47 protein-coding genes and 2 tRNA genes (2 of these 49 cut by a window edge) are annotated in these 57,671 nt (G+C 41.2%); 21 read left to right on the top strand and 28 right to left on the bottom strand.

Going from position 1 to position 57,671, the window contains the following annotated elements; all coding sequences use genetic code 11:
- A protein-coding gene (locus DI077_RS07030) for a TIGR04388 family protein (RefSeq protein WP_109018889.1) crosses the window boundary here: on the bottom strand, nt 1-5,826 show its 5' portion. The gene continues 468 nt to the left of window position 1, outside the view; 5,826 of the gene's 6,294 nt are visible here — the first part of the coding sequence; its start codon is at nt 5,824-5,826; the stop codon falls past the left edge of the window.
- 848 nt (nt 5,827-6,674) lie between these two features.
- A tRNA-Leu gene (locus tag DI077_RS07025) sits at nt 6,675-6,756 on the bottom strand.
- Nucleotides 6,757-7,058: 302 nt separating this feature from the next.
- Between DI077_RS07025 and DI077_RS07020 the strand changes: the two genes are divergently transcribed.
- From DI077_RS07020 to DI077_RS07010, 3 genes are all read left to right on the top strand, one after another.
- Nucleotides 7,059-7,478, top strand: a complete 420-nt coding sequence (locus DI077_RS07020) for a cyclic nucleotide-binding domain-containing protein (RefSeq protein ID WP_109018887.1) — start codon at nt 7,059-7,061, stop codon at nt 7,476-7,478.
- Nucleotides 7,475-7,996: a Crp/Fnr family transcriptional regulator gene (locus DI077_RS07015; protein ID WP_109018886.1), complete on the top strand. Its 522-nt coding sequence runs from the start codon at nt 7,475-7,477 to the stop codon at nt 7,994-7,996. Before DI077_RS07020 ends, DI077_RS07015 begins: the two co-directional genes overlap by 4 nt.
- Before the next feature lie 111 nt (nt 7,997-8,107).
- Entirely contained in the window at nt 8,108-9,202 is a 1,095-nt protein-coding gene (locus DI077_RS07010; RefSeq protein ID WP_242935395.1) for a PilZ domain-containing protein, read from the top strand.
- Here the strand turns inward: DI077_RS07010 and DI077_RS07005 are convergent.
- Both DI077_RS07005 and DI077_RS07000 read right to left on the bottom strand, forming a co-directional pair.
- Nucleotides 9,199-9,891, bottom strand: a complete 693-nt coding sequence (locus tag DI077_RS07005) for an IspD/TarI family cytidylyltransferase (RefSeq protein ID WP_109018885.1) — start codon at nt 9,889-9,891, stop codon at nt 9,199-9,201. The genes DI077_RS07010 and DI077_RS07005 overlap by 4 nt on opposite strands.
- A gap of 5 nt (nt 9,892-9,896) precedes the next feature.
- Nucleotides 9,897-11,162: a diaminopimelate decarboxylase gene (locus DI077_RS07000; protein WP_109018884.1), complete on the bottom strand. Its 1,266-nt coding sequence runs from the start codon at nt 11,160-11,162 to the stop codon at nt 9,897-9,899.
- A gap of 57 nt (nt 11,163-11,219) precedes the next feature.
- Here DI077_RS07000 and DI077_RS06995 point away from each other — a divergent pair, with 57 nt between their 5' ends.
- The 5 genes from DI077_RS06995 to DI077_RS06975 are packed head-to-tail and all read left to right on the top strand — an operon-like array spanning nt 11,220 to nt 17,612.
- On the top strand, nt 11,220-12,290 hold the full coding sequence (locus tag DI077_RS06995) for a zinc dependent phospholipase C family protein (RefSeq protein WP_109018883.1): 1,071 nt from the start codon (nt 11,220-11,222) through the stop codon (nt 12,288-12,290).
- Nucleotides 12,291-12,320: 30 nt separating this feature from the next.
- Nucleotides 12,321-14,876 carry a penicillin-binding protein 1A gene (locus DI077_RS06990; protein WP_109018882.1) on the top strand — a complete coding sequence of 852 codons (2,556 nt, stop codon included), beginning with the start codon at nt 12,321-12,323 and terminating at the stop codon, nt 14,874-14,876.
- 60 nt (nt 14,877-14,936) lie between these two features.
- Entirely contained in the window at nt 14,937-15,341 is a 405-nt protein-coding gene (locus tag DI077_RS06985) for a bactofilin family protein (RefSeq protein WP_109018881.1), read from the top strand.
- Nucleotides 15,342-15,360: 19 nt separating this feature from the next.
- Nucleotides 15,361-16,485 (top strand): M23 family metallopeptidase, encoded by a 1,125-nt coding sequence (locus DI077_RS06980; RefSeq protein ID WP_109018880.1) that lies wholly within the window; start codon nt 15,361-15,363, stop codon nt 16,483-16,485.
- Nucleotides 16,482-17,612, top strand: a complete 1,131-nt coding sequence (locus tag DI077_RS06975; RefSeq protein WP_109018879.1) for an alpha/beta hydrolase — start codon at nt 16,482-16,484, stop codon at nt 17,610-17,612. Before DI077_RS06980 ends, DI077_RS06975 begins: the two co-directional genes overlap by 4 nt.
- A 26-nt stretch (nt 17,613-17,638) precedes the next feature.
- Here the strand turns inward: DI077_RS06975 and bla are convergent, their stop codons facing one another.
- Genes bla through DI077_RS06960 form a run of 3 tightly spaced genes read right to left on the bottom strand, consistent with a single transcriptional unit; the run spans nt 17,639 to nt 21,247 of the window.
- Nucleotides 17,639-18,451, bottom strand: a complete 813-nt coding sequence (gene bla / locus DI077_RS06970; RefSeq protein ID WP_109018878.1) for a subclass B1 metallo-beta-lactamase — start codon at nt 18,449-18,451, stop codon at nt 17,639-17,641.
- On the bottom strand, nt 18,435-20,204 hold the full coding sequence (locus DI077_RS06965; protein WP_109018877.1) for a transglutaminase-like domain-containing protein: 1,770 nt from the start codon (nt 20,202-20,204) through the stop codon (nt 18,435-18,437). Before DI077_RS06965 ends, bla begins: the two co-directional genes overlap by 17 nt.
- A gap of 20 nt (nt 20,205-20,224) precedes the next feature.
- Nucleotides 20,225-21,247 (bottom strand): MBL fold metallo-hydrolase, encoded by a 1,023-nt coding sequence (locus DI077_RS06960; RefSeq protein WP_109018876.1) that lies wholly within the window; start codon nt 21,245-21,247, stop codon nt 20,225-20,227.
- 129 nt (nt 21,248-21,376) lie between these two features.
- On the opposite strand from DI077_RS06960, the gene DI077_RS06955 reads away from it, so the two are divergent.
- Nucleotides 21,377-22,159, top strand: coding sequence for a helix-turn-helix transcriptional regulator (locus DI077_RS06955; protein ID WP_109018875.1), 783 nt, complete (start codon nt 21,377-21,379; stop codon nt 22,157-22,159).
- A 4-nt stretch (nt 22,160-22,163) separates the two neighbouring features.
- On the opposite strand, the gene DI077_RS06950 is transcribed toward DI077_RS06955, so the two are convergent.
- From DI077_RS06950 to DI077_RS06930, 5 genes are all read right to left on the bottom strand, one after another.
- Nucleotides 22,164-22,706 carry an Mpo1 family 2-hydroxy fatty acid dioxygenase gene (locus DI077_RS06950; protein WP_109018874.1) on the bottom strand — a complete coding sequence of 181 codons (543 nt, stop codon included), beginning with the start codon at nt 22,704-22,706 and terminating at the stop codon, nt 22,164-22,166.
- A 249-nt stretch (nt 22,707-22,955) separates the two neighbouring features.
- Nucleotides 22,956-24,653 carry a 4-alpha-glucanotransferase gene (locus DI077_RS06945; RefSeq protein ID WP_278321685.1) on the bottom strand — a complete coding sequence of 566 codons (1,698 nt, stop codon included), beginning with the start codon at nt 24,651-24,653 and terminating at the stop codon, nt 22,956-22,958.
- Between the two features lie 46 nt (nt 24,654-24,699).
- The gene (locus DI077_RS06940) at nt 24,700-25,764 is read right to left on the bottom strand and encodes a class I fructose-bisphosphate aldolase (protein WP_109018871.1); all 1,065 of its coding nucleotides are present in this window, start codon (nt 25,762-25,764) and stop codon (nt 24,700-24,702) included.
- A gap of 72 nt (nt 25,765-25,836) precedes the next feature.
- Nucleotides 25,837-26,754 carry a hypothetical protein gene (locus DI077_RS06935; RefSeq protein ID WP_109018870.1) on the bottom strand — a complete coding sequence of 306 codons (918 nt, stop codon included), beginning with the start codon at nt 26,752-26,754 and terminating at the stop codon, nt 25,837-25,839.
- Nucleotides 26,755-28,179, bottom strand: a complete 1,425-nt coding sequence (locus DI077_RS06930; RefSeq protein WP_109018869.1) for an MBOAT family O-acyltransferase — start codon at nt 28,177-28,179, stop codon at nt 26,755-26,757.
- 120 nt (nt 28,180-28,299) lie between these two features.
- Between DI077_RS06930 and DI077_RS06925 the strand changes: the two genes are divergently transcribed.
- From DI077_RS06925 to DI077_RS06910, 4 genes are all read left to right on the top strand, one after another.
- Entirely contained in the window at nt 28,300-29,169 is an 870-nt protein-coding gene (locus DI077_RS06925; protein WP_109018995.1) for a sensor histidine kinase, read from the top strand.
- Nucleotides 29,166-29,849 carry a response regulator transcription factor gene (locus DI077_RS06920; RefSeq protein ID WP_109018868.1) on the top strand — a complete coding sequence of 228 codons (684 nt, stop codon included), beginning with the start codon at nt 29,166-29,168 and terminating at the stop codon, nt 29,847-29,849. Before DI077_RS06925 ends, DI077_RS06920 begins: the two co-directional genes overlap by 4 nt.
- A 123-nt stretch (nt 29,850-29,972) precedes the next feature.
- A complete protein-coding gene (locus DI077_RS06915) occupies nt 29,973-30,674 on the top strand; it encodes a hypothetical protein (protein ID WP_109018994.1) in 702 nt (233 codons plus the stop codon).
- 209 nt (nt 30,675-30,883) lie between these two features.
- Nucleotides 30,884-31,102 (top strand): hypothetical protein, encoded by a 219-nt coding sequence (locus tag DI077_RS06910; RefSeq protein ID WP_109018867.1) that lies wholly within the window; start codon nt 30,884-30,886, stop codon nt 31,100-31,102.
- Between the two features lie 28 nt (nt 31,103-31,130).
- On the opposite strand, the gene DI077_RS06905 is transcribed toward DI077_RS06910, so the two are convergent.
- Nucleotides 31,131-32,780 (bottom strand): PP2C family protein-serine/threonine phosphatase, encoded by a 1,650-nt coding sequence (locus DI077_RS06905; protein ID WP_167837084.1) that lies wholly within the window; start codon nt 32,778-32,780, stop codon nt 31,131-31,133.
- A 572-nt stretch (nt 32,781-33,352) separates the two neighbouring features.
- Between DI077_RS06905 and glnA the strand changes: the two genes are divergently transcribed.
- From glnA to DI077_RS06890, 3 genes are all read left to right on the top strand, one after another.
- Nucleotides 33,353-34,813, top strand: coding sequence for a type I glutamate--ammonia ligase (gene glnA / locus DI077_RS06900; protein ID WP_109018865.1), 1,461 nt, complete (start codon nt 33,353-33,355; stop codon nt 34,811-34,813).
- A gap of 189 nt (nt 34,814-35,002) precedes the next feature.
- Nucleotides 35,003-35,079 (top strand) — tRNA-Met (locus DI077_RS06895).
- Between the two features lie 22 nt (nt 35,080-35,101).
- Nucleotides 35,102-35,389: a Cys-rich protein gene (locus DI077_RS06890; RefSeq protein WP_109018864.1), complete on the top strand. Its 288-nt coding sequence runs from the start codon at nt 35,102-35,104 to the stop codon at nt 35,387-35,389.
- 37 nt (nt 35,390-35,426) lie between these two features.
- Here DI077_RS06890 and DI077_RS06885 read toward each other — a convergent pair whose 3' ends face one another.
- Nucleotides 35,427-38,204: a chromosome segregation SMC family protein gene (locus DI077_RS06885; protein ID WP_109018863.1), complete on the bottom strand. Its 2,778-nt coding sequence runs from the start codon at nt 38,202-38,204 to the stop codon at nt 35,427-35,429.
- Nucleotides 38,205-38,278: 74 nt separating this feature from the next.
- Between DI077_RS06885 and DI077_RS06880 the strand changes: the two genes are divergently transcribed.
- Entirely contained in the window at nt 38,279-40,138 is a 1,860-nt protein-coding gene (locus DI077_RS06880) for a motility associated factor glycosyltransferase family protein (protein WP_109018862.1), read from the top strand.
- Here the strand turns inward: DI077_RS06880 and DI077_RS06875 are convergent.
- The 5 genes from DI077_RS06875 to DI077_RS06855 are packed head-to-tail and all read right to left on the bottom strand — an operon-like array spanning nt 40,102 to nt 46,214.
- Entirely contained in the window at nt 40,102-40,731 is a 630-nt protein-coding gene (locus tag DI077_RS06875; protein WP_109018861.1) for a hypothetical protein, read from the bottom strand. The genes DI077_RS06880 and DI077_RS06875 overlap by 37 nt on opposite strands.
- Nucleotides 40,721-41,344, bottom strand: coding sequence for a glycerol-3-phosphate 1-O-acyltransferase PlsY (plsY, locus tag DI077_RS06870; RefSeq protein ID WP_242935394.1), 624 nt, complete (start codon nt 41,342-41,344; stop codon nt 40,721-40,723). The genes DI077_RS06875 and plsY overlap by 11 nt, the downstream gene beginning before the upstream one ends.
- Nucleotides 41,341-42,705, bottom strand: coding sequence for a ribosome biogenesis GTPase Der (der, locus tag DI077_RS06865; RefSeq protein WP_109018860.1), 1,365 nt, complete (start codon nt 42,703-42,705; stop codon nt 41,341-41,343). The genes plsY and der overlap by 4 nt, the downstream gene beginning before the upstream one ends.
- Nucleotides 42,702-43,190, bottom strand: coding sequence for an SsrA-binding protein (smpB, locus tag DI077_RS06860; RefSeq protein WP_109018859.1), 489 nt, complete (start codon nt 43,188-43,190; stop codon nt 42,702-42,704). The genes der and smpB overlap by 4 nt, the downstream gene beginning before the upstream one ends.
- A gap of 6 nt (nt 43,191-43,196) precedes the next feature.
- Nucleotides 43,197-46,214, bottom strand: coding sequence for an AAA family ATPase (locus DI077_RS06855; RefSeq protein WP_109018858.1), 3,018 nt, complete (start codon nt 46,212-46,214; stop codon nt 43,197-43,199).
- 84 nt (nt 46,215-46,298) lie between these two features.
- Here DI077_RS06855 and DI077_RS06850 point away from each other — a divergent pair, with 84 nt between their 5' ends.
- Genes DI077_RS06850 through pdxH form a run of 3 tightly spaced genes read left to right on the top strand, consistent with a single transcriptional unit; the run spans nt 46,299 to nt 48,880 of the window.
- Nucleotides 46,299-47,405, top strand: a complete 1,107-nt coding sequence (locus tag DI077_RS06850) for a pyridoxal phosphate-dependent aminotransferase (RefSeq protein WP_423241768.1) — start codon at nt 46,299-46,301, stop codon at nt 47,403-47,405.
- A 10-nt stretch (nt 47,406-47,415) separates the two neighbouring features.
- Nucleotides 47,416-48,246 carry a prepilin peptidase gene (locus DI077_RS06845; RefSeq protein WP_109018856.1) on the top strand — a complete coding sequence of 277 codons (831 nt, stop codon included), beginning with the start codon at nt 47,416-47,418 and terminating at the stop codon, nt 48,244-48,246.
- Nucleotides 48,233-48,880 carry a pyridoxamine 5'-phosphate oxidase gene (gene pdxH, locus DI077_RS06840; RefSeq protein WP_423241767.1) on the top strand — a complete coding sequence of 216 codons (648 nt, stop codon included), beginning with the start codon at nt 48,233-48,235 and terminating at the stop codon, nt 48,878-48,880. The genes DI077_RS06845 and pdxH overlap by 14 nt, the downstream gene beginning before the upstream one ends.
- Before the next feature lie 3 nt (nt 48,881-48,883).
- Here the strand turns inward: pdxH and DI077_RS06835 are convergent, their stop codons facing one another.
- Nucleotides 48,884-50,092, bottom strand: a complete 1,209-nt coding sequence (locus DI077_RS06835; RefSeq protein ID WP_109018855.1) for a bifunctional 3,4-dihydroxy-2-butanone-4-phosphate synthase/GTP cyclohydrolase II — start codon at nt 50,090-50,092, stop codon at nt 48,884-48,886.
- A 119-nt stretch (nt 50,093-50,211) separates the two neighbouring features.
- Here DI077_RS06835 and DI077_RS06830 point away from each other — a divergent pair, with 119 nt between their 5' ends.
- Nucleotides 50,212-50,589: an STAS domain-containing protein gene (locus tag DI077_RS06830; RefSeq protein WP_109018854.1), complete on the top strand. Its 378-nt coding sequence runs from the start codon at nt 50,212-50,214 to the stop codon at nt 50,587-50,589.
- On the opposite strand, the gene DI077_RS06825 is transcribed toward DI077_RS06830, so the two are convergent.
- From DI077_RS06825 to pgsA, 8 genes are all read right to left on the bottom strand, one after another.
- Complete coding sequence (locus DI077_RS06825) at nt 50,572-51,183, bottom strand: riboflavin synthase (RefSeq protein ID WP_109018853.1); 612 nt, start codon at nt 51,181-51,183, stop codon at nt 50,572-50,574. The two genes, DI077_RS06830 and DI077_RS06825, sit on opposite strands and share 18 nt — an antisense overlap.
- 232 nt (nt 51,184-51,415) lie before the next feature.
- Entirely contained in the window at nt 51,416-52,723 is a 1,308-nt protein-coding gene (locus DI077_RS06820) for a bifunctional diaminohydroxyphosphoribosylaminopyrimidine deaminase/5-amino-6-(5-phosphoribosylamino)uracil reductase RibD (protein WP_109018852.1), read from the bottom strand.
- A gap of 6 nt (nt 52,724-52,729) precedes the next feature.
- Nucleotides 52,730-53,671 (bottom strand): protein translocase subunit SecF, encoded by a 942-nt coding sequence (gene secF, locus DI077_RS06815; protein WP_109018851.1) that lies wholly within the window; start codon nt 53,669-53,671, stop codon nt 52,730-52,732.
- The gene (gene secD / locus DI077_RS06810) at nt 53,664-55,598 is read right to left on the bottom strand and encodes a protein translocase subunit SecD (RefSeq protein ID WP_109018850.1); all 1,935 of its coding nucleotides are present in this window, start codon (nt 55,596-55,598) and stop codon (nt 53,664-53,666) included. The genes secF and secD overlap by 8 nt, the downstream gene beginning before the upstream one ends.
- A gap of 22 nt (nt 55,599-55,620) precedes the next feature.
- Entirely contained in the window at nt 55,621-56,268 is a 648-nt protein-coding gene (locus tag DI077_RS06805) for an SRP-less Sec system protein (protein WP_109018849.1), read from the bottom strand.
- Between the two features lie 3 nt (nt 56,269-56,271).
- The gene (gene yajC, locus DI077_RS06800) at nt 56,272-56,601 is read right to left on the bottom strand and encodes a preprotein translocase subunit YajC (protein ID WP_109018848.1); all 330 of its coding nucleotides are present in this window, start codon (nt 56,599-56,601) and stop codon (nt 56,272-56,274) included.
- Nucleotides 56,602-56,607: 6 nt separating this feature from the next.
- Nucleotides 56,608-57,654 carry an anthranilate phosphoribosyltransferase gene (gene trpD / locus DI077_RS06795; protein ID WP_109018847.1) on the bottom strand — a complete coding sequence of 349 codons (1,047 nt, stop codon included), beginning with the start codon at nt 57,652-57,654 and terminating at the stop codon, nt 56,608-56,610.
- On the bottom strand, nt 57,635-57,671 hold the 3' end of the coding sequence (gene pgsA / locus DI077_RS06790) for a CDP-diacylglycerol--glycerol-3-phosphate 3-phosphatidyltransferase (RefSeq protein WP_109018846.1). The gene runs 710 nt beyond the window's last position; the window shows 37 of its 747 coding nt (coding positions 711-747); the start codon falls outside the window, past its right edge; its stop codon occupies nt 57,635-57,637. The genes trpD and pgsA overlap by 20 nt, the downstream gene beginning before the upstream one ends.

The raw sequence follows: 57,671 nt of genomic DNA, 5'->3' as shown, positions 1-57,671 counted from the left end.
ATTTATTGCATCAGCCAAGGCAACAACTCCCATACCCAAGCTTGCTGCATCCCACACACTTTCTAAATAGTTGTGAACCAATACTCCTTTCTTTCCTACGTAGTATGTGTGATTCTCTTCTACTTCAAAGTTATAGACTGCTGTAGAATCTACACTATTATATGTAACATTCGTTATACTAGATTTGTTTCCGTTACTCAAAAGAACAGTATTTCCTATTTCCAGATCTTTTGTTTCCACCCATGCTTGTTTTTCCACTATCCAGAATGGATGATTCCAGGTTGTTTGAAGCTTTTCTTTTTTATCTATCTCTATTTCATAAATTAGTTCTACATCGTGTGTAAATAGTTCCGTTACACGCTTATAACTTATTTCTTGGGAAACCTCTTTCCAGGACAATACTTCGTCCCCTACTTTAATCTCTTCAATAGCTTTCAACCCGTCTTTCGTGTGAATGAGTGTTCCCGCTGTAAAACAAGTTCTAGGATGTACTGTTCCATCCGGACTTACATACACTGCATCAGATGATGCCGCATCTCCATTATAGAAATTAGCTACGTTTGCGATTCCATCCGTAAACCCACCTACAAACTGATCCAAACCGCTTAATCTCGATGTTCCCCAAGCTTCGTTACCTTGGGGTCCTGATACTACCGCTGCTGCTTTTATCAACGCATCTCTAGCATCTGGAGATAGTTTATCTATTTCCTCTGGACTTAATTTGTATTTTTCTGCTAAATACTTATCCTCTCCGACTTTTACCCTTCTCGCCAATTCTACATCATTATTATTACGTGCTTGATCTAGATTCTGTTCCACCCAATCTATCTCTGCCGCATGGAATCCATCAGGACCATTCGTTCCTTGGGCAATTCCTCCCACAGAGGCAGTGCTTGATGTTCCATGGCTATCCGCTGTTATGCTAACTCCATAACCATTTACGTTTAACCCAGCCGTCGCCGATGCTCCTGTCGCTGAGTTCCAAGCAGCTCCTACACTAAAACCATTTCCGGCATTGTATGTATATCCGGCTCCGTACGTTCCGTTCGCTGTGTTGTAGTTGATCGTCGCACCTTGCACACCTACATTGATTTGAGATCCTCCATGTTGGCTGAACGTGATACTTGCATTCGCTGATCCGTTTCCAATCCCAACAGCTCCTCCCCAACCTGCTTGACGATCATAACTAATTCCTAGTCCCACTCCTGTCTTTTGAAGGGCCGAGGCTGCTGTGCTTAAGAATGCTCCTGGTTCAAATGTCGTTCCCATCGGAACTCCAGGACTCACTCCCGCTGTTAGAACTCCAATCGCTCCATTGGCTACTCCTGCGAGCACTCCCTGGATTCCGTTTCTGGCTCCATCTATTGCTTGGATCGCTCCTTTAACAACTGCGGCTCCCACTTGTACCGCTGCGTTCGCACTGGCTCCCACGAAACTTCCTATCGAGCTGAGTGCACTATTCACGGCTGCTAACGGACCTGTTACAGCTGCAGCTGCTCCTAGTGTCACTGCGGTGGTAACAGCCGTTACTACGGTCGATCGGATCGCTGAGCTTTGTGCTTTCTTATCTGCTTTCTTCTGTTTAATAGCTCCGTATTGTTTACGGAACGCCGCATCGGCAACGTCCTTATCCATTCCCGTTGCCTTTACGATCTCATCCACTACTATGCGTTGGCCTAGCTCTTCTACCAGACCTTCTTTGTTTTTCAAAGTTGGGATGTTCGATGTATATTTCATCCCAGGTGCGGACATACCCATCGCCTGGTTCATGTAAGCTAAGGACTGTGCTTCCATGCCAGCGTCGGTTACACCGGCAAACATAATTCGATTTCCGTCGCTTAATGCACGTTGGATGTCCCGCTCCGGTACGCCTGTTGCTACGATCGCAGTCTTGATAATTCCCCCGACTGCACCTACTACTTGGCTTCCTATATTTCCAAGTGGATTCGAATTCACAGCCTTTCTGACTTTCTTAGCAGCTTGTGCACCTTGGTAATCAGTGAGCAACTGACCAACCAAATCTTTAGGGAGACCGGTTGCATTTGCAATCGCACCTGTAGCCGCTGTTTTGATGATTGCATTTTCGTTTGCTTTGATCGCTGCTAATTGGTCTTTAGGGCCGGAAATTTTATTAACTAATGCATCCGCCGCTTTGTCACCAGCCACCGCACGATAAGCTGCTGTTGTCACCCCAGCGGTTAGTCCTGCGATGGAACTTCCGAATGTTGCTCCCAGAACTGCAGTTGCACTTCCAAACATGCTGCCTACTCCCGCGGCAAATGAACCCATCGCTCCCATGGCACTTCCCAAGAGTAGAGATGCGCCACCCGTCATAATGGCAAGTCCTCCCATCGCAACATTGGTCAGGTTGTTCTTGGCCATATTGCTCTTGATCTTACGCTCTTGCATCTTGCCTCGCATAAAGCTAACAAGTTGGGTTGCCATTGCGATTTGATCATCGCTTCCTCCTGTTGCGCGGATAAATGCTGCCGCCAAACCGGAGTTTATTTGATCTTCTATTTTACCTTTGATTGATGCTTTTACACCGGCCATACCGCCGGAGATGTAAGCGATGAGCAGATCTTTTAGTAAGGAGTCCGCTGCTTCTTGGGCGGTTTTTGCTTCCTGGAATTTTTTCTCGTTGGTAGATTCCGTATTTCGGATTTGCGTTGTTGCCTGAGTCAACATCTTGGAATCATGACCGAGTCCGTTCGTGAAAAAATCATTCATCACTGCGGTTTTTTGGTCTTCAACATCGTTCCAATCTTCTTCTCCCCATTCATCAAACAGGTCTTTGCCTTTCGGGGCTGTTACTGGATTTACAGTTGATAAACTGATATACCTGGTTTCATTTTGAGTTCCAGAGTAATAACCTTTATCGCCTTTACCGGCAATTTTACCATCGCTGATGATTTTGGATAACGTCACTCCGCCTACGTTGTCATAAGTGATTGTGAACTCTTGTTTGATGAGACCCGCACACTGCGCCGGATCAATATAACATGAACCGGTTTGTTGCTTCTCCGCATCAGTCAGTTTCATATCTGCATCTGTCTGACCGGTTCGAATTTTTTCATCGCGGCTAAGGGATTTTACAATCATTCCACCTTGGAACTCATATCCTTGGCTTTTTAGTAATGCGATTTCACCTGCGAACTTTGCATTGAAATCTGCCGTTTGTGCATCGGATAGACGCTTCTCTCTTTCCTGACAAGAGGTATAATCGGCAGCTCCGAGTACACAATACCCCTCCATCTTTTCTCCCTTATAAGAATACTCGGATTGTTTTTTGAGGATTGCAAGAACCTGATCGTTACTGATATTTCCGATTCCACCTGCGTTCAAAGACAAGTTGCCATTGTCATCCAACTTGGCGCCTGCACGTGTAGACCAGTCGATGGTATAAGCCATTTGATTTACTAATTTCGCTTGTTCTTGTTTTGCGGTGAATGAATTGCTTTCATTGATGGAAAGGAGTTGTGAATACTGATACACTCCGTTCGTAGTCTTTCCGAATATTTCGGATACGTCTTTGCCGTTAATCGTTAGGCTAGTATCGACAGTCTTTTCCGAAGCGGCATTCATAATGGAAAACTTTTGCCCTCCGCTACTTCCTGTGCTGCCGGAACCGAGTAGCCCTCCTACCGCACCTGCGACATCAGAACTCAAGCTGGAGTAAACAAAGGCATCTTTTTGAATGCTGTTTACGCCCAAAGCACCTGACAGGCCAAATACCATATCCTGACTTACGATTTTATTTCCCAATGCACTGATACTCAATGCGGAAAGTGCATCTTTCGGATTGATGAGTCCGTTATTCAATACAGGGCTTTCTATCGGTGTTGGTTCTACAAAGGTGAATTCACGACTGCTCAAATCGTTGATCGATCCGTTGTAAGAATTCATTACCTCAGAAGCATTTGTAGAAATATTCAATCCGGATATGGATGCATTGTAAGTCGATGATAATTGCTTATTTACATTTTGCAATTCTGCAGTTGATTGTGCTTGTGCTGCTTTCTCACTTAAATTGTTCCATTCGAGAATGGAATCCCGTCTTTCGGCTTCCATCTTTTGAACCCAAGCCGACTTCTTCGCTTCCAAGTCCACCAGAGCGTTTTCATAATCTGTTTTTGCCTGAGCTTTCAAAGCGTCCGCACTTACTTTCCACTGTTCATGGAAGCTGTTATAACTTGCAACTTGGGATTCCCAGTTTCGTATAGCAGGTGTAATTTGGTTAAGGTATTGGTTTAGTTGCCCGTTCAATGAACCATAGTTTCCGTTCCAATAGGCTGCTTGCGTCGCAGCTTGCCCATCATGCATCTCGTAAACTACTTCATATCCGATACTTCCCATCTGGAACCAATCCGTCCAAGCCCAAGGGAACGGTACAAGTGTAGCCCTATCTGCACCCCAATGCCAAGGATCTCCATTATTGGCACGCAAATTCATTTGTGTGTTTTTCGTACCAGTCCATGCAAATCCATCGCTATTCTTTGCATTATTCCAATCTGTGTAAATGTTAGTTGCCAAGATATTTGTCAAAGACTGCCCGCTTTGCAAATTTGCGGTAATATATCCGGCAAGAGCACCGTTATTTCCGGAATGGATCGCGTTTAAAATCCCTTTGAATGTAGAATCTCCTACCCCCGAGAAAAGTCCGGCAGTATCCTTTTCCCATACAGCTCTTTGATTAGCTGGAACATTGTTAAAACTACGACTTCCATTATTAACTTGTATGATGTAATTCCAATCAGCTCCTATCCCGTAAGCAGTAGGAGGCCATGTATTTTGAAATGTATCGATTCTTGTTGTATAATCCGCATAAGTCAAGTAAGCCGAGTTCGTTTGGCTTGAAAGAAAGTTGTTGATTTGAGCGGAGATTGTAGTGAGAATATTCGTAGGATTTAAGGAAGTATCGTTCAATACAGTGTTTAGACTGGTGACGAGCGCAGTCATTGTCTGACCCGCAGCATTCAAACCTCCGTTATTCGCTTGTCTGTATAAGCAAGGAGAGGCCTGGTTGCAAGATTGATCCAACATCCCTTGAAATTGAGATACGATCCCTGAGATCGCGTTCTTCACAACAGTCTTATAAGAATCAATGGCAGTCAGATTGTTTTGGAAGGTAGCTTCCGATTCGTCCAGATTCGTAAGAAAACTATTGTACTGATCCTGGATATTTCCAAGTGTGTTTGCAAAATCATTCAATCCCGATTGGTAACTCTGATTGAAGTTTACGTTCCAATTGTTCGCGGCATTGGCGATGTTGTTTTGTAATTGGTTGACTCGTTGGTTTTCCGTCAGGACCTGCTGGTACTGTTGCTGACCTCCTACTCTTTCAATATAGGCCTGATCGAATTGATTCGTTGTGAGTCTGGCGACAAATTGGTTTTTGTTTGCAAGAAAATCCAAATTCGCTTTGTCATCCCAGCTGTTGAGCGCCACCATCTTTTGGGAATCCAGTTCCTTTTGGACATAGTCTTTGTAAGCGTCTACCGTGTTGTAGGTATCGCTTGTTGTTATGCTTGAGACATAGTTATAAATCGCGTTGTCCGCAGCCGATTCCCAGGAAGCCCGAAGCAAACCTTTGTAATACGTTACCTGATCCGTCCAACTGTTCAGGGAGTTTAAAAAATAAGACTGCCCGTAAACCTGGTTCATCAGGTTCGCGTTGTATTCATCCATTTGCAGTTGGGGGACTACTTCTTGGGAGAAAACAGCTCCTGCAAAAAACAAAGAGAAGACAAAGGAAAAGAGTCCTAATCCCGCTTGAGTCCTAGTGAATGTACTAAATTCTGATTCGGTTTTTTGTTCTGTCAGCATGAGCTCTTATACAACGTAGTCAGCTAAGTCTTTGTAAGGCGAGAGGTCAAAAAAAAATGATTGAACCGGAATTATTTTTTGTCTCGTTTTTGGTTTTTTGGAAAAAATTTCCGGGAAATTACATCGAGCTGATTGTGTAACAGCTTGGCTTTCCCGGCAAAAAGGCGAACTTTTTCGAAGAATTTTTTGGATAGGGCAAAGAAGGATTGCCGAATCGGATTGAATGTGTTAGTTGGGACTCATTGGGTGGCGGGTGGATCACCCCACCCAAATCAGGGCGGGGATACCAAAATCCAATCCTATAAGAAAACCCCTTATCTCGGGTAACACAAAGCACTTCTATGGACTAGAATAAGAGCCTCTTTCTCTCTTAAAAACAAGTGAGATGTTTCTCGCGGTGGCTGCAAAACACATCGCAGGATTAACGTGCATTTCTAAAAGTCAGTTGGTTAAAGATTTATGTGTCGGTTGATTAGACTTGCATGCAAGTCTGTGAATCTGGACTACCGCATTCGCTTACCGTCCAGTTCACATTCTCGCTCCTTATGGGTCGCTCCGAATGGCCAGGGATGGCCGAAGCTTTTTCGTCGGAACAGGATGTTCCGCGAAAAAGAGCGAGGAACATCGAACGTTTTGCGGGCGGAGGGACTTGCCCTCTCCGCTGCCTTCGCTTCCTGCTTCGGCAACGCTCCGAGGCACGGTCTCACTCTCCCTCGGACGTCCTGTCCTCGGGTCTGTCAGTTTCGTTCCCTATGGGTCACGAAAGCTAACAGATCGTTCGACTGTTCAAGCCCTCAAAGTCCTTCGGTGTCTGTTTGGATTTTATAGAAGAAGTAAAAAGAACGTTTTGCGGGCGGAGGGACTTGAACCCCCACGCCTCTCGGCGCCAGAACCTAAATCTGGTGCGTCTGCCAATTTCGCCACGCCCGCTAGTTATAGGCATCTTGTTACGGAGGGCTTTCGTGTCGAGAGAGATTTTCCAAAAGATCTTCCGTTTCGGAAAGAATTATATGAGATCTCTCCTTCCGGGAAAAGCCTTTCCCTAATTCTTATTTTTGCGAAAACAAGTAAGGAAGTTATTCCCGGTTTCGTCCAATTGCATTAGCAAACGGTAAGGTTTTGATTTTCAAAGAAACAACCTTTCGATAGTATAGAAAAAATATATAAGAAATTCATAATACTCTAAATTACAAAATGAAAAACCATCTCCAAATGTTCCGACAGGTCTCAAGATGAATATACTAGAATATATGCAAAATATTTCCACGCAGACTTATGCACGCGGGGAAATTATTTTTAGGGAAGGCGACCGCCATGACGGAAATATGTATTGCATCATGCAGGGAATGTTTGCCGTTACAAAAAAAAATCCTGACGGCCTGCAGGAAATCATCAAAGGACTCGGACCGGGCGAGTTTTTCGGAGAATTGGCACTCATCACTAGAAACCCGAGATCCATGAGTGTGAGTGTAGTTTCCGCCAATGCCAAACTCGGGATCTTAAGAGAAGACCAGTTTGAAAAATTAGCAAAGATCAATACTCATTTTCTTTTTCATCTGCTCCGTAGCTCGGTGGAAAAACTGCACCGTGCCGAGACTAGACTTGGTGAATTGGAAAAGATAATAGAAGAAATGAAATCGGAGGAAACATGAATACGGATCATTTAAAACGTTTCCTAAGCGAAGTGAGCATTCGCCACTTTCCCAAAGATCAAACTGTATTTCTGGAAGGGGAAGAAACAAACGGAATCATGTATTTCATTTTTTCCGGAAAATTGAAAGTTACTAAAAAAACGGGAAACGGAGAAGATCTGATCATTCGCCAAATGGGTCCCGGAGAATTTTTCGGAGAATTGGCACTCATCCAACCTTCTCCCCGTGCGGCTACGGTCATTGCCATCGCGGAAGATACGAAACTAGGCATTATCAACCGGGAAATCTTTCTCGGGATGGGAAACGAAAGTCCCGCTTTCTTGTCCGTACTACTTCATAGCATCATTCGAAGGTTATCCGAGGTAGAAGAGAAAGTTACGGAAAGAAAAGAGGAAATCCACTCTCTCCTCAACCATGAAAGCTTAAATCAGGAGACCGTGGCAGTAGCTGATCCAGAGGCAACGGAACCACCTAACATTCCAACGGAAACAACTCCTCCTGAAGTGGAGAAAAAATAAAGGAGCCGGATTCATATTACAAAAAGACAATGTATTTATCGTGCATTGCATCATTTGTAAAGGAATCCGCAAAAATTTCTTGACTTAACATTTTTTTTTTAGAAATTCTTAATGATGGCACTTCGATTATTCCACTATCCGCTTCCCATACTATTCGTTGCCCTTATCTTTTTTACGATCCCGTTTCTTAATTTTTTTGCAACTGCCGCCTTATACGACTTAAGCCAAAGATGGGATCATGTTTTCGATCGGATTCAACCTCTGCAGTATTTTCTATCCGCACTGAGTCTTGTGATTGCCTACGGATTGATTGCCAAAAAGAAATTCGGCTATTACCTGTTTCTCTTATTTTCCATTGTTCTCGCTTCTTACAATCTCTGGATGGTAGCTTGGGTCAGCCTTGGCAAAAAACTTTTCCTTGCAGGCATACGGTTACAAACCCCGGACATCATTTGGAACGCAGTCTTCACAGCAGTGATATTAGGTGCTATTTTCTATTTTTTAAGAAAAGAAATATCAGCGCCTTACTTAAGCGGATTACAAAGAGGTTGGAGAGGAGGATACAGAGAGACACACCCCGTTCCTTTTCACTGGACCAATGTTGACGGAGAAAGGGAAGGAGACGGATATACGATCAATGTCTCCGGATCAGGAGCACTCATTCCTTTGCCACAACATCATTTTTTAAAAGAGGGCGATCCTATCAATCTTCATCTCAAACTGGAGAATGAAAAAAGAGAAATCATTCCTATCTCCGTAAAGGGAACGATTGTTAGGTTGGACCGCGAAGCCGACGGCACGGATCTCGCCGGCATCACTTACGAATTTCAAGTTGCTCAAAAAGAAGAAAAAGAAGAGTTTTTAAAATTCCTCACAAGAGTATTTGCACCCAGATACCCTGTTTCCAATAAGATAGAAGCGGGTAAAAACCTTCCCGGAGAATCCACAGGTGAGCTTGTCAATATCTCCACGGAAGGACTTTATATCAAATCGGATACGGTTTATGAAATGGGAGAGCTTATCTCCGTAAAGATACTCACTCGTTCCGGTCCGATTTTTTTAAAAGGGATTGTCCGATGGTCAAACCCTAATGCTCGTTATGGAAAGCCGGTTGGTTACGGTTTACAAATCGAATCCGCCGAAAATATGAATCATTTCCGCATCTGGGTTTGGAAACAAAGATTCAGAATCTTTCACGGACGTTAGGATTTTAATAATTCGGTAGCAAGAATTACGTCTGTCGGCGTAGTGATCTTGATATTTTTAGAAGAACAGGGAACAATCCCCGTTTGTTTTCCCAAAGTTTCCACCCAGGAACATAGATCCGTCGGGTGAAGCGAAATATCCTCACTGACCGGATTTGCAAGTAGTTCTTTTAACAATTTCCCCGTAACCGCTTGAGGAGTTTTTACCATATACAGTAAGGATCTGGGAACGGATTCTTTCGTAAAATTGGAATTTTCTTCCACTCTGACAATCGTTTCCGTTGCGGCAGTCGCCAAAGTAGAAGCTCCGAATATCTGCGCGGAACCCACAAGTTCATCCAATTCCGAGGTTGTAAAGAATGGTCTTGCCGCATCGTGAATCAGTATGATATCTTCATCATCGTAAGGAATGGAAGAAATCCCCGCCAAACAAGAAAGATGGCGGGAAGCCCCTCCTTCCACGATCCTATCATTGGCTTCCAAAACAGGATCGGCTTCTTTTTCCAATTTTAAAATCCAATCTTTATGAGAAACAAGTGTCAGGGACTTCAAAAGCCCCCAACTGCGAAATACTTCTATCGAATGTAGGAATAAAGGTTTCCCTGCGAGACGGATAAACTGTTTCGGAGTATCACCTCCGATTCTGGTTCCCACTCCTCCCGCAAGGATGATTGCATAAAGGTTGCGCATGAAAATTACAAAACTTTGATTTCGTTTTTATAAATATCTTCTAACGGTTGTTTTTTGCGAATCAATTTCGTTTCTCCCGAATTCAAAACCAAGACTTCCTGTGTTTCGGGAAAACTATTGTAATTCTTGGTGGACATACTGGAACAGTAGGCTCCTACGGCTTCCATCGAAACCAAATCCCCTACATTCGTTTCTGCCATCAAACGAGTGATAGGTTCACCACCCTCTTTCTGAGTGAATACGTCCCCTGACTCGCAGCAATGTCCCACGACTACGTATTCTTCCGTTTTGGTAACGGATCTTCCGTCTTTGGGAACTGTCACTAACGGGTGTTTTGCTCCATACAAGGAAGGTCTGGTATTTGCATCCATTCCGGTATCCAGTTTTAAAAAACGAAATCCTTTGGCCCCTGTATCGATTTTATCGTCTACAGTTGTAATGAGAGACGCGCAAAGTGCGACCAAATAAGTGCCTGGTTCTATTTCCAATTTCAGTTTGCGCCCGTGTTTTTCGGCAAATTGAACGAATAATTCTTTCGCAGGCTTTCCAATCAGTTGCAAATCCGTGGATTTTTCATCCGCCATTCTGCCCACTTTGTAACCGCCACCCAAACTAACGGTAGTTACCGACTTGAACATTTCGGCGTATTCCAAGGTATAATGTGCTACCGCTTTCCAAACCTCCGGATCACTTCCCGAACCGATATGGGTATGGACTTTGTTCACTACCAGATTGTATTTGGAAACGATTGCTTTCAATTCCGGCATCTTTTCGTGCCAAATTCCGAAAGAGGAAGTCACTCCCCCCACGTCGGTTTTTTTCGTATGACCGGAACCGAGGCCCGGATTGAAACGAATGGAAACCGTATGACCGGGAAATAATTTTCCGAATTCCTCCAATTGTTGCAAGGAACAGGCATTAAACTCCACACCCTTTTCGATAAAGAATTTAAGGTCTTTCGGGAATTGTTGGGAAGTAATCATGATCGAAGAATAGGGAAAACCCGCAGCTACGGCGCGGTGCACCTCATATTCGGAGGATGCATCGATGAGGATTCCTTTATTTTGCATAATCTTCAATACATTTGCATTGGGACTTGCCTTCATTGCATAACGAACATTCAAACCGAATGCATTCGGGAAAGAAAGTGCTTCATCACATTTTTTTTCGATCTCCGCTTGGGAATAGACGAATACGGGGGTTCCGAACTCTCCCGCGATGGAACGAACCTGGTCCTCGTTCAAAAACTTTAGTTTTTCGATTGATGTCATAAGAATTAAGATAAAACTTTCAATAGGTTCTATTCTTAAAAGTCAAAAAAAGGAAACATGGCAGGAAAGATCACTCACATCGAAGCCCTCTCCCAGGTTAAAAAACACCTGGAACATGGGAACGCTACGCAAAGGAAAATTGCGGCATTACTCAATAGACAGGATGTTTCCCACTATGCGAATTTGGGTGCGGTAGCTCCTGACATATTTTATTTTTATCATGTATTACAACCTCAAAAGACAAAAAAGGCCGCCTTCTGGGGAGACCTTGCCCACCATAGCCGTGTAACAGAACTTATACTTAGTTTCCTGGACCAAGTGCATGAAACGGAGATGGGGCTTTATCGAGACCGTTATCTCGCATTTGCCTTAGGTTATATCTGCCACTGCGTTGTGGATGTACAAACTCATCCTTATATATTTTATATCTCCGGGGATTATTATAATAATAATAAAAAAATATCCTATCAGGCACAGGTGAACCACATGAAGGTGGAGTTCGGTCTGGATACGATGTTACTCCACTACCGTTGGGGGATGAGTGCCCGCGAATATGATTTTCCCCAATACATCGACATTCGTCACAGAACCGTGGGAATCAAAAACAAAATGGATCCTATCCTTTGGCAATTCTGGTTGCATTGTCTGAAGGAAACTTTTCCGATCGAATTCGGATCTTCCTATCTCGGTTCCGAAAGAAAGATCATTCCCGGTGATATACTTAACGAGTCTTATATGGGATTTTACAGGTTTACAAGCACTCTTGATTCCAGAAGTTCCTGGATGAGGGGACTTGTTTCCGTAGTGGATCACCTGACATTTCACAAATACAACGCAAGCGTACTCATGTTGCCTAGTCTCGGGGAAATCAATCCCAAGATCATGAATGAGGAAAAAAGGGCATGGAACTACCCCGCCGATCCGAAACGTGTGTACACGGATTCTTTCATCGACTTACTCAACCAAGCAAGTCATGCTGCAAAAGAAATCCTTACCCGAGCCTATGAATATTCCTTTTCTCCTGAGAATAGATCCAAGATTTTGGAAACATACGGTGGTTATAATTTGGATACGGGCCTCCGCTACCAGGGAATCGACAGTATGAAAGAATTTTCTCCCTTGGTATAACCCTTAAATTCAGGAACAAAGTCGGACATTATGAAACAAGAAGCTGTAGGGCTTTTCGAAAAAATATTTATCATTTGGTTTAGAGATCTTACATCCTGGATTTGGGAAGAAGGGAATGTAGTCCGAAAAACCGCAATCGCAGTCTTTGTACTCGGCGGGATCAACGTTTTTTTACTCACAGGTTCGCTTAAGGATTTCTTTCGTTTGAAAGAAGCCTCCATGTACGACATACCTTCGATTCTTTACGCGCAGACGGAAAAAGGCAAATTCGAACCGATTGCAGAGTATTATAAATTTTCCAGAATTCCGGTGGATATAGATACTTTGCCAAAAGAGGAGCCCAGCCTTTCACCGGATAATAGAAACAAGGTGATTCAATGTTTCCTATCCACGGAAGACAACCAATTCTATTCCCATAGCGGAATCGACTTAAAAGGGATCGCCCGGGCTTTTGTAGTCAATTTGATTGCGGGTAAAGTGAAGGAAGGTGCATCCACCATCACACAACAAGTCGCAAGACTGAAATTTCTTTCCATAGAAAGATCCATTGCCAGAAAAGCGAGGGAAGCATGGCTTGCCTTACTTTTGGAAATGGCTTATCCCAAAGATAAAATTTTAGAAGTCTACTTGAACGAAATTCCTTTGGGACATGGAACCATCGGTGTAGGAGCCGCTTCCCGATTTTATTTTAGAAAAGAGCTCCAAGATGTTACCTGGGGAGAGGCAGCCATTCTCGCGAGTCTTACCACAAGGCCAACACAATTCAGTCCTCTTACCAATCCGATTTCCAGTATCAACAAAGTACGGGTAGTCTTCAAAAAACTGATCGAAAACGGAAGAATGACTGTCACTGACGCGGAAAAAGAATACACCGCGCTCATGGATTATTATGCCAATCTAAACCGCTCTCCCAATGATTCCGCATTTTCGGACAGACTGAACCGTTTTCCTTACGTTACGGAATACATCCGAAAAAATCTACTTCGTTCCATAGGAAAGGACAGATTGTACAATGGCGGATTGAAGATTTATTCCACCATTCAAATCAAACACCAAACGGAAGCGGAAAAAGCAATGTTTCCGGCACTCCAAGCGCAAACCCTGGAATCAAACCAAAGAGCATTTCGTAATATCGATGCCTTTGATGATAATTTCGGCGCAGCATATGAAGTGATTGCGGATCTGTATGATCTTCCCGAATTCAAATTTAAAATCTCAAGAACGGAAAGAACGTTTCGCTCTGCATTCCAGGAAGACCTCCGGGATACCTTCACTACTCTGAACTTTCTGACAGGTGACGATTCCCTCGGAGACTTCTTAGACAATAACTACTCGAACCAATCCACTCAAGATCACCTATTACCTGTGGAAGGTTCCCTTATTTCGATACGACCAAACACGGGTTATATCACTGCGCTTGTAGGAGGATCGGGTTTTCGTTCCGACAACCAACAAATCCGTCCTTTTCAGGCATTCCGCCAACCCGGCTCGGCATTCAAACCGGTGTTATACGCAGCAGCCATGGATTTTTCAGGCAAAAACCCTGACCCGGAAAAAAACGTAACTCCTGCCACTTTATTTGCAGACTCACCTTTGCAGTATTTGATGGAAGACGGAGACGAGTGGGCTCCTGAAAATTACAGCTCCGAATATTCCGGATTTATATTACTCAGAAAAGCATTGGAACAATCCAAAAACTCGGTAGCAGTCAGGGTCTTGGAACAAATCGGGCTTTCCAATATCATGAACACCTTACGAGGGTTACTTCAACTTCCCGGCAGGGACATTCCTTATAATTTCAGCGTATCACTCGGAAGTTTTGAAATCACTCCCTACGAACTTACCCGGGCTTATGCGGCACTTGCTTCCGGAGGAAAAACGGTAAATCCCATTTCCGTTCTTTACGTGGAAAACCAAGACGGCAAAATCATCAAAGACTTCCGAAACGAATTCGATGAATCCGACCGAAAACAAGTGATCTCTCCCGAGGCGGCATTTTTAATCACCTCCATGATGGAAGACGTGATTCGGTCCGGAACCGGAAAAGCCGCTCTTTCCTACGGGCTTTCCCGAAAGGCTTACGGAAAAACCGGAACCACAAATAATTTCAGAGACGCTTGGTTCGTAGGATACACTCCGGAGTTGGTTACCTCGGTTTGGTTCGGATATGATGTGGGAACGATTTCCTTGGGCCGAGGGATGACGGGAGGAAGACTTGCCGCCCCTGTTTGGGGAAGGTTTATGGCAAGATCCCTCGACAACGAACCCAAAGCCGAATTTCCCTGGGCAACAGATCTGAAAATCACAAAGAGAGCGATTTGCACTATGTCGGGCAAACTCCCCGGAGGACAGTGCCGCGAACTCATCGAAGAATATTTTATCCCGAGCACAGTTCCAAAAGATATTTGTTCCGATCATGGATCCCAGTGGATGTCTGCAGAAACCTCTTCTCCTAGCTCCGTCCGCCAGGAAAAGCCGAAACAGACGACAGCCGTGGCCAAACCTACGACGGAAAAAATACCGAAACCTATCAAAAAGAAGAAAAAGAAAAGTGTCTTTAGCGGGGATGAAGACATAGATTATTAAAAAGGCTTGTCATCAAAGCCTCAAATTACGAATCTCACAGAAGGGTAAAAAGGAGTAGGAATGGCGATCAATAAAGACTCCATCAATAGCGTAATCGGACCTGGTTCCATTTTCGAAGGAAAATTTTATATTGCAGGATCCCTTAGAATTGATGGTAAATTCGAAGGAGATATCAAAACAGAAGACGCACTGGTAGTAGGTGAAACTGGAAAAGTTAAAACCAATATTGCTGCTCGTGAAGTAGTCATCTCAGGAACCCTTATCGGAAATATAAAAGCCGAATCAGAGGTAAAACTCGAGGGTACCGGAAGAATGTTAGGTGATATCACAGCTCCTTATTTAGAACTTCAAAAAGGTGTGGTAGCAAAGGGAAATATTACTATTACCGGCGGCCAGAAAAAAGATGTCCGTAAAATCGTTGAAGAATCGTTTGGCGGCATTAAATCTTTAGACAGCAAAGAGTAAGCTGGCATAACTTTGAAACATGCTACTTCGATCACCTGAAAAATCAACGATCGGTAAGCATGTTCTTCGCTGGGGAAATTTAAATGTCATTCAACTTTCCCCGGGAAAGTTCTTCTACAATCTTCATCTACAAACAGCAGTATTTCACGGAACGGTAGACTTAAACAAAAAGCGCTACCGGGTTCTTCCCCTACTCGCATCCTCCGCCACCATTGCACTGCTTTTAGGAGTTCTTTGGGACAGACCGAACTATAGCGAAAGTTATCTGGACATCGAACCGAGTACTACGATCGACGAAGTACAGGAAAACGATTCCAAAGACAAAGAGGCAAAAGCCGCCGATGAAAAATATCTTTTGGAAACGGAAGAGAAAAAATTTGCGATCTTACGTTCTGCCGAATTGGATAGACCCGCGGAAGACAAACTTAAAAAACTAAAAGTCATTCAATACAAAGTTAGGAAAAATGAAACCTTATCGGAAATTGCAACCAAGTTCCGGGTTTCCACGGAAGCAATTGCAGGTTCCTCAGGGATCCAACCGGAAATAGTTTTACTTCCCGGCCAAATCCTAAACATTCCCAACAAACAAGGTTTAGTTTATAAAATGAAAAAGGGAGATACTCTTGCGAAAGTCGCCGACTTTTACAAAGTAAAGATGGAAGACATCTACTCCGAAAATACATTGGATGATTACGACTTGTTCAAATCGGGACAAAAAGTTTTTTTGCCCGGTGCAGTGATTCCCGATCCTCTTCCTATTTGGAAAATTCCGGTGCTCTCCCGGGTCATTACCTCCGGCTGGGGAACAAGATCCTACCCTCAGTATAAATTCCATCAAGCCATCGACTTACGCGCAAACTACGAACCTGTTATGGCGGCAAGGAAAGGAAAAGTTATTTATTCCGGATGGATGGGAGGTTACGGAAACGCAATCATCATCCAACACGACAACGCCTATCAGACATTATACGCTCACAACTCGCGTCTCTATGTAAAATCCGGAGATTATGTATCCGTAGGAAAGGTAATCTCCAGATCGGGGTGCACCGGCTATTGTTTCGGACCGCATTTGCATTTCGAAGTGATTAAAGACGGCAAAAATATAAACCCTTCCAAATTGTTAAAAGGATTTTCCTATAAATGACATATTTTTCCTATCCTAATCGTAAATTCTCCCTACCCAAATCACAGACCGTCCTTTTTCTACTTCCTTTGATTTTCTCCCTCTCTTATTGTGCCACCCCTCCTCCCACAATAGGCCAACTTTTGAATGAAAGAACAAAAGATAACTTCGATGAAACGAAAAATTTAAACATAAATTACGTTACTACCAGAAGAGAAAGAACCGTAGCCGCTCCGAACTGCGACTCCAGCACATTCGATTTCCTAAGTGATATAACAACTCATTACGGAGAATGTATTATCGGAATTCCCGCAAAACACTCCATTGGCGATATTACCTGGGACAATTCTCAGGATAAAAATTCGTTTTTTCATTTGAATGGCAAAACCGATCGAAAGGAAGAAGATTTCTTTCAAAAGATAAAATCAAATCCTTTCGAGGAAGTGTTGGTGTTTGTTCACGGATTCAATGTGCCTTTTGAAGAAGCGGTAGTGAGAGCGGGACAGATCCGTTATGATTTAAAATTTCCGGGTGAAGTTATCTTATTCTCTTGGCCAGCAGGAACCGATGCAGGAATTTTAAATCAATTGATGGTGCGTTCCGTATACCAAGCCAATTTCATCGAAGCCAAACTAAACAGAGAACCTTTCGCAGATTTTTTATCCAAAATCATAGGATTAAACAAAAAAATCCATTTGGTAGTTCATAGTATGGGACATCAGGTAGTTCTGCCTGCGATCGATATTGCAGTCAAAAAAGGAAAAACAAAATTCCTGGAACAATTGATTTTAAATGCACCTGACTTCGATAAGGTCGAATTTGCGAACCTTGCACCGAATTTGGTATCTTCGGCAAAACGAGTGACTCTCTACTGTTCTCCCGGAGACAACGCCCTCATCGCCTCGCAAAAAGTCAACGGAGGAAGTCGGGCGGGAACCTGTTTCCGTTTCAACGATATAGATGTGATCAATGTAAACGAAGTGGACTCCCCCGTTCTCGGGATCGGAGGACTTGGTCACGGATATTATTCTTCCAGACCCATATTAACGGACATATACCAAGTGTTACTCGGTGTATCCATAGAAAAAAGATTGTTTATCAGGCGAGCGGGACAATACAACGGAGAGGGTTGGATCTTAAGAAAATAGAGAAGCCGGAAAATCCCGGCAGATTTTCAATCAGACTTCGGATTTTCATCCAGCAGACGGATGGTATGCCGTATCAAATCCGTTTTGCCCCAGTCCCCATGGCCTGGTACAACGATTTCCGCATCAGGGTATCTTTCCAAAAGATTTTTGGCTGTCATAGGCCAAGTATCCAGATTCGCTTCCTTTATATATCCAAGTGTTTTTGATTCCAAAGATTTGATCAGACAACCTGCAAATAAAATATGAGAATTTGGCAACCATACAACGATATTATCCTTGGTATGCCCGTGCCCCGGATAATAAACTTCAATCCCGGTGTCACCCAAATTCATCCTCGGATCCAAATCCAATTTGGGAGTCGGTTTGGTAAATCCGTTCTTTTCCGCTTCTTTCGCCGTCAAACTAGTGCTATAGACAGGTATTGCATTTTGAAGAAATACATCGATTCCTGAAATCCGGTCTTGATGAGCATGAGATATGATTACAAAACGGATTTCCTTTTGAAACTTTTCCTTTAAGAGCGGAATGAGTGTCACCGTTTGCATCTTTGTCCAGGGAGTATCGATGATAACAATCCCTTTGGAAGTGATCACAACCAAACCATTGGCAAACATCTTTTCTCCGCCGACAATCCCGCTACTGCGATGGATCCAAACATTTTCCTTCACACGAATCAAATCAACGGAAGCCGTTTCGGAAATGGTGGACTCGGAAGAATCGGAAATAGAATTCGAGCGATTAACGGAAGGCACCGATTTACAATCGATCACAAATCCCGAACCTATGATGAGACAAACGATAAAAATATTTCTTTGAAAATAATTATGGAACAAAAACATTCTCTTCCTCATTGGTTGGTTTTTGTAAGGATCTGGATTGAATCTTCACTTCGGAAATTTCCGCATCTTCGATCCCTTTTTTATAAAAATCCAAACGTAGTTTCGCTTTTTTCGAATTTGCCAGAAAAGGTTTTGCGAATTGAATCAACCTGTCCCCTCCTGAAATTTTTTCATGATAGACACCGTTCAGATTCGCAAAGATCACATGACGCGCATAAGTTGATCCTGGAATTTTTGCGGGACCTGCCAAAGGTTCCATGGGAATCCAGCCGAATTCATCCGTCCATGCTTCTACAAATTTATGATTTAAAAAAATCTTATCCGAAGATTCGGTCGGTAAATAATTCCAAACCAATCGGGCCGGAATTCCAATACTTCTGAGAAATGCCATGGTAACATAGGAGTGTTCCGTGCAGGCGCCGTTGTTTTTGGAAATCACTTGGGGAGCGGGTTCGAACTTACCGGATTTATACGGGATCTTGGAAACATATTCTTGTGTGCGGGATAAAGTTTCAAAAATATCGGGATCCTCTCCCAAAATTTCCGCGCGCTTTGCTTTAACAACTTCATCATCATACTTTAAAAACCAATCGTTTGCCGTATAAATCGAAAACTTTGAATCCGCCCGAAAATCACTAAGTTTTGATTTTAAAGAAGAAAGATCAAATTCGATTTTAAACCGCTTCATCTTCGCTTTGTATACAATCTTTTCAAAATTTTCTCCTGCGGACAGAGCAGGAACTAAAAATCGAACCGATCTATTTCCCAAACCATCATATTCTATTTCAGAATCTTTCGTAAACTGCTCATCCGTTAATTCCTGCGAATAAGTTTCGTTAGGAGGTAGTACAAGAGAAACCTCTGAAGCCGTCATATCCGAGACAGCTGTAATATTAACTTCCGCATAAACTTCATTTTCTATCGGAGAAAACCGGATCGCCTTTCCGTTTTCCAATACCTGAATTCCCTTGGAAAGATCGTAGAGTTTATTTCCGATGAGACCCAATTCAAAAAAGTTCTTGGTCACCGGATCCAATACCAATAGTTTTCCTTTCCCGGCCGAATCGGACTTCATAAGTGCTCGGTGACTGATACTGGGTTTGTATTCATTTGTGACCGTATTCGTTCCAATATCCAGGATTTGAATTTTTGCTCCCCAGAGAGTGGAAACAAGGCCGACTTGGTTCTCTCCCCAGGAGAACATTCTTTGAACACCTGTTACAGGATAAGTTTTTTCTTCTATTTTTTTGCCAGTAGTTAGATCGAAAATAATGAATTTTGTTCCGTGATGAGAGTAAACTTTATTTCCGTCAATCACCATATCATGCCAACCGGAATTTGAGTCTTCCCAATCGAAGGATCCGAGAGTGATAAGAGTGTCGGGGTTTATCTCCAAAATCTTTTTCTTTATGCGAAAGTAAACTTTGTCTTTGGAACTGGCCCATCCGGTGATTTTATCTCCGGTCCAAGGAATTTTGGTCTTCTCTCCCGTTTTCAAATTCCATTTCAAAATCTCCAAAGGTTTGTCTTTGGAACGAATCAAGTAATATGCATTTCCCTTATGAATCAAAACCGATTCGAATAAATCCAAAGATTCACCCTCTTCCAAAATCGGCGGATTGGAAATAATATAATCTCCTTTCATTTCCTTCCATCTATAAGAAGTGTATGTTGAGGCTTCGGAAAAAATAGAGAAAGAAAATAAAATGAAAATTACAAAGACTGAATGGAAAATGAATTTATTTTTTTTCATAACTGCTACCAACCTTCCTGTTAAAACAAGTCTATCGTTTCGAATCCTTGCAAAAGGATGACGTTAATCTGATCCGATTTTGTTTTACGAAGAATGAAATTCATATTTGCATTAAAGTCATCTCCGATTTTTAAATTCGGCTCCAAAGGTTCCGTAAGCGGTTTAAAAAAATTATCCCAATGAATGGGAATCACTTGTTTCGCTTTTACCGCTTTCACGGTTTCCCTGTAAAAAGTTTCTTGAAATGTTTCCGATTGTTTTGACAACTGAGCGATTCCTAAAAATAAAACATCCGCCTTATAACGATCCAAGGCGCCTTCGATATAATTTGTACTTCCTTTGATCAGTAAAGAATGACTTCCATGTTGGATCAGAAAATCAAAAGCTCCACCTTCAATGTAATCACTTGCTTTCGCAGGTTGCACCAAAGGGGAATCGATATCCGGATGATTCGGATCTGTCGCATTTGTTTTGCCTAGTATTTTAAAAGGAGGAGTGTGTTTTGATGACAAAACGGTGATTGTGAATTTTCCGATGCGAATCGGTTTGCCGGGAATGAATAAATTCATCTGATCTGGAGAAAGTCCCGCTCCCACTCCTACATTCAAAGTGGAAGATGATCCGTATAAATTCGCTCCTGTCAGTTTTGCTACGAATGGTGCGTCCATAGCATGATCATAATGGGAATGACAGACAAAGATTCCTTTCAGTCGATTCATCCTAGTCTTTGCTATCACCGATTCGATAACGGATGTATCTGTGGATAGTTTAAAAAATGCAGTTCGAAATAAGGTCGGTCTGGTGAAAAATCCGTCCGTAAGAAGTTGTGTTTCTCCATCATCGATAAGAAGAGAAGCGGTTCCCAGAAAAGTAACTCTAACCTTTCCCGGAGGAATTAAGCCCGTTTGTTTTTGTTCGGAAAGATAATCTTTATAATCTCGCACATTTCCAGAAGATCCGAACATACAAGATTGAATCCATAAAAAGGAAAAAAACAGAAAAAACTTAAAACAAAATTGCAAATGATTTTTTAACTGATTCATTCCTAGACGACCCTATTCCTTAATGTGTGCATCAAAGTACGGAAATTTTTATTATTTTCAATCGTTTTTCCGAACTGATGGGAAAAATGGATTTACAAAGCAAAAACAAAGTTAGATGGTCTTTTCAAAATGGTTGATTCCTATTCCGGTAGTTTGTTTTATTTCGGTGGAAAGATTCTTCTCGGAACACGCGGATTAGAAACCGATTTTCATGCACATTTCGCAGTATCCATTCTTATTTCCATTTCAGAACCATTCTGCATCAAAACGAGTGAAAAGGAAAAAACTTACTACCAGGCGGCATTCCTCGCACCGAATTTCCATCATATGTTACTTGCGGAAAATTCAGATATGATCGTATTACAATTTGATCCATATAGCAAATATTATGCGTCGCTATTGACCCGTTTCGGAAGAAAGGGAATCAGGGAAATACCGATCGAAGAAGTCCAAAGCTTCACTGAAGAATGCAAAAATTTACTGGAAGCAAAACTGGATTGCGCAAGTGCACGTTCCTTATTCGAGTCCATTCTCAGCGCTCTTGGAACGACAAAACCCGAAACAAAACTATTGGATCCTAGAATCGCAAGTCTGGTGGAAAAAATGAAAATTTCATTAAGAGAAGATCTTTCGGTTCCTATTCTTGCAAGTGAACTCGGTTTTTCCGAATCCAGATTTATGCACTTATTCAAAGAAGAGATAGGAATTCCTTTTCGCCAATATCTACTTTGGATGAAACTTCATGAAGCGGCAAAGGTTTTGCAATCGGGTGGAAATTTAACAGATGCCTCTCATGCTGCAGGATTTGCTGATCAGTCGCATCTGAGCCGAACCTTCAAAAGAATGTTCGGAGTGCCCCCATCGAAATTTTTGGGGGCAAATCATAAGGTGAAATTATTTTTCTGTGGCTAATTTTTTACTTAGCGTGTGCATGAGAAAAATCTTTCCATTTTCCTCTTTCTTTCAATTCTTTCTCGATCGCATCCTTCAATTCAGTTCGATAACCAAGCTCGAAAAAAACATCGGCAATCACGAACAAAGGAGCCGATACAAGCGCCTGGAATAGATTGTCAAAAAGTGCAGGGCGACTTTTCTCAAAAATAAAGTGTCCGTAAAACTGAGCACTCCAACCTACCAATTGACCAAGTCCGAATACAGTCCATGCGATTTCGGAAGATAGAGTTGCAGTCAGATACTGTGCCATTAGATAGAGGGAACCGAATAACAGAGTTGCTGCGGTCGCGAAAATAACATCCAAAGTAAAATAATACGCCAAAACTGCTGCAACAAATACCGTAGCTGCTGTTACATGAAATCCTTGTAGCTCTGTCAAACTGTATCTGCTTAAAACCAAAAACAGAGTAAAGGTAATCATTGGAACTCCAATGACATGGATCCAAACATTTCTTTTTTCCTGATGGTAGGCGGAATAAAACGCCATTTCTTTTGCAAAGCGCATAAGGTGTCTCCTTTCTATGTAAAGACATCTTAGCAGATGGACGGGAATTCGACTTGAAGGATTCTGCCGTGGGCAAAGGAAAAATTACGGGAGTTTTTGGTATACCATCCCCGCCCTATCGAGATTGGGTGGGGTTAACCACCCGCCACCCAATGGCTTCCTACTACCACATTTCCTTATGCAAGGGAATCAAAATTGCAAAATCTCTTAAAAATTTAGAACTTTGTTCGGCTTTTTGCCCGAATTGAACTAATCCACAAACCGGCGGGATTGAATCATTTTTTCTTTCAATGCCAAGGTCAGTTTCCCATCCGCAATCAAATCCTCTATGTAAAAGGAAAACCGGTAGGACCAGTTTTTATCTTCCGGAGTGCCCGGCAGATTGAATCTGTGAGAGGAAAGATTTTCCAAAATGGAATTCTCTCCCGTAAACAAAAGGTCCTGCAAAATCTGAATCGAAAATAAGCTATTTGTTGAGAAAGAAAAATCCAATAAACCTTCCAAGATCTCGGAAGCGGAGTTCGGAAGTTCCTTTTTCTGGTCAGTAAAAAAGAAATTGCCGGCATATTCCTTTTCTCCATGGGAAAGACTCATCCACCAATCCAAAGCTAACGAAGTGTCATGAGTGGACAAAACACTGATCGCAGTTTCCCTATACCCTTCCGGCTCAATGTAGTTTCCATTTTCCAAAGAACGGGTCCAACGAATCACATCGATTCCTAGAGTGCCCCTTTCCTTCAATGAATCCCGTATAAAACCAGGTACCGCTCCCAAGTCTTCGGCGCAAGGGACGGCGTTTGCAAATCCGTCCAAGGCTGACAGGATCTCTTCTCCCGCCTTCGCCCAAAGGGCTTCATCTTCTTTTAAATTGATCTCGGAAAGAGGAAATGCCTTTGCCTTGATCTCTTCCGGCAATTCCGACCAACCTGGCTCTTTCCAAAAATCCCAATAAAAAATAAAAGAATCTTTTTTGAATTCATAAATTAACTTGCGTTTGATTAAATCTTCAACATCCAATCCCTTTTCCAAAAAATGAGATCGACTGCAACCGATTTGAGGATGAAACCATCCGAATTTAGCACTTGTTTGTTGCATTGGGATTGCCCAAATCCGATACATTCCAATCACATGATCAATTCGATAGAGATGGAAAAAATGATCCAAATATTGAAGTCTTTCTTTCCACCAGCTAAAGTCCGTTTTACGCAAGACATCCCAATTCAATACAGGAAAACCCCAGTTTTGTCCTTCCTCTGAAAAAGCATCGGGAGGGGCACCTGCTTGCAAATCCAATTCGAAATATTCGGGATGTTCCCAAACGTCTGCGGAATTACGGGAAGTTAAAATCGGCATATCTCCTTTCAAAAAGATGCCTATCCCTTCTAACTCCTGTTTGGCTTTTTTCAGCTGCATAAACGCGATATATTGCAAATAAGATAAAAACAAAGCCTCTTCCTTAAAATCGGAAAAAACTCGGATTTTTACCTTCTTCGGATCTTGGTCTTCTTTCTGCCAAAGACTCCAGTCCTTACCTTCATTCAAAGCATACAAAACCCGAAAACATACATAACCTTCCACCCAAGAGTGGTCGGATAGAAAGTCCTTTGCCAATTTTTCATTTTTTTCCAGATCGGAAAGGAAGAACTTTCTAAGTTCAACTAACTTCAGTTCTCTGATTCTGGTTTGATTGATCCTATCGGATACGATTTTTGACTTTCTGGAAACCAGACTGATCCCCAATTCTTTCAGTGAAATATAAATAGGATCGATGGCGAAGGCTGAAATGGAACTGTAAGGTGATTTTCCGAAACCGGTGTCATTTAAGGGAAGGATTTGTAAAATGGAAAAGCCTGCTGATTTGGCCCATTTTCCCAAAGGAAATAAAGAAGAAATATCCCCACATTCAAAGGAATCTCTTGTGAGAATCGAAGAGAGAGGGACGAGTATCCCCCCTCTTCTTTTTAAAATTCTATTTTCTTTCGAAGAACCGATATTATGCTACCGTGATTTCCTTAGAAAGATAAACGTCTTGGATCGCATGGAGAAGAGCCACCCCGTCATTCATAGGCTTTTGGAATGCTTTACGTCCGGAAATCAAACCCATTCCTCCCGCTCTCTTGTTGATCACTGCGGTTTTAAGTGCATCCTGAAGATCATTCTCTCCCGATGCTCCTCCGGAATTGATCAGTCCCGCTCTTCCCATATAACAATTTGCCACTTGGTAACGTGTCAAATCAATCGGGTGGTCGGATGTCAGGTCGGAATAGATTCTCTTATCCGTTTTTCCATAAGTGGAATCCGTATTCAGAACATTATAACCGCCATTATTTTCAGGTAACTTTTGTTTGATGATGTCCGCCTGGATCGTAACACCAAGATGATTCGCCTGACCTGTTAAGTCTGCGGAAACATGATAATCTTTGTCTTTTTTAAAAGCATTGTTTCTGATGTAACACCAAAGGATGGTCGCCATTCCCAATTGATGCGCCATTTCAAAAACTTTGGAAATCTCAACGATTTCCCTTCCGGCATCTGCAGATCCGAAATAAATAGTCGCTCCGATCGCAACACAACCTTGGTCGTGCGCTTGTTTTACGGTAGCAAATAGAATTTGTTCGCTTTTGTTCGGATAAGTGAGAAGTTCATTATGATTGATCTTCAAGATAAAAGGAATCTTGTGAGCGTACTTACGTGCTACAGAACCCAATACTCCTAAAGTCGTAGCAACACCGTTGCAACCACCTTCTATCGCCAGTTTGATGATATTTTCACCGTCAAAGTAAATCGGATTTTTTGCGAAAGAAGCGCCGGCTGAGTGTTCAATTCCTTGGTCGACAGGAAGGATGGAAACATAACCTGTTCCCCCCAATCTTCCATGTCCCAAAAGGGATTGAATGCTGCGTAATACGGGGATGGAACGATCCGTGGGTCCGAAGATCCGGTCTACCCAGTCATTTCCAGGAACGTGTAAAAGGTCTTTTGAGATTTTTGGCTTATTGAATCCAAGTAGGGATTCAGCGTCTTTTCCTAAATGTTTCGATATATCTTCGAAGTTCAAGATGGTACTCCTTATCAATGTAAAATCTGCTAGAAACCAGAGCTGACAACCCCTTTTTGCCTACTAGAAGATTCAATTCGGGGCTTTTTCGATTGCCTCTATAATGGTTTTGCTAAGAACTTCTCTCCCTTGAGTCGACAAATGGATGGGATCACGGAATAAAAGCGGATCACGATCCGAAAAAGTAAAGGAACGAAAAAGAATCCCTTTTTCCGAAAGAAAACGAGAAAACGTTGCCTTGATCTCCCGGTAATTTGGATCAGAACTTACAGAAAAAAACTTGGGAGCTTCCCAAACCTCCAGTGTTTTTCCTTCGGTTTGGTTTTCCTCAATCAAATCCTTCCAACACTGCAATTGTGCAGAATGAATTTTTGGCGAAACAATCCTGATTTTCTCAGACTCCGCGGCAAGACGTTCTTCAGAAGATCCCTCTTCCCTTTTATTCACATAACCACCATCAACAGAAAAACTATCAATCAGTGCTCCTGTTAAAAAATAAGTAGTGATCAATTCTATATTGGAAGTTACAATGAGTTCATAATATTCGGAGAAACTGATTTCCCTTTCATTGCTCAGCAAAGCCAGATAACGTCTTTTTAAATCAAGATCGCTGTCCAACATAATCCTCAAATCGCTAATGGACGGACCTTGGCTTGAGGTTTGAGGATAAAATTCCAATACTAAATGGTTCCAAGTTTTCCCTCTTTTTTTTAAAAATCGCAATTGTTCCGACATCATACAGGGTTGATTTCCATTATAGGCAAGTAAGTAAACTTTCCCTAACTTGGATCGAAGGATACTCGGATCGTAAGATTGGCGAGTGAGAGAAGAACCGATTAATAAATAATTTGAATTTTCTGGTAAAGCCATGAGCCCGGAGGTGGTGCTTGAAAACAAAAAAGAATAATAATTCTTAAAAAAAACAAGAGTAAAAAAAACAAGAATACCCGTTAGTATTTTTAAAATGATATGTATTGAAAACTTATTCATTTAGAATTGAAAATACAAAAAACTAACATTATCAAATTTCCCAAAAAATAAAATAGAAATGGAAATAAACAATCTTAGAATAAAACTAAAATTAACCTCTTTCATTTTCTCAATATAAAAAACAAAAAACACCCAAAAACATACCACAATCGCATGTGCAATAGAAACATTGGACTGTGTGAAAGGGAGGATCGTTTGCCGTAAGGAAGTATTTGTTAATTCCATATTGAAAAGAATATTTCTGATAATATAATGTGCATCTGCCAAATTATTGGCTCGAAAATAAATCCACGCAAATGTTACAAACCCAAAAGTTAACAAAACATTAACTGAATCTACAAATTTCAATTTACTTAGTCTTACAAAAAAAATTCGCTGGGAAGTCATTTTCTGAAAGCCCATCCCAAGGATCCGCCAAACACCGTGCAATAAACCCCAAATAATAAATGTCCAATTTGCCCCATGCCAAAGTCCGCTTAATAAAAAAACGATTAAAACATTGAGATAATTCCGGAATAATGTTACGCGATTTCCACCTAACGGAATGTACAAATAATCACGAAACCAGGAAGTTAGTGAAATATGCCACCTACTCCAGAACTCTCCTATATTTTTTGAGAAATAAGGATTTTTGAAATTCTGAATAAGATTAAATCCCATCATCCTGGCTACTCCGACGGCAATGTCAGAGTAACCCGAAAAATCGCAGTAAATCTGAATTGAAAATAAAACAGAAGCAACTAACAAAGTCAAACCGCCATGTACTTCTAAATTCGAATAAACGGAATCAACGTATACCGAGAGTCTATCGGCAAGCACAACCTTCTTTAAAAATCCCCAAAGCACAAGATCCAACCCATTTACAAGATTTGCCTTCTCCCATTTGATTTGATTACGAAACTGAACCAGAATATGTTCCGCTTTTTCAATTGGGCCTGCTACCAATTGAGGAAAGAATGTAATAAATAAAGAATAGTTAATCCAATTTTTTTCTGCAGGAATTGATCTTCGATATACATCAATCAAATATCCTATGGCTTGAAATGTATAAAAAGAAATTCCTACCGGCAAAAGAAATTTCCATTCGGGAAACTGGTTTGTTATATTGAAAGAAGAAAGTTCTTTTCTAAAAAAATCATAATATTTGAAAAAAAACAAAATCAAAAGATTCAAAATGATGGCAAACATCAGAATGTTTTTTTTTTCGTTTTCCTTTCTGGCTTCTTGATCGATTGCAATTGCGGAAAGATAAGTAGAAATAATGGAAATTAGAATTAAGAAAAGGTAGTTAAAATTCCATGAAGCATAAAAATAAAGACTTGCTACGAGTAAAAAAATAAGAGAAGCATTTCGGTTTTTGAGAAAGAATAAGACAAAAAGAACAATGGGAAAAAAAAGTAAAAACTGTAGAGAATTAAATAACATGAAAACTTTGGATTACCATATTGAAAATCCAGCTTACGTATTAAGTTTGGTAAAAAGTCAAAATGACAAGATTTTTTTAAAAGAGAAAACCTTACCTTGAAGGGTTCTGCCCGTTTTCGAATGATTTTTGCCGTTGCATGGCTCAGTTTAACCGTTTCCTTGGGGATTTGGTGGTGGATTCTGGGACTCAGGCAAGCAAGAACCATCGCGGAAATGACAAAAGATACAACCAGTGCCCAGGAATTGCAACGGGTAGACCGTATGCTCAAACTGGAAGGTTCCTTTTTTTTAGGAATGCTCACACTGGGCGGAGTGACTCTCGCCTGGCTTTCTTATCGGGATTTCAAAAGAGCCAAACTCATCTCTGATTTTTTCACGACAGTCACACATGAAATGAGAACTCCTTTGGCAAGTCTGCAATTGCAAATCGAAGGACTGATCAGTGACAATAAGAACAAACCGATTCTGGTTCGTTATGAAAAATTGCTGAAAGAAAACAAGCGAATCGAATCCAGAATGGAAAAAGCGTTTTATCTGGCGAGCCTCATGCAAGGCGAAAAACTTTATATAGAAACTTTTCCCCTACAGGAACTGGTCTCTTCCGTCAAAACTGATTATCCCGATTTAATCATTGATCCGTCTTGTAATGTCCATACCGAAATCATTGCGGACAAAAGAGCGATCGAATCCATCTTACAGAACTTAATCGAAAATGCCGGTCTTCATGGAAAAGCCACTTCCATCCGGTTATATTCCGTCGAATCGGAAAACAAAAAAATCCATCTTAGTATCGGAGACAACGGAATCGGTTTTTCGGGAAATTTGCGCGACCTCACAAAACCTTTCGTCCGTCACACCAGGACAAGTGGAACCGGGATCGGACTCTATATTGCAAAAAACCTTCTTGAAAAAATGGGTGGAAAGTTATCTCTTTCGTCAACTAACAAAGGATTCACGGCAACACTTGAGGTGAAAAAACAAACTATATGAAACCTTCAATAATGATCGTAGAAGATGATGAAAGTTTGGGAGAAACTCTTCGGGAACGTTTGGTCAAAGAAGGTTATAAAGTCTTTTGGTCCAAAACCGCTGCAGATTCCAAAATTTTATTTTTAGAAAAAAAACCGAACCTGGTCATTCTAGACCTCAGACTCCCGGACGAGAACGGATTCCATGTTGCCGAATTCATCAAAAAAGAATCCAAAGACACACCCTTTTTATTTCTTACGGCCCAAGCCGGCGCGCAGGAAAGATTGAAAGGATTCGAATTGGGTGCTGTGGAATTTATCCCCAAACCATTTCATTTAAAAGAACTGCTCATCCGATTGGAAAGAGTGATTCAAACGAGTCAAAAACCATTCGGTAAAAAATGGAATTCGGGAGGTTTGGAAATCCATCTGGATTCCTTTGCCGTAAAATCTCAAAAAGGAGAACTCATCCCTCTTTCCAAAAGAGACTGCGCTCTTTTGGAACTTCTTATCTCGGAACCGGGCCATGTGTGGAGTAGAAATGAAATCCTGGATCAGATTGTAGGAGAAGATGCATTTCCTACGCAAAGAACCATAGACAACGCAATCGTAAGACTCAGGGAAGCCTTAGGTGAATCTTCCATCCGGAATGTAAGAGGAGTCGGTTACCAATGGGTGGCACCTCTTTCCCCGTTGAATTAAATTCCGAAGGACAAGACTTTTCATCGATTTTACGGTTTTCCGGAAACAGTTCCCATCCTTTCTATTTTGGGAAATCCGAATTCCGCCGACAATGATAAGGTGAAACCCGTTTTTTCCAAATTCATTCTGATCTTGTTTTTTGTTTCCCACTCTCTTTTCGCCTGGGAAACGGATATAGATTATAATTACGAATACGAGAAAAACGGACCTTATACCAAGTTTTCGGATTGGGTTCCCTACAAACTTCATAAATGGGATCCGAAGTATCTGGAAGATTATTACGAACTATACAATCTAAAACAGCATTACAACGAAAACGAACTCAGGAAAAACATCTATTTTCTGAAAGTAGCTCTGACAAAAAGGTTCCGTCACCCAAAACACGCATTATGCGAAACAAAAACGGAAGCGGAATATTACAAATACCGTAATCTAATGTTTATGCAAATCAATTTGGGAATCATGCGATCTTATATGAGGATCGCATCCAAGTTCGACAAAAGACATGTTTATTTCTATAACCTGGACTTCGCTCATGAATTGAAAAATTCATTTCAGATTGCGGAAGGATTTTATAAAGAGGCCATTCCCTACTGGGAAAAAGCAAAAGAATACGCCGACAAAGCAAACGAAGTTCCTTCGGATTTGGATTTGGGAACGATTGAAACGGAAAGATACGAAATCGTAAAAGGTAAATTGGACTTCGGTTATATCATTGAAAATCACTTAACAAGATTGGAAGGAAAACAAAAAATAGTAGGAGAGTATCTGGCCCGTTATCCGCAAGCGGACAAGCCGGTATTAGATCTAGCAGACGTAGAATAAGGAAATACCGATGAAACAAAAAATGATTTTTTTTTACGATTACGTTTTTAGCTGTTTCCGTTCCGACCATTCTATTCTCTCAAAAAAAAGGTAGTGAAAGGCAACAACAGGTTGATCAAGTTCCACAAGGCGGCTTCACTAAAAAAATCGCAGGCAAATGGAATTGCGGTGATTTCGGAACGCTCACTTTGTCGCAAAACGGAAACTCTGTGTCAGGAACTTATACTCCTAACGGCGGAAGCGTAACGGGAAATATAGTAGGAAACAAATTCATTGGCAATTGGGCGGAAAAAGAAAGCGGAGACAACGGAACTTTCGAATTCGAACTTTCCATCCGACGTATGACACCGAATCCCACCCACCTAACAGGCATCTGGAAACATAACGACGAACAAGAATGGCAAACCGGCTGGGACTGCGTAAAATAAGGATTCGAGTCTCCTTAAAATTCCTTACCTAAGTAAACTCAATCAATAACAAAGCAATGTCATCCCGGATGGTTCTGTCTTCACGAATCACCGCATTGGTTACCACGGAGGTCAAAAAATCCTCTCCGTCGGTATCGAAATCCTTCAGTTCATCCACCATGACGAGAAATTTCTCCAAACCCAAAACACCGTCTCTGTCTTTATTTTCCACTTCGTAAATTCCATCCGAATAAAGGAACAGACGATCCTTGGGATGAAATTGATATTTGATTTCAATTCCTTCCCATTCCTCGATCAAAAGAAGCGGATAATTTTCATGGATCAATGACTGTATCTTTTCTTTCTTTAGCATATTCCAAATCAGCAAAGGCGGATGTCCCGCAAAACAGAAAACAGCCTCTCTCGTTTCATGATAAATTCGCACCAAACAACAGCTAATGTGATGTTTTCCCATCACTGGCTCGAGTTCGGTATTCAATTCTTTCAAAAGGTCTTTGGGAGAAAGTTTGGCATCCGAATGTTTTTTGAATCCCATAGCAACGATACCGGAAACCAAAGCGGAAGAAATTCCATGTCCAGAAATATCACCGAATAAAATATCGATATAATCGGGAGAAGGAGCACCATAAAGTATGATATCTCCTCCGATTTCCCCGTAAGGAAAGAAGTTACTGAAAAACTTAACGTTATTATAATTGGGAAAATCCTTCGCGATCCAAGATTCCTGAGTCAACCTAGCAAGCATTAAGTCTTCAGTGATTTCCGAATAGAAACTTTGAAGTTTCCTTTCTTTTGCATGCAATATCAGTTCACTCCGCGCCCTTAACATTCCCTGGGAAATCAAATCCGCGGCAAGGGAAAGCAGATTATGTGACTCCTTCTGCCATTCGTATTTTTTATGAAGCTTTACCACACCGAGTAGCCCCATCAGATTTTCCTCATCTCGAAGCCCGATGGAAAGAGAAGACCTAACATTTGTTTTTTCCATCATTCCTCTTGCCCAAGATCCTTCCGGTAATTCCATGGAATCAGGCATAAATAAAATTCCGTCATTCATCAGAATTCCCAAATTCTCGGGACTCATGGAAGAAATAGGTAGATCCTGCCCTACCGAAACTACGGATTCGACTCCTTCATTCAACCACTCGTGCGTGAAAGACATGGATTGTCTGTCCTGGGATATCTCCATAATAAAAGCACGGTCGGCCTCGGTGTATTCACCGATTTTCTCCAATGCGAACTGAACTGCATCCGTAATGAACTCAGCCTTACTGAATACAAAGACTCTTGAAATTTCATTTAGGATTCCGGAAAGGCGAAGCAAAGCATTCAGTTTTTCTTCCGTGGCCTTCATCAAAGTAATTTCTTTTTGTTGGCCCCAACACCTTACGAATTTACCGTCTAACAATTCACTATGAACATTGATGATAAAATTCCTCTTTCGGTTTTCGGATAAAACTTCCAGATATTCCACATTTGAAAATTCATAACCGGATTCTACAAATTGAACGATGGGAGAAAGATCCTGAAGAGGAATCAGATCTTTGATGTATTTTCCAATCATATCTTCCGGTTTTGTAAATCCGTAAGCTTTAGCCGTAGCGAGATTGCATTCCTTTACGATGGAATGTTCGAATAGATAATTTGCTTGGTCTAGTACAGGGAGATTTGTCGGCATAGGAATGTCGACTTCATAGCACCAGATGGGATCTGAAGAAAATTTAATAAAACTTTCAAGACGATTTGTACGCACATACTGTCCGTTACTTTCCATCAATGTTCCAATAGTTAAAGATAGCCAATTTAGGATAAACGAAAAAAATATGTCATTTTGACAAATATAGGATGGTCATTTTTAAATCACGAATTTTAGATAAAAATTCGAATTTCTTCCCGGTAAAAAAGCTCAAAAAAAAGAATCATCCGATCAACGCATAACAATCATTATCGATTCATGCGCAAAAGAAAGACTTCTTTTTTTCAATCTCAGGTATTTGATTTCATTGCAGAAATAAACCAAGATTGTAAAATTAGATTCCGATTCTCTTATGAAAATAAGCGTGTCGCGCGTACGAATTGATCAAGCTAAAGACATATTGCTTAATTTTTACGCACAGAAATAGAATGCAGTCTGCTTAAAAACGGTGCGATTTCCTTAAATTTCCATCGAATTGACGTGGTATAGATATTGCAGTATATTGGACAACCAGATTAGAATCAGAAACGAACCTCTGAACGAAGGAGAAAAAGATGCAGTTCGCAACCCCAAAATTTACTTCCGGAAAGGAAGTGGTTGAGTTCGCCAAGAAAAACGGAGTCGTATTCTACGATTTCCGATTCACTGATATTAAAGGAATATGGCACCATGTTTCTTATTATGTGAATTCAGTGGATGAAAACACATTCAAAGGGATCCCATTTGACGGATCTTCGATTGCTAGATGGCAGCCAATCAACGCTTCCGATATGCAACTCCACCCTGAAATTGCAACGTCATTCCTTGACCCATTCACAGCTGACAAAACGCTTGTTATGTTCTGTGATGTTTGGGACATTTACAAAAAACAATACTACGAAAAATGCCCGCGTTCCATTGCTAAGAAAGCATTGGAATACATGAAAACTACGGGAGTCGCAGATACTGCTTATTTTGGTCCTGAAAACGAATTTTTCGTTTTTGACAGCTTGAAAGTTCGTGATGAAATCAACTGCCAATCCTATGAATTGGATTCCAACGAAGGTATCTGGAACTCTCATTCGGAAATCCCAGGTGCACCAAACGCAGGAAAAATCAACTTTAACTCCGGACACAGACCTGGAACAAAAGGCGGTTATTTCCCTGTTGCGCCGATCGACTCTCAAGTGGATCTTCGTGCTGAATTTGTAAAAACTCTCGAAGCAATCGGAATGGAAACTTTTGTGGTTCACCATGAAGTAGCACAAGCTCAAGGCGAGATCGGTGTTAAATTCGGAACTTTGATTGAAGCTGCCGACAATGTTCAAAAGCTAAAATACATCGTAAAGATGGTAGCCCACAGACACGGAAAAACCGCAACTTTTATGCCAAAACCTCTGTTTGGTGATAATGGTAACGGTATGCACGTTCACCAATCTCTCTGGAAAGGTGGAAAAAACCTTTTCGCCGGAGACAAATACCAAGGTCTTTCCGACTTGGCATTGAATTACGTAGGTGGAGTTCTAAAATATGCCAGAGCTTGTGCTGCATTTACAAATGCATCAACGAACTCTTACAAACGTTTGATTCCGGGATTCGAAGCTCCTTCTATCCTTGCTTATTCCGCGCAAAACAGATCGGCATCCTGCCGTATTCCTTTTGTGTCCGGAGAAAAAGCAATTCGCGTGGAATTCCGTTTCCCTGACTCAACAGCTAACCCATATTTGGCGTTCACGTCCATGTTAATGGCTGGTTTAACAGGCATTAAAGAAAAACTGGATCCGGGTCAACCGAGAGAAGAAGATCTATTCGAACTCTCTTTGGATGAAATTAGAGAAAAAGGTATCAAACAAATGCCTCATACTTTGAGAGAAGCCGTAGAAGAGATGCTAGCGAGCAAAGATGTTTTCAAACAAGGTGATGTAATGAGTGAAAATTTCATTCAAACATACCAACACTACAAGTTTGAAACGGAAATTTGGCCATGGGAAGGTCGCCCTCACCCATACGAATTCCTAACAACTTATTCTTGCTAAGAATAGAACCCTCGCTGAAAGGCGGGGGTTTTTTATTTATCCTAACCCACCCAACCTCTTCCAGGTTCCCTGGTTCCCCAAAAAGATTTAAGAATCATAGGTTCTGATTTTTCCTTTACCAGTCACTTATCACATAAAAAATGACAAAAGAGCTAATGATTTGGCTCTAAAAAACGATCTAAGGTATAGGGCGAGGTAGCTCAGATGGTTAGAGCACAGGATTCATAACCCTGAGGTCACGGGTTCGACTCCCGTCTTCGCTACCAGATCGTAAAGGAAGACTTTCGCATGAAAAAGACAATTCTTCTACTAGCAGGGGCTTCACTTCTGCTTATCACATCCAATCTAATGGCAGCAGACTTCCCCAAATGTACGGAAGCCTGTGATCGTTTTTACACCTGTTCCGTGCAAGTAAACCCGCAAGCGACAGAAGACCAAAAACAAATGCTTAAAAAAGGTTGTGATTTCAATTGCAACAAACCAAAATACTACAGTAAAATCGCAGCTTGTCTCGCCGCAGGAGATTCCTGCAAAACTTTCAGTTCTTGCATTATGAAGGAGCTAGGCGGTAAGTAACCGCCTTTCTTTTCCTACTTTTTCTATTTCCCTTCCCTCAGTCAGTCCCTGTCTTAGAAAGTTGCTTGGAGAATACCTTGGCTTCGTCTAGTCGCAGAGATACGATTTTCGAAATCCCCGGTTCTTCATTCGTAACTCCGAAGATCGCGTTTGCACGTGAAATCGTAGATTGAGCATGGGATACAACGATAAACTGGGTTTTGTCTTTGAACCTGTCAAGGATCTGGCAAAATCTCAGTTTATTGGCTTCATCTAGTGCCGCATCAATTTCATCCAAAAAGCAGAACGGACTCGGCTTTACCATGTAAATAGCAAATAACAATGCAATGGCGGTAAGGGACTTTTCACCCCCGGATAACAATCGCAAATTTTGAACATGTTTTCCCGGAGGCTCCGCCATAATTTCCACACCGGAATTGAGGCTGTCTTCTTTTTCAGTCAGCTCAAGAGTCGCTCTTCCTCCGTTGAAAAGTGTGGAGAAAGTTTCCTGAAAATTGGCTTTGATTTTTTCAAACGTTTCCTGGAACAATTTTTCGGATTCGGTATTGATTCGTTTCAATACATCCTCAATGTCTTTTTTGGAACCTTCTATATCTTCTTTTTGTTTCAGGTTATGTTCGTAAACTTCTTTGATCGTACGATATTCTTCAATCGCCAAAGGATTGATTGAACCAAGTAGTTGAATTTCCGATTTTGCGGATCTTAATTTTCGTTCCTCTTCTTTTTGTTCCAAACTGATAGCACCCTTCTCCATTTCCAATTCTGAATCGGTCAGGGAATAATCGTTGTACAATTCCTCAATGAGCGAATCGATCTGCACTTTTAATGCGGATGATGTTCTTTCTTTTTCGGACAATAGAGGAAGTAAAGTTTGGAAAACTTCCTGGTTTTTGGAAATATTGCTTTTTAAATTTTGGATTTCTTCGAGTAATTTTTGTAAGGACTCTTTTTCGGATTCCAACATCTTACTCATAGAAAGAAATTCCTGATAGGAATCTTCGATTTCTTTTTCAAGAGATGTTACTTCTTTCTCCAGATTTTCCCGTTTTTCACGAATGCCTGATTCCTGTTCTTTCGAACTTGCGATTCTTTTGAAAATCTCCGCGATTCGGTCATTCAATTCGATCGTTTGTCTGGTTTGGTTGTCTATTCTGGATTGAGTTTCGAGGATTTTTTTATCCAAATCCACAATTTGATTACGGGCGGTTTCCCAATGATTTCTCAGACTTAAGATTAACGTCTGGCTCTCCCGTATGCTTCTCGTTAGATTTTCATTTTCCAAAAGCAAATCTTCGATGTCCTGATCGACTACTTCCTTCTTGGATAAAACTCCGTCCTTATCGAAAAGTAGATTTCTAAAACTGTCTTCTTTCTCCAGGAAGACGTTCAATTGTTCCTTATAGGAACTCAAATCAATCTTACGAAGTTCCGTAGACAGATCTTCCAGATTTCCTTGGTTTAAATAGGAATAAGAAGTTTCTAAATACATTTGGTAGGATTCCAAATTGGCCAAAAGAAGAGCTTTGTCTTCGTTTCTTTTTTCTTCGCTTCCTTGAGATTCTTTCTTCTTATTTTCCAGCTCTTGGATAAGTTCCTGGATGATCAGCTTTTGTTTTTCACGAAGAGATATATGTCGTTTTTCATTCTCTTGGATTTTTGTTTCTTTGGTGAGAATGGATTCTTCTTCCGATTTGATCTTGTCTTCCAAATCCTTGCGGATGCTTTCCTGGTTCTGAATTTCTTGGGAAAGGTGCGCTTGAATTTCCTTCAGATGTTCCGTTTCGGATTCGATCTGTTTTTTTTCCACTTCCAATTTCACAGCGGACTGATTTTCTTCATCCAAGACCCGGCTAATATCCGAAAGGCGGATATCATATTCAGCGATAAAAGTTTTGTTTTTTGAAATTTTTTCTTTTTGAATTTGAGTTCGGGAAAGATGATCGAATAATTTTTTATCAATATCCGCAATTTCTCTTTCTTTGGCTTCTTTGAACTTTTCCTTTTCGGAAATCAGAGAAGTCTCATCCTGAATCTGAGAAAGAAGGTTTTTGTTTTTGTCCCGAATGTCCTGCAATTCTTCATCGGATTTCTTCATTCGTTTTTTAAAATCTCTCAGTTTCAAAAAACGCAGGTTTTTATCAGATTCATCTAACTCTTGCTTGAGTTTAAAATATGCTTCCGCTTTTTCCGATTGTTTTTCTTTTGTCTCCATTTCCTTGATCATGGAGTTCATAATATCCTGGATACGTAATAAATTCTGATTGGTATCATCCAGCTTTTTGGTTGCTTCCTTACGATCCAACTTGAATCGGGATACACCGGCTGCTTCCTCAAAGATCGCTCTTCTTTCTTCCGGCTTGGAGTTTAGAATCTGATCCACCCTGCCTTGTTCCAAAATGGAATAACTGGATTTACCGATCCCCGTATCCAAAAGAGTTTTTTCGATATCCTTTCTTGCGGAACGAACATCATTGAGATAATATTCATTTTCACCGTCAGGGTAAAGTCTTCGTGTGATTTTTACGGAAGGGAAATCGATTGAGAAATAATTATCATGATTGTCAAATAGAATGGAAACTTCGGAAAACCCTGCCGCTCGCCTACTTTCTGTTCCGTGAAAGATAACATCGTCCATTTTTTCACCGCGTAGACCTTTGGCGCTTTTTTCACCGAATACCCACTTTACGGAATCGACAATATTCGACTTACCGGAGCCATTGGGACCTACTACGGCTGTGAAACCCGGGTCGAATGCGATTTCCGTTTCGTCTGCGAAAGTTTTAAATCCAACAATATTAAGGCTTTTTAGATGCATGTTTTGCTCGTGCTTTCCTTTGTTTCCCGGTTGACAGAGGTTGGGAGACATAAGAAAAAACTTTAGATAGTATTATGTCCCAAATTACGGATCAAGTTTCCAGTGAAATTTTTAATCGCAAGCCTTATCTTCGAAATTATTTCCAAAACTGGCCTTCCTCCGGTTTATGGGACATAATTCCCGCGAAGGAAGAAGGACAGTATTATGTCTCATATAATGGGGAGGCGCTCTCTTCCAAATTTTCCCCCGACAAACAAGCCGAAAGACTGCTTGAGTCACATAACTTAAAATCTACGGACGTCGTCCTGCTCATGGGACTCGGAAATCCCCATCTGATCCAAAGAATCAATTCTGCTTTGAGACCGGGCCAGATTTTCGTTATGATAGGAGATGATCCCGTACTAATCGAAGTTATGTGGGATCGGGTATTGAAAGATACGTTAAAGATTCCCGGCAGACATATATTTTCGGGGGAAACTTTTTTACCTTTAGGAATGAACTATCTGGAGTCCTTGCCTATAGATAGAGTCAGCGGATTGAAAATCATCCGCAACCAATCGGACATGCAACGGGAACAGATATTCTATTCCGAAATAGAAGGAAGAATTCAGTCCGTATTTTCAGCGAAAATGAGCGATCTTCTTACCAAATTCGAGTTCGAAAGACTATGGGTGAAAAATTCCATTTGGAATCTTTTGCAAGTCGCGAAAACTTCACCGGAACGATTTAAAATTTCCTCTCTAAGGGAAAACTTTCAAGGACTTTCCGCATTACTCGTATCAGCTGGTCCTTCACTTAGAAAAAATCTGAAATGGATTCATAAGATCAGAGACAAAGTATTCGTACTTTCCTGCGACACCTCTTTGAAAGTTCTACTGAAGGACGGAATCATTCCCGACGGAGTGGTCACACTGGATGCACAAACTAATTCATTCTTTCATTTTATGGGGGAAAACCTGGAGCCGATTCCTCTCTTTGCGGATCTTGTCAGTTCCCCCACCCTACTTCGTGAACCCATGTTTCGTTCCGTAATTCATTCTGTGACTGCAAAATTCCAAGTGGATGCGGAAGGAAGTTTGATTCGGGAGGTGACTGCAGGTGGAGAACTGGCAGACTCAGTCTTTGAGGAAGTGGGAGACATTCAATCGGGGGGAAGCGTTGCCACAACTGCATTCGATATGCTCAGGTATATGGGATTTTCCGAAATCTATTTTGTAGGTCAGGATCTCGCCTACTCTGGAAGGGAAATCCATTCCACAGGAACTCATCATAACGAAAAATGGCTAACGCAGGTTAGTAGGCGCCAAAGCCTGGAGCGGATCAATGAAGTGATCATCCGCAAACGGGAAACGAAGGAAGTTCCTTCCTGTAACGGAAAAACGGTTCTAACCGATTATGTTTTGGAACTTTACAGGCATTGGTTCGAAGAATCGGCTCGCTCCGTGGATTTGAAATTGATCAACTTGAACGCGGATGGCGCCTTGATCGAAGGGTTTCAAAATTTGGAACCGGAAACAGGAATACAGGATTTACTTACGAAAGAAGATCACGGTTACCCTTGGAGAAAAAAAGAACCTTGGCTTGTATCCCTTCTCGGACAAAAAAACAAAACAGATGCGAAACTCAGTAAAAAATCCAAAGAGTTATTCCGACAAATCAGCGACGATCTAATATTTATCGAAAAAGAACTCACCCTGATTGAAAGCGAAAACAAAGAAGAATTCGATCTATTGACAAGTCCTCTTTGGATCTGGGTACAAAACCAATTGTATCTAAGAAGGATGGTAAGAAAAACGGAAATCTATCTGCTTCGCCATAAAGATCTAACTCTTGCTCGGAAAAATAATCTATTGACCCAATCTTTAAGAAAGGAACTAAAATATCTAAAAAGAAGTCTTTATCCGATGAGTGAATTATTGTCCACAAAAGGATGAAAAACAGTTTCATCCACATATTCGGGGAAATAATCAAAGAATAGTTTTTGAGATACCACTCTGTAATAGAATGGATTTTGTTTTTGGAAAGCTTCCGTAAAGGATAACTCGGGTAATTGGTGAAAATTGATTCTTTCTTCGAAATTGATAAAATCCCTTCTGGTTAGATCCTGCCGAATTTCGATCACGGTTTCTTTTAAAAGATTCCAATCCAATTTGAAAGTCATCCGCGCTCCTCGAAATGCAGGAGATCTTTCGATCAGATTTACCAATCTTTTGATCGGACAATCATTTAAATAATAAGGACTTACGAATACTTTGATAAATCGCGCTGACAGTCCGAACGGTTCCCAAACTTGAGTTACTTTTTTTTCAAGAGTCGATTCTTCTTTGATCTCGGAAAGAATAACATGCAATTCCGGAATTTGTTTTTTGCCAGCGAGAAGCGTATTGTATTCCTCTACTCCGAATTCACCGAAATACAACCATTTGTAAAAATCCTGGATTTCCGCTTCGGGGTGTTCTTCTACGAATTTATTGATTAGGAATAACTTCTCTTTATGGGAAAGAGTAGCTTCTTTCTCATGTTGCATGGCTTACAGCTTTGAGTTCCTTGCCGAGTAATATGCGTTTGATGTTCTCCCGGTGAGAAAAGCAGATCAGAAAAAATGTTCCGATCAGAACGAAAAGTATGATTGGAGAATAACCAATGTTTGGTAGAAACTGATTCATTCCCCAATACCAAATCGGCATGGAAAGAGTTCCAAGGATCGAACCCAAAGATACAAATCCGCTGATTTTATAAACGATTAAAAAGATAGCAACCGCGCAAACCGTTACAATAGGAACAAGTGTAAGGTAAACACCCAAGGCAGTGGCGACACCTTTGCCACCCTTAAATCCCAAATAGGGAGTGAATGTATGGCCGAGTATCGCGACACATCCCAGTAAAATTTCGGAGGTAGCAAGTGAATAAGGCGAAGGAATATAATCTGCGAGTAAAACCGGAATAGCACCTTTCAAAGCATCGAAAATCAGTGCAATACTACCGTATTTCCAGCCGATCACCCGGCCCACATTGGTAGCACCTATGTTTTTACTTCCATGTTCCCGGAGGTCGATTCCTTTCACCTTTTTTGCGATTAAGAAACCCACCGGGATCCCTCCGAGCAGGTAACTTGCGATTATTGCGAGAAGAAAGATCATTCTTTACCTTCTTTGTCTTTATCCTTAGAATCACTTCTGTTTCTGAGTTCCAGTTCGACGGAGAGTCCCTCCAAACCAAACTCGCTTACTATATTCTTTCGGAAGAACGATAAAATATTCGACGGAAAGAGTTTCGAATCATTTACAAAAAACAAGATTTTAAAAGGTATCTGCGAAGTCTGAGTGGCGTAAAACACCTTCGGAGGTCGATTGGATGCCTTTCCTACCTTATTTTTTCCACTCCATTTGCTTAGCCAGTTATTTAGAGCACGTGTAGTGAGCTTTTTCTGAGACTTGTCATAGAGTTCGACACAAGTTTCTAGAAGTTTATGAGTGCGGAGTCTTTCCGTCGCAGAGAGAGAAAGCACAGGACGCTCTTTGAGAATCGACATACGAAAGAAAAGTCTTTCCTGATAGTTTTTCCAGGAGTTACTTTCTTTGTCCTCAACTGCATCCCATTTATTTACAGCAAGTATCATAGGTTTTCCCATTTCCTGGATTTCGCTGAAAATCTTTTTGTCAAATTCCCCGAACCCTTTCAAGGCATCGATGAGAAGTACGACTACGTCCGCTTCTCCCAAAGCGAATAGAGTACGTTTGTAAGAATAAAATTCCAAACTCTCTCCACCTTTCGATTTCCTGCGAATCCCTGCAGTATCGATGATCTCGAGTTTTTTCTCCTGGAACATGAACTGGCTGTGAACCGAATCTCTGGTTGTACCGGGAACTTCACTGACTACCGCCCGTTTGTAACCAAGGAGAGTATTCAGAAGACTCGACTTACCGGAGTTTGGTTTTCCTATAATAGCGATTCTACAATAAGGATCATCCGGTTTCTTTTTATTTACAGGTAATAGAAAATTGATCTTATCATAAAGAAGTGAAAAATTCCTCCGCCCGATCGCGGAAATAGGAACGATTTCGTTGATTCCCAATTGATAAAAAGGTTCCAAATCATATTCGTCCTGATCGGTATCGACTTTGTTAACAAGGGATAGAACAGGTATCTGAGAAAGAGTTTCGTCTTTTTTCAGTAAGGCGACCAACTTATGATCATACGGTCTAAGGTCCTTATGATCCATCACATGAATGATCAGATCCGACCTTCTTAAATGTTCGAAGGCAATTTCTAAAATTTCAGTGTTGATTTCATCCAGGTTTTCGATATCAAGTCCAGGCGTATCACATAGGTAAAAAGGAATCTTAAAATCATCCTTTTCGACTAATTTCTGTAATACGTCACGGGTAACGCCGGGAGTATTTTCCGTGATTGCAGATTGCGCGCGTAAAATTGCGTTGAATAAAGTGGATTTACCCACATTTTGTCTTCCAACAATGGAGACGATGGGGAGGCCTTTCATCTGCGTAGTTTATCCTTCATAGCTCTTTCGATTTCGATTTTGGCTTCCTTCTTCTGGATGTCCTCTCTCTTATCGAAAAGCTTTTTCGGTTTGGCGGTAGCAACTTCTACTTTCACCAAACGGTTGTCTTTAAAATAACATTTAGTTGCTATCAGAACCAGTCCCTTCTCTTTCGTAGCACGTTCGATCTTTGCGATCTCTTTTGCTTTCAAGAGAAGTTTGCGAGGGCGAATTTCAGGATGATTCGCATAACCTCCGTCTTTATAAGGAGGGATTTGAAAGTTTTCTAAAAAAACTTCTCCGTTTTTAATTTTTGCAAAACAATCGGTAAGGTTTCCCTTTTTCCCGCGTAAGGATTTCACTTCGGAGCCGGTCAAAACAATACCGGCTTCATAGAACTCGATTAACTCAAAATTGAACTTCGCCTTTTTATTGACGAGAGGGTCCGTTGCTCTTGGTTTATCGTCCTTAGTGGTTTTGCCCATATTGGTTTAGGTTCTTAGAGAATGATGGATTTGGATGAGTCTGGCAATTTCAGCCCCAATCAAATTGGCCATGGAGAAAAAATTATCTCCCGTTATTTGCAATGAGTCAGAAAATACATGTTCAGCAATGTATCTGGGACCAAGTCCTACCCCTAAAAATACATAATTTTTTTCCTGGTTTTTTAGTACAGCTTCTTTCAGTTTTCTGGTCTCAAAAGATCCGATTTCATCCAAAATGTCCATTTTTGCCCTTTGCCCGCGAAAATCGGACAAAATCACAACGATTCTGGTCTGAGCATCCGGCGAAAAGAACCTCTCGCAATTGGAAAGAAGTTGGTATTCCGGGATGGAATCTCCGTGCCAATTTTTACAGAAACTATTGAACAATTCCTGTTCTTTCTCGGGAGTATAATCTTCTTCCGCAGTTTTGGAATTGAAAATATCGATTGTAGTTTTGGAATTTTTGATATCACAGAATGTATTCACGCTCGTTGCAATATCATGTTCGTTTAATATGTGTAAGCTGACAAGCAGTGCGGAAAGCATAGCTACGGAATACTCGAAATTGAAAATCCTTCTGCACTTCGATACGAGAAAGGTAACTTCCACACCTTTTAGTTTTTCATCATTCTTTTCAATCGTGGTCTTATCGAAGATTTTCGTATCTCCTCTACCGCTTTTGTAAGAAATATATTTGCGGGCATCCACTCTCGAACCTTCGTTGCGATACATACGATGGATGTCAATTTCAGGATCAAACAACTGTTCTAAGTTGAGCTCCACCTCTTCCAATTCCTTACCGAATACTTTTTTGAATTCGTCCAGACTCATGATCATGGAATAATCCCAAAGTAATCTTCTTTTCTTTAAGAATTGTTTGTAGAGTTCTTCCGTGCGGTATCCCCAACCTCCTCCACCGCCTGCAGGTTCACCTTGTCCATTATTGCCTTGAGTCTCGGAACCATACCAAGCATCGGCACCTTCTTTGATCTGGCCGCCTGTTTCCGGGGTATTGATTTCAATTCCCCGTTTCAGTTCATTTCCTGAATTGAGTTTTTTTGCTTCGCCGGTTAGCGGATCCCTTTCATGAAGCTCAGGATCCCACCATTTTTTTTTATCTAGATTCGATTCGACTGTAAAAGTTTTTTTTTTCTCTTCGATTTCATCGAAGAGTTCTGATACGACTTCCACACCGGAAAGATAACCATCGAGTAGTCTCTCCAATTCCTTTCTCTCCTTAGGATCGGAGATTTGATTGGTATAGGCGATCGTTCCCCCCCGGTAGGCAACCGACCTTACGTCTTTTTCATTATAGCGATAGATATGGTTTTTCCACTTGAGCAAATTGGAAATTCCAAATCGATACGGCTGTAAATTGGCCGAACCGATCGTACGTTTTTCCGCTAGTTCCTTTGCCTTAGTATGAAAACCGGCCAGAGCTCTCGGCAATACACCTTCCGGCAGATAAAAACTCAATAACTCTTCCAATACTTTTGCGTCTTCCAATTCCGGAAAGATAACAGGCGTAAAGCGATTCCTGAATGCTCGGGAAATCGTGGAAACCGACTTGGAATGACGATAGGTTTTAAGCCCGAATACAATGGAAGTTTCTTTCAATTGGATCGGAATGGATTCCCCCGACTCGGGAGGAAGAGTCAAAGAACGGGCATCGTCCGTTAACATATTCATCTTTTCCACAAGTTCCGCTCCGGCCGATTCAAGACCGGAAATCAGTATAATCTTTCCGTTTCGGATTGCACGAGTGAGCGGTCCGTCCACCCAATCCACGGATTCTATCTTTCCGTCTCTCGTCGGTTTGAGTGCTCCCACTACATCGGAAGTATGCATCCCTTTGGACAACATGACCGATTCTATATCGATCCCGGTAAGTTCAGTAAACAAAGGTAAAAATTCCTGAGGATCCTGATCTTCTCGGAACTCTATTAAAATATTTTCTTTGCATTGGATGGCTGTTAATACCTGATCCAAAAACCCAAGGATAGGTTCCGGAGTCGGATACTTGGAAAGAATCGAAATGGTTTTTTTCTCTTCCCAGGTTTTGATTTCCTTATCGTTCCAGAAGATAGTTCCGTTCTGAACATATCCTTTGGTAGAACGGGATTTGATTTTCCCGCCAAACTCGGATTCAATGAGTTCCGTTTGCAAACTACGATCTTCTTCTTTTCGGAAAGGTTCCTGGAATAGATAAAGTGCCTCTCTCAAGGCAACCGTCCTATCCTCTTTTCCGAAAGCCATGATCCGGTTACAATATTTTTGCAAAGTTCTAAGGTTGAAATGGTATTTTTCCAAATCTCCTTTTCCTATATCACCCCGTTTGATTCTATTTTCCGATTCGATCGTAACCCGGATGATTTTTTGCAGAACTTCTTCTCCGAGGGCAGGATAGAGTTTTTTCAAAATATAAAACATCTCGTCGGGAGAATAAGGGTCTACATAAACGACTGCGAAGTGTTTGGTGATATCGAAAGGAAGAGGTTTTCTTCCTTCAAATCCTTCGCTGGGGTTCTGAGTACCTATAAACCAAAATCCGGTTTTGGATTTGATCCTTTCTCCGCTTCCTTCGAGCAAATCCAGATAATTGGATTCATAAACGGAAGAAAACCGTTTGATGATATTGGGAGCGCAAAGATTCATCTCGTCTGCAACAAAGCTGAGTCCGGAATCCAAAGCATTGGTCAAAGGTCCGTTCGACCAGGTAAATCCTTTCCCATCCAAGAGGATGCGGTAAGAACCGATCAAATCTTCTGGAAGAGTATCTTCATTGAAACTAAAACGCAAAGTCGGCTGGTTGCGCCTAGAATTGATATAATAGATAAGAGCGTTTTTTCCTACCCCTGCGTCCCCCACAAGAAGGACGGGAATCCCTTCCAACATGGGATATAGGATCTTTTGTAAGGTTGACTGAACCGAATCTGTTTCTACTAAACTAGAAGGAAAAACGGGAAACGAAGTTTTATTTGGTAAAACGGGAACTTTGACGGATGCGATCGAAACAAATTCCATATATGCTTCACGATTTCGATGTTTTAACTCCCTGTAAACCAAATTCTATTGACCGAAAGGCACCTAATTTTTCACTTAAATAGTATGGAATTTGCATCTAGAATGTATGGAATCGACTCTTCTCCCATTAGGAAAGCCTTTGAGCTGGCTCGAACCATAGAAAACCCAATCAACTTATCCATCGGACAACCTCATTTCCCTTGTCCACCTAACATTATTGATGCAATGGCCGAGGCCGCCCGGGATGGCAAAACTGCATATACCCTCACGGGTGGAATTCCCGAATTAAAAGAAGCGATGGCCCGAAAATTCCTCTCGGAAAACGGAATCAATTACGCCACTCCCGATCGAATATTGGTAACTTCCGGAATTTCCTCGGCTTTATTTTTGCTTTTCAACGCATTGGTAAATCCGGACGACGAATGTTTGGTGATCTCCCCTTACTTTCTAATGTATCCTTCCATGCTGAAATTTTACGGAGCCAAATTACTGACAGTAAACGAATCCTTTTCTGCAAGCGACTTGGACGCGTTTCGAAAGAAAAAGATAAAACTGATCATTTTTTCCAACCCTTCCAACCCTACCGGAAAAGTTTTGTCCAAAGAACAACTGACGGCACTTGCAAATCTTGCCGAAGAAACCGGGGCATATCTTATCTCGGATGAAATTTACGAGTTATTCGATTATGATAAAAAGTTTTATTCGATCGGAAAAGATTATGATAAAACGATCACTCTGACCGGATTTTCGAAAACATATAATATGACAGGGCTCAGACTTGCTACGATTCTAGCACCCGAGGAAGTGATCAAAGCATTGACTACATTACAACAATACACTGTGGTATGTGCTCCTTCCGTCACACAATGGGCGGGGATAGAAGCATTAAAAACAGATATGAGTTCCTATATCCAAGACTATAAGGAAAAGAGAGATTTTGTATACGAAAGTCTGAAGGATTTTTATCCTTTGGAAAAATCGGGAGGGGCTTTTTATTATTTTCTAAAAGTGCCGATCCAAGATGAGGAATTTACAAGACTAGCAATCACTTCAAAAAAACTGATTCTTGTACCCGGTTTTATCTTTTGTGAAAACAAAGATCATGTCCGCCTTTCTTTTGCTACGGAATGGAACAATTTAAAACGAGGAATGACTGCTTTACAAGAACTTTCAAAAGAACTTGCGAAATAATCCGTAAATAATGGATCTCCAAACGAACATTGTTTTTACGATCCTTCAGTTTGTGTATGGTGCGGCTCTCGGTAGTTTTTACATCACCACTGCCGAGAGAGTTTTACTTTTTTTTTACGGCAAAGAAAGAAAACAAGGAACGAAACTAGAGAGATTAAAAAAACTTTTTACCATTCCTAGTCATTGTCCTCATTGCAAAACTCCAGTTTCTCCACTCCATCTCATTCCTGTTTTAGGTTTCTTTTTAACAAAGGGAAAATGCAAGTCCTGTCATTCGAAACTTTCCTGGACTTATCCTGTATCCGAATTGTTTTTCGGAATCGTTGTAGTCACCTTCTTTCAAATGACAGGATCTCTGGGATTTGCAGTGTTTTTTCCTTTTTTATTGGGCCATTTGATGATCAGCCTCTACACGGATGCCAACTACTTCTCGTTAGATTATGAAAATCTTGTTTTTATTCTGGCGTTCGGTCTTGTTTGTAATTATTTTCTATTGGAAGAATGGCCGGCACTCACCGATTTATATGTGTTTCTGGGATTTGCAGGATTTTATCTCGCTCTCTATCTGGTTTACCGAAAGGGCATCGGATTCGGAGATGTGTTATTCGCTCCCGTATTTGCATTTTTATCCGGCCATCCTTGGTGGATGATGTTTTTAAACTCATCTTATTTGATAGCTACGATCGTTACTTTGCTTTCCCGCAAAAAAGGAGAATCACTTCGCGGCAAAGCGATCCCGATGGGAGTTTATTTTTCGATAGGACTCTTCTTTACATATTTATCCAAGATATTATTTATTCATTTAGGAATAGAAGGAATTACAATCGATGAAACAGAATGAACACATGGAAGATATGCGTAAATCCTATGAAAAATTCACCTTAAGTGAAGAAGAAACGGGAAACGATCCGATTTTATTTTTTCAAAAATGGTTTTCCATTGCGGAAGAAGAAAATGTGGAAGAACCGAATATTATGCATCTTTCCACTGTAAGTAAAGACGGTCAACCTTCCGGAAGAATCGTGCTTTTGAAAGGAATTTCGGAAAACAAATTTCTATTTTTTACCAATTACGAGTCGCGCAAAGGGAAAGAACTGGAAGACAATCCCAAAGCAGCACTTACTTTTTTTTGGGGGAGCCTGGAACGGCAAGTTCGAATCGAAGGCAGTATAACGAAGGTTAGCAAAGAAGAATCAATCGATTATTTTTCAAAACGCCCAAGAGTCTCGCAATTAGGTGCCATCGTTTCCAAACAGAGCTCCGTAGTTCCCGACCGGAATTATCTGGAAAAAGAATTGGAACGTTTTGAAAAGGAACTGGAAGGTAAGGATGTTCCTAAACCGGAGGAATGGGGAGGTTACGGACTTACCCCCCATAGGATCGAGTTCTGGCAAGGTAGAAAGGGGCGTTTGCACGATCGAATTCAATTTACCTTAACCGAAGAAGGCTGGCAAAAAGACAGGCTCGCCCCTTAAAATTCAGCCGTGAAGATTGAGAAGATGTCCCAGCTTCAACTTCTTTGTTGCCAGATAATGCGCGTTATTTGCTTCAGGAACGATTTCAATCGGAATCCTTTCCACTACTTGCAAACTATATCCTTCCAATCCCACGATCTTACGAGGGTTATTCGTAATGAGCCGCATTTTTTGCACTCCGATATCCCGTAAAATCTGAGCACCGATTCCATAATCACGTAAATCGGGAGCAAACCCAAGTTGCGCGTTTGCCTCGACTGTATCCAGACCACCTTCTTGCAAGGAGTATGCTTTCAGCTTATTAATGATTCCGATTCCTCGCCCTTCTTGACGCATATAAAGCAAAATGCCTTTTCCTTCTTTTTCAATCATTCTAAGGGCGCTATGCAATTGAGGTCCGCAATCACACCTTTGAGAGGAAAAAATATCTCCCGTCAAACACTCGCTATGTACTCTTACAAGCACGGGAGCTTCGGAATCGATATCTCCCTTGATGAGTGCCACGTGAATTTTATCGTCAATTTCCGTGGAATAGGCACGGATCTTAAATTCCCCGTATTCCGTCGGAAGATTTGCCTCAACTTCCATTCTAATCAGCTTTTCCTGGTTGCGGCGATATCGAATCAGATCCTCGATTGTGTAGATATTCAGTTTATGAGTGGCTGCAAATTTTTCCAAATCGGGAAGACGGGCCATGGTTCCGTCATCATTCATGATCTCGCAGATTACCCCGCTTGGATAAAGACCTGCCAATTTGGATAGATCAACAGCGGCTTCGGTATGTCCTGCTCTTCTGAGAACTCCTCCGGAGACTGCTTGCAAGGGAAATAGATGTCCCGGGCGGACAAGATCGGAAGATTCCGTTTTTTCGTCTAACAAAACTTCTACGGTTTTGGCACGATCACCTGCGGAAATCCCTGTGGTAGTTCCGTGCTTTGCGTCCACTGATACTGTAAATGCAGTTCCGTGTTTGTCTCCCAGAGTGTGGTCATCGACCATCTTTCCCAGGCCCAGACGACGCAATCTTTCCGCTTCCATCGGCACGCAAATTAGCCCACGACCGTAGGTTGCCATAAAATTGATTTGTTCTTTGGTTGCAAATTCAGAAGCAACGACCAGGTCCCCTTCGTTTTCCCGATCTTCCGAATCGACTAGGATGATCATTTTTCCTTGGCGGATTTCTTCGATTGCTTCTTCAATAGGCCGAATCATATTTTTGCCCTCTATTTACTAAGACTTACCCAAGCCCTCCGATTAAAAGTAGAAACTGGAAGAAATTCATTGATTTTTATGTCAGTTTTAGCATAAGATTGTCAAATTGAGGAGGGCCAATGGAGCTCAAGTTAAACACATCCGGTAAGGTGAAAACGATAGAGATTTCAGGAAAATTTGATATCGAGTCCACCGAGGAATTTGAATCCATTTTTTCCAAGGTGACCGAGTCGAATCCGGGTATAGTTGCAATCGAGATGAGTCGACTTGATTATATTGATTCTTCCGGTATAGGTTCTCTAATCAAGAGTCTCAACAATCTGAAAAACAAAAAAGGCAAGCTCATCCTAATCGGAATGAAACCGATGATTCAGAATGTATTTAAATTAGCAAAGTTAGATATGTTTTTTGAGATTTTAAGTTTAGGAGATTTTCAAACTAAATACGGACAAGGTGATGATGACGCGGACATAAACGACCTACTTAGAAAATCTTAATTCCATAAAATTCTCAATATACTTTGCCAGAACATCCACTTCCAAGTTTACGATTTTTCCAACTTCCCAGGATATAGCGTTTGTTTTGCGAAGTGTTTCGGGAATTAAAATCAACTGAAACAACCTGTTTTCCACTTCGACAATCGTAAGGCTCACTCCCTCTACGGTGATACTTCCTTTTTTTACCAAATATTTGATTAAGGGTTCCGGGCATTCCACCCAAAACTCCTCAACAGAATCGGACTCGATTGTCTTCCGGCTATGGATCTTCCCTACCCCGTCCACATGGCCTTGGACCATATGACCGCCAAATCTTTGTCCTGCGGACATCGCTCTTTCCAGGTTTACGGAACCACCGGCGTTTAACTCAGACAAGTTGGTGAGTTCCAAAGATTTATAAGAAGTATAAAAAGAAAAAATATTTCCTTTCTCTTGAAAATCCGTAACAGTCATGCAAGCGCCGTTGATGGCAACGGAGTCGCCGATGGAAAGATCAGGTTTGTCCCACTCCGTTTGAATTTGAAATTCAATCCCCGAATCAACTGGACTTGCTTTGAGTATTTTACCTTTGGTTTCAATGATTCCAGTAAACATCTTACTTCCAAATTAAAGAGGTGAGGAAATTCGTCAAGGGATGTGCGGGGGATTGGTTTTTTCTATACCATCCCCGCCCTATAGACACTGGGTGGGGTTAACCACCCGCCACCCAATGGCTTTCCTTTACCATATCTCCCTTTTTCTCACAAATCCTTTTCGAAATGACTAGAAAAAAAAGAATAAAAGTTCGCCTTTTTGCCATTTACGCAGCTGATACAACGGAACTTATCTAAACTGGTTTGGACAAAGAGCGCAAATTCCAGAGGTCTTCTCCCACTTGGAACCCCGAAACAAGTTCTCCATCGGATAATCCTGAAAACTTTTTTCCATGAGAAATGGAAACGTTCTGATTTCCCTCAATCGTCAAAATACAATCCTCTTCTTCCAGATGATCCTTTACAAATTCATATAAAAAAGATCCGACTTCAAAGATAGCTGTACCGATTTCTCTTTCAGCAAGAGAACGAAGGAACAATTCGCCTTCATCAGGATAGAAACTGTCGATTGGAAAATCGGAAAGGTTCGAAAGCAAGAAATCCTCTTTTGTTTTGAAATCCTGTTTCTTGGAATTTTTCGTAAGAATCCGATAAAAGATACAACCCTTTTTCCCCAGTTTAGAATTTAGATCCGATTGTTTTTTAATAAACGATTCGGATAAAAGCTGATTTTCACCTAATACGAATATACGGTAAGGTTGAAAAGATCGAATCCTATCCAGATGAAAAGCGAATCTATCTTTTTCGTTTGTTTCCGTTAACAAACTTTCCAAAAACTCCTTACCCGGAGAAAAAAAGAATTTTTCCTGATCCGAAGTAAAATGTTTCGTAACATTCCCTCTTTTTTGAAAAGAATTTTCCGTTAAACGAAAACTAAGCGATGGTTCATCAACGCTGACTGTTTTCGGCCCGACCACAATTGCATCGAATTTTCCTCGAAGCATTTGCAAATAATAATCCGAAGCTTCGTTCGTAATTTGGACTCTTTCCTTGGCATCGGAAGCATAAAACCCTTGTTTTGTGACTGCCGATTTGATCCAAACCCAGGGTTTTTCCTTTTTCATTCTGGTAAAAAAACCGAACAGATAGGGGAAAGAATATTTTGCAACTTCAGGAGCGAGCTTAGTTACAATTCCTTGTTCTTTGTACTGATTCCAATCTCCCGAAGCAACGAGAGGATTCGGATCTTTAAATCCGATTACCAGTTCCTTAGGCTTCTCTTCTAAAACCAAATCTCTGCAAGGTGGAGTTTTTCCAAAGTGAGTGCAAGGTTCCAAACTAACAATGAGTGAGTGGGGTATTTTCTTTTGTTCTACGGATTCCCGCGAAAGAGTTTCTTCCCAATTTGCATAAGCGGCTCTTTCCGCATGAAAACCACCGGAAATTTGAGTGTGTCCTGAAGCAAGAATGCGACCCGCATCATCTAAGATCAAGGCCGCAACCGGAGGATTGGGAGAAGACAATCCCATTGATAAAAAGGAAAGTCTTCTTAATTCATTTAAAATTCTTTTTTTGTCTGAGGGGGGAAGTTCCGAAAACACCCACGTTTACGCTAACTTTCGTTTCCTTCTAAACTGGTCATAGATTTCCGAAATCGGCGCAGCAATAAAAATCGAAGAATAAGTTCCGACAATCACTCCGAAAATCAGGATAAAAGCAAAATCATACAATTCGACCGCACCGCCGATAATGATAGCAACGACGGAAATCAGTGTTGTTAAGGATGTATTGATCGTTCTTCCCAAAGTTTGTCCTATGGAAACATTGATTACATTCGAAAGCGCCAAATTGTCTTTTCCATGAGAATTTTCCCTGATACGATCAAACACTACGATCTTATCATTGATGGAATAACCAAGTAACGTAAGTAATGCGGCAATCATTGGAACACTCGGTTTCATTTGGAAAAATCCGATCATAGCCAAAGTAAATAGTATGTCATGAATGAGTGCAAGTGCCGAAGCCAATGCAAACTTGAACTGAGACCTATAGCTTAAGTATAACAAAATGATCAAAAGAGTGGTTCCCAAAAGCGTAATCCCTGTGGAAGTCAATTCACTTCCCACTACCGCTCCCACTTGGTCAGCGGATAAAATTTTCTCCTTAGGAACTTGGAATTCTCTCTGTAAAATAGTTACGAACTTATCGATTGAAGAAGTTTTCGCTTCTCTTTCATTCACAGGGATCTGATTGTACAACTGGTCTATTTGAGGAGTAGAACCGAGACCGATATCCATTTGATAGATATTTTTATCTTTTTCCAAAAGGATGATCACTGCTTCAATCTCGGACTTTTTAAAAAACGATTCCAAATCCGGACGACCTTTCCCTACGGGAAGTTCGATCACGGAACGAAGTCCTCCGTCAAAATCAAGGGAATGTGCAAACCCGCCGTACTTTCCAAAGGTGACTGCAAATCCTGCAATGATCAGGATTGTAGATAAAGAAATCGAAATCGCTTTGTATTTGATAAAATCAAACTTAAACATTTGATACCGCCTTCTTTCCAAAAAAGAAAGGTCTTAGATTTAAATGGCGAACTCCTATTCGATTCACCAAAAGCTCAACAAACAATCTGGATAAAAACAATGAAGTAAACAATGTAGTTATAATTCCCCAACATAATGTAATAGCAAAACCTTTGATAGGACCATTGCCCAAACGAATCATCAGAATACCTGCAATTAGCGTAGTAATGTTCGCATCCATAATGGTCCAGAAGGCGTTCTGAAAACCGGCAGTAACTGCGATCGGTAATGCACTCCCTGATTCGATTTCTTCTCTAATCCTTTCGTAAATAAGAACGTTCGCATCAACCGCCATACCCATCGTCAGAATTAATCCGGCAAAACCAGGTAAGGTAAGCGTAAAATCCATTAAAGAAAGAAGAGCAGCGAGGATGATCACGTTTGCAAGTAGGGATAAATCGGCAACGAGTCCACCTAATCGATAGTAGATGATCATATACAACATCACCAAGATAAAACCGATGATGACCGCACGAATTCCCACTTCGATCGATTCAATCCCGAGGGTCGGTCCGATGAATCTCATCTCAAGAACTGAAAGTGGAATCGGCAATGCTCCTTCCGAAATCACATTGGCAAGACGAATCGCTTCTTCTTGTGTGAAAGATCCGGAGATTTCGGCGCGTCCCCCCGCAATCGGATCATTGATAACAGGATTGGATACAACCTTATCTCCCCAAACAATCGCTAAATTCCGTCCGCGATTTTCAGATGTCAGCTCGAAAAACTTTTCCGCACCGTTCGGAGTAAGAGTAAAACTAACCATCCAACCGTAACTATTGGAATTGAACGCAGGTTGTGCGTTTGTCATATCGTTTCCGGAAAGTGCGATCTTTCTTTCCAATACGGAAAAACTTCTGGGTAAGAGTGCCGACTTGGCAGCGGACCCGCGGGCCCAGTATGCGAAAATTTTATATTCGGGAGGGATGCCGTATTTTTTCTCCAAGGATTCCAAAAACGCGTCCTGGGCTTTTTTACCCAATTTGTTTTTCACAATCTCTTGGAATTTGAAAATATCGGTTTCTTCCCTTTGGTTCAAGTCCATAAATCTTCTTTCGCTTTCTTCGATTTTCGATCGGAAAACAAAAGGATTCGGTTCTTCGATTCTGTATTCTACAGTCTCGGTATTTTGCAATATTTCAAGTATGGCTGCGGAGTTGGTAACACCGGGAAGAGAAACTTCTATCGCATCCTGCTCTTTTTGAATCCGAACCTGAGGTTCGGTTAGGTTTTGGCTGGTAAGACGATTGTCAATGATCATCTTCGCTTTTTCCAATTCAACTAACTTGCGCATAGGAGAGAGTTCGAAATTGGATTCTATTTCTTCCAATCGGGAAGTAGCTTTTTTCTTATCTTCTGCCGGTTTGGCAACATCAGCGATCGTGGCTTTTAATTCGGAAATTTCTTTTGCGTAAATATCACGGAGTTTTGCACTATAATCCTCGAAGTCGCCTTTCAAAACAACTCGCATACCACCCTGTAAGTCTAACCCGAGTTTTATGGAAAGGGACTTTCCTCCTCGAATCAATTCTTCGATCAAAGTAGGTTCCAATTTGTTCTTAGACTCTAAAATCAATTTTTGATTTTCTTGAGAGATTTGATTGATCTTTGCGGAAGTAATGAATCTTCCTTTTACTTTGTAAATAGGGGTTTCTTTGGGAGGTAAACCGGCGTTTGGCTCTATGAACCATTTTCCGTTTGCATTATAATCTTTTTCCCATCTTTCGAAGAATCCGGAAACGACTTTTTGTTTGGTTTCTTCATCCAAATTATAAACGTCGGGTTGTACAGAGAGATTGAGTGTTCTATCTGCAAAATTCGGATACAGAATGGTAAAAGAAACAGCTATAATTAAAGCCGGGATTAATAGTAAACTAAACGATCGCAAACGATATGCTCCTAAAGTAAAATTATCTTCTATACGGGCGGTTGTTGGAACTTGAGCTAGGTCTTGCCATTCGCAATCGATAGAATGCAAATAGTATGATAAAACCAAGAATCAACATTGCTTTTTTGTATTTATCAAAAAATTCGGAGAAACTGAACAAAGGTTTGCTTGCAACTGTCGATACGGAATTTCCAAGCGATTTGTCATCTGGATTTTGAGAACGAACTAAAGTAGCATCCCCGCCAAAACCGGGAAGTCCGTCCGGCTCCACATAAATCTTCGGGTCAATCCAAAGTCCTGAAACGGAAACCTCTTCCTCTACTTTCAAGACAGGCTCGGATAGATTTTTCGGTTCAGGATTTACGGGAATAACAGCAGTTTGATTGGGATTGGTTTGAACCGGGTTGGGATTCAAATTGGAATTTGTTTCCGCAGCAAGTGATGCCGCTTTTTTCTTCTTAGATCTTTTCTTCTTGGTGGAAGTAGTAGCAACAGCTTTATCCGTAACCTTTTTGGTAACGGTTGTTGTTGCAGCTTCTTCTTTTTGTTTTACGGTAGCAGTCGACTTGGGCTTATCGTTCACCTTATCTAAAAAATCAAGAGAATCCTGTGCCATAATCTGCCAAGAGATAGCAAATGTTAGCAAGATTGTGACAGAGGAGTTTTTCATTATCTATTTCTTTTTTTGAATTGCTGAGGTTTCGAATGTAACGTTTGTATTGGCACTGATGTTAATAACAACTGTTTCATTATTGTCTTTGAACTCTACAATCTTTCCGTGGAGTCCGCTATTAGTCACTACTGTGTCGCCTTTTTGCAAATTTGCGATCATTTCTTTTCTTTTTTTATCTTCCTTTTTATTGGGAAGGATCACCAGAAAATACATGGCAACTAACATGATCGGAATGATCAGAAGTGTTTGAAAGGAAGACTTTGTGCTATCTGCTCCTGCGTCTTGCGCGAAGAAGAAAAATGAGGATGCGAGTAATTGGATTGTATACATAATTATCTATTTGTCCAAGGATGAAACAGCTAAGGTTAAATTCAATGTTTCCTGAGTGAATTTGAGAACTTTTTTCTCTAAAATCGACTGTTTAGCGAGTCCGAAACCTTCTTCTATGCTTTCCACTCTGCCCAAAACAAAAAGCCCTGCTCCCGCATTCAAAGCCACCATATCGGTACCGGAAGTTTCTTTTCCCGATAGAACCTCCGAAAAAAGTCGAAAAGATTCTTCTTTAGAATTTGCAAAGACATCCTTAGGTTCAATCTGTTTTTTCAAAGGAAGGGATTTTGGGTCAAAACGCAAACTCTGCGTAGTTTTTCCGTCAAAGTAGCTGTAATCGGTCGGGGCGAAAATGGAAAATTCATCCAAACCATCCTCAGAGTGGCAGACAATGGATCGTTTGCTCCCCAGTTCCTTCAGAATCCCGGAAACAGTCGAAAGTAAGGCTTTTTCATAGACCCCGACCACTTGAAATGCAGGTCGAAAAGGATTGGAAAGAGGTCCGATCAGATTGAAAAAAGTGCGAAAGCCCAATTCTTTTCGAACGGGACCTGCATACTTCATGGACGGATGCCAAGCCGGGGCAAATAAAAACACAAACCCTGTCCGGGTAAATTCGGCTTCCAGATCCTCTTTCGGTCTTTCAAAATCGTATCCTACGGATTGTAAAATATCGGAAGAACCGGAAAGTGAAGACACTGATCTGTTTCCATGTTTTGCGACTTTGGCACCCAAAGCCGCCAAAGTAAAAGCGGAAAGAGTGGAGATATTGAAAGAACCTCTTCCGTCCCCCCCTGTTCCGCAAGTATCTATAAAATCAAAATCAAACCGGGATGTAGGTTTTTCCGCATTTTCCCGCATTGCGGAAACAAAGCCGACTAACTCTTCCAAGGTTTCCCCTTTTTGTTTCAACGCGGTGAGAAAGGAAGCGAGTAAGATCTCGGAAACCTTTCCATTCATTACTTCATTCAAAAAGAATTTTGATTCTTCTTTTGTTAAATGGGCTTTTGAGATGGCTTTGTTTAAAATTTCCCTAAGATTTAATTCTGTCATAAAAAATCCTTCTCAAA

This window comes from Leptospira kobayashii (assembly GCF_003114835.2).
GTDB classification, from domain to species: Bacteria; Spirochaetota; Leptospiria; order Leptospirales; family Leptospiraceae; genus Leptospira_A; species Leptospira_A kobayashii.
Note: the sequence above shows the minus strand (reverse complement) of the source record. Positions and strands in the feature narration are given on the sequence as shown.

Bases quoted from the DNA above. Each gene is read 5' to 3' on its own strand.
- DI077_RS06980 (WP_109018880.1), top strand. From the start codon at position 15,361: ATGCTACTTCGATCACCTGAAAAATCAACGATCGGTAAGCATGTTCTT.
- der (WP_109018860.1), bottom strand. From the start codon at position 42,705: ATGAAAGGCCTCCCCATCGTCTCCATTGTTGGAAGACAAAATGTGGGT.
- DI077_RS06855 (WP_109018858.1), bottom strand. From the start codon at position 46,214: ATGGAATTTGTTTCGATCGCATCCGTCAAAGTTCCCGTTTTACCAAAT.
- DI077_RS06835 (WP_109018855.1), bottom strand. From the start codon at position 50,092: ATGATTCGGCCTATTGAAGAAGCAATCGAAGAAATCCGCCAAGGAAAA.
- DI077_RS07010 (WP_242935395.1), top strand. From the start codon at position 8,108: ATGATGGCACTTCGATTATTCCACTATCCGCTTCCCATACTATTCGTT.
- DI077_RS06850 (WP_423241768.1), top strand. From the start codon at position 46,299: ATGGAATTTGCATCTAGAATGTATGGAATCGACTCTTCTCCCATTAGG.
- DI077_RS06885 (WP_109018863.1), bottom strand. From the start codon at position 38,204: ATGCATCTAAAAAGCCTTAATATTGTTGGATTTAAAACTTTCGCAGAC.
- DI077_RS06950 (WP_109018874.1), bottom strand. From the start codon at position 22,706: ATGCGCTTTGCAAAAGAAATGGCGTTTTATTCCGCCTACCATCAGGAA.
- DI077_RS06825 (WP_109018853.1), bottom strand. From the start codon at position 51,183: ATGTTTACTGGAATCATTGAAACCAAAGGTAAAATACTCAAAGCAAGT.
- DI077_RS07015 (WP_109018886.1), top strand. From the start codon at position 7,475: ATGAATACGGATCATTTAAAACGTTTCCTAAGCGAAGTGAGCATTCGC.
- plsY (WP_242935394.1), bottom strand. From the start codon at position 41,344: ATGATCTTTCTTCTCGCAATAATCGCAAGTTACCTGCTCGGAGGGATC.
- DI077_RS07005 (WP_109018885.1), bottom strand. From the start codon at position 9,891: ATGCGCAACCTTTATGCAATCATCCTTGCGGGAGGAGTGGGAACCAGA.
- secF (WP_109018851.1), bottom strand. From the start codon at position 53,671: ATGTTTAAGTTTGATTTTATCAAATACAAAGCGATTTCGATTTCTTTA.
- DI077_RS06985 (WP_109018881.1), top strand. From the start codon at position 14,937: ATGGCGATCAATAAAGACTCCATCAATAGCGTAATCGGACCTGGTTCC.
- DI077_RS06975 (WP_109018879.1), top strand. From the start codon at position 16,482: ATGACATATTTTTCCTATCCTAATCGTAAATTCTCCCTACCCAAATCA.
- DI077_RS06930 (WP_109018869.1), bottom strand. From the start codon at position 28,179: ATGTTATTTAATTCTCTACAGTTTTTACTTTTTTTTCCCATTGTTCTT.
- DI077_RS07000 (WP_109018884.1), bottom strand. From the start codon at position 11,162: ATGACATCAATCGAAAAACTAAAGTTTTTGAACGAGGACCAGGTTCGT.
- trpD (WP_109018847.1), bottom strand. From the start codon at position 57,654: ATGACAGAATTAAATCTTAGGGAAATTTTAAACAAAGCCATCTCAAAA.
- DI077_RS06965 (WP_109018877.1), bottom strand. From the start codon at position 20,204: ATGAAAAAAAATAAATTCATTTTCCATTCAGTCTTTGTAATTTTCATT.
- DI077_RS06955 (WP_109018875.1), top strand. From the start codon at position 21,377: ATGGTTGATTCCTATTCCGGTAGTTTGTTTTATTTCGGTGGAAAGATT.
- DI077_RS06880 (WP_109018862.1), top strand. From the start codon at position 38,279: ATGTCCCAAATTACGGATCAAGTTTCCAGTGAAATTTTTAATCGCAAG.
- DI077_RS06905 (WP_167837084.1), bottom strand. From the start codon at position 32,780: ATGCCGACAAATCTCCCTGTACTAGACCAAGCAAATTATCTATTCGAA.
- DI077_RS06845 (WP_109018856.1), top strand. From the start codon at position 47,416: ATGGATCTCCAAACGAACATTGTTTTTACGATCCTTCAGTTTGTGTAT.
- DI077_RS06890 (WP_109018864.1), top strand. From the start codon at position 35,102: ATGAAAAAGACAATTCTTCTACTAGCAGGGGCTTCACTTCTGCTTATC.
- yajC (WP_109018848.1), bottom strand. From the start codon at position 56,601: ATGTATACAATCCAATTACTCGCATCCTCATTTTTCTTCTTCGCGCAA.
- DI077_RS06830 (WP_109018854.1), top strand. From the start codon at position 50,212: ATGGAGCTCAAGTTAAACACATCCGGTAAGGTGAAAACGATAGAGATT.
- DI077_RS06805 (WP_109018849.1), bottom strand. From the start codon at position 56,268: ATGAAAAACTCCTCTGTCACAATCTTGCTAACATTTGCTATCTCTTGG.
- bla (WP_109018878.1), bottom strand. From the start codon at position 18,451: ATGTTTTTGTTCCATAATTATTTTCAAAGAAATATTTTTATCGTTTGT.
- pdxH (WP_423241767.1), top strand. From the start codon at position 48,233: ATGAAACAGAATGAACACATGGAAGATATGCGTAAATCCTATGAAAAA.
- glnA (WP_109018865.1), top strand. From the start codon at position 33,353: ATGCAGTTCGCAACCCCAAAATTTACTTCCGGAAAGGAAGTGGTTGAG.
- DI077_RS06990 (WP_109018882.1), top strand. From the start codon at position 12,321: ATGAAACAAGAAGCTGTAGGGCTTTTCGAAAAAATATTTATCATTTGG.
- DI077_RS07020 (WP_109018887.1), top strand. From the start codon at position 7,059: ATGAATATACTAGAATATATGCAAAATATTTCCACGCAGACTTATGCA.
- DI077_RS06960 (WP_109018876.1), bottom strand. From the start codon at position 21,247: ATGAATCAGTTAAAAAATCATTTGCAATTTTGTTTTAAGTTTTTTCTG.
- DI077_RS06935 (WP_109018870.1), bottom strand. From the start codon at position 26,754: ATGAATAAGTTTTCAATACATATCATTTTAAAAATACTAACGGGTATT.
- DI077_RS06875 (WP_109018861.1), bottom strand. From the start codon at position 40,731: ATGCAACATGAGAAAGAAGCTACTCTTTCCCATAAAGAGAAGTTATTC.
- smpB (WP_109018859.1), bottom strand. From the start codon at position 43,190: ATGGGCAAAACCACTAAGGACGATAAACCAAGAGCAACGGACCCTCTC.
- DI077_RS06920 (WP_109018868.1), top strand. From the start codon at position 29,166: ATGAAACCTTCAATAATGATCGTAGAAGATGATGAAAGTTTGGGAGAA.
- DI077_RS06995 (WP_109018883.1), top strand. From the start codon at position 11,220: ATGGCAGGAAAGATCACTCACATCGAAGCCCTCTCCCAGGTTAAAAAA.
- DI077_RS06925 (WP_109018995.1), top strand. From the start codon at position 28,300: ATGATTTTTGCCGTTGCATGGCTCAGTTTAACCGTTTCCTTGGGGATT.